50 protein-coding genes and 1 pseudogene (1 of these 51 only partly in view) are annotated in these 56,595 nt (G+C 73.7%); 25 read left to right on the top strand and 26 right to left on the bottom strand.

From position 1 onward, the window contains the following. Positions 1 to 98 precede the first annotated feature (98 nt). The gene (locus ACFVU7_RS22410; RefSeq protein ID WP_388046662.1) at positions 99 to 1,505 is read left to right on the top strand and encodes an MATE family efflux transporter; all 1,407 of its coding nucleotides are present in this window, start codon (positions 99 to 101) and stop codon (positions 1,503 to 1,505) included. After that, positions 1,456 to 1,983, top strand: coding sequence for a DinB family protein (locus ACFVU7_RS22415; RefSeq protein ID WP_074003529.1), 528 nt, complete (start codon positions 1,456 to 1,458; stop codon positions 1,981 to 1,983). The genes ACFVU7_RS22410 and ACFVU7_RS22415 overlap by 50 nt, the downstream gene beginning before the upstream one ends. 32 nt (positions 1,984 to 2,015) lie before the next feature. Here ACFVU7_RS22415 and ACFVU7_RS22420 read toward each other — a convergent pair whose 3' ends face one another. Together ACFVU7_RS22420 and ACFVU7_RS22425 are read right to left on the bottom strand one after the other, a co-directional pair. Then, on the bottom strand, positions 2,016 to 3,512 hold the full coding sequence (locus ACFVU7_RS22420) for an MFS transporter (RefSeq protein ID WP_388046664.1): 1,497 nt from the start codon (positions 3,510 to 3,512) through the stop codon (positions 2,016 to 2,018). Then, complete coding sequence (locus tag ACFVU7_RS22425) at positions 3,509 to 4,099, bottom strand: TetR/AcrR family transcriptional regulator (protein WP_388046665.1); 591 nt, start codon at positions 4,097 to 4,099, stop codon at positions 3,509 to 3,511. The genes ACFVU7_RS22420 and ACFVU7_RS22425 overlap by 4 nt, the downstream gene beginning before the upstream one ends. 75 nt (positions 4,100 to 4,174) lie before the next feature. Here ACFVU7_RS22425 and ACFVU7_RS22430 point away from each other — a divergent pair, with 75 nt between their 5' ends. Further along, complete coding sequence (locus ACFVU7_RS22430; protein WP_388046667.1) at positions 4,175 to 4,351, top strand: hypothetical protein; 177 nt, start codon at positions 4,175 to 4,177, stop codon at positions 4,349 to 4,351. Between the two features lie 54 nt (positions 4,352 to 4,405). Here the strand turns inward: ACFVU7_RS22430 and ACFVU7_RS22435 are convergent, their stop codons facing one another. Next, positions 4,406 to 4,582, bottom strand: a complete 177-nt coding sequence (locus tag ACFVU7_RS22435; protein WP_049656309.1) for an antitoxin — start codon at positions 4,580 to 4,582, stop codon at positions 4,406 to 4,408. A 153-nt stretch (positions 4,583 to 4,735) separates the two neighbouring features. Here ACFVU7_RS22435 and ACFVU7_RS22440 point away from each other — a divergent pair, with 153 nt between their 5' ends. After that, complete coding sequence (locus ACFVU7_RS22440) at positions 4,736 to 6,394, top strand: M28 family peptidase (protein ID WP_388046669.1); 1,659 nt, start codon at positions 4,736 to 4,738, stop codon at positions 6,392 to 6,394. A gap of 266 nt (positions 6,395 to 6,660) precedes the next feature. After that, complete coding sequence (gene lpdA / locus ACFVU7_RS22445) at positions 6,661 to 8,067, top strand: dihydrolipoyl dehydrogenase (RefSeq protein ID WP_074003526.1); 1,407 nt, start codon at positions 6,661 to 6,663, stop codon at positions 8,065 to 8,067. A 107-nt stretch (positions 8,068 to 8,174) separates the two neighbouring features. Here lpdA and ACFVU7_RS22450 read toward each other — a convergent pair whose 3' ends face one another. Both ACFVU7_RS22450 and ACFVU7_RS22455 read right to left on the bottom strand, forming a co-directional pair. Further along, entirely contained in the window at positions 8,175 to 8,924 is a 750-nt protein-coding gene (locus ACFVU7_RS22450; RefSeq protein ID WP_388046671.1) for a sigma 54 modulation/S30EA ribosomal C-terminal domain-containing protein, read from the bottom strand. Between the two features lie 282 nt (positions 8,925 to 9,206). Continuing rightward, the gene (locus ACFVU7_RS22455) at positions 9,207 to 10,472 is read right to left on the bottom strand and encodes an AI-2E family transporter (RefSeq protein WP_388046673.1); all 1,266 of its coding nucleotides are present in this window, start codon (positions 10,470 to 10,472) and stop codon (positions 9,207 to 9,209) included. 258 nt (positions 10,473 to 10,730) lie between these two features. Between ACFVU7_RS22455 and ACFVU7_RS22460 the strand changes: the two genes are divergently transcribed. Then, on the top strand, positions 10,731 to 10,967 hold the full coding sequence (locus ACFVU7_RS22460; protein ID WP_388046675.1) for a DUF6296 family protein: 237 nt from the start codon (positions 10,731 to 10,733) through the stop codon (positions 10,965 to 10,967). A 167-nt stretch (positions 10,968 to 11,134) separates the two neighbouring features. Here ACFVU7_RS22460 and ACFVU7_RS22465 read toward each other — a convergent pair whose 3' ends face one another. Together ACFVU7_RS22465 and ACFVU7_RS22470 are read right to left on the bottom strand one after the other, a co-directional pair. Beyond that, entirely contained in the window at positions 11,135 to 11,359 is a 225-nt protein-coding gene (locus ACFVU7_RS22465) for a hypothetical protein (protein ID WP_049656887.1), read from the bottom strand. 137 nt (positions 11,360 to 11,496) lie between these two features. Next, a complete protein-coding gene (locus ACFVU7_RS22470) occupies positions 11,497 to 11,976 on the bottom strand; it encodes a DUF6343 family protein (RefSeq protein WP_388046677.1) in 480 nt (159 codons plus the stop codon). Between the two features lie 230 nt (positions 11,977 to 12,206). Here ACFVU7_RS22470 and ACFVU7_RS22475 point away from each other — a divergent pair, with 230 nt between their 5' ends. Then, on the top strand, positions 12,207 to 14,198 hold the full coding sequence (locus ACFVU7_RS22475; protein WP_388046679.1) for a LamG-like jellyroll fold domain-containing protein: 1,992 nt from the start codon (positions 12,207 to 12,209) through the stop codon (positions 14,196 to 14,198). Between the two features lie 140 nt (positions 14,199 to 14,338). On the opposite strand, the gene ACFVU7_RS22480 is transcribed toward ACFVU7_RS22475, so the two are convergent. Next, entirely contained in the window at positions 14,339 to 15,067 is a 729-nt protein-coding gene (locus tag ACFVU7_RS22480) for a TetR/AcrR family transcriptional regulator C-terminal domain-containing protein (RefSeq protein ID WP_388046681.1), read from the bottom strand. An 85-nt stretch (positions 15,068 to 15,152) separates the two neighbouring features. Here ACFVU7_RS22480 and ACFVU7_RS22485 point away from each other — a divergent pair, with 85 nt between their 5' ends. After that, on the top strand, positions 15,153 to 16,556 hold the full coding sequence (locus ACFVU7_RS22485; RefSeq protein WP_388046942.1) for an FAD-dependent monooxygenase: 1,404 nt from the start codon (positions 15,153 to 15,155) through the stop codon (positions 16,554 to 16,556). Positions 16,557 to 16,661: 105 nt separating this feature from the next. Here ACFVU7_RS22485 and ACFVU7_RS22490 read toward each other — a convergent pair whose 3' ends face one another. Next, complete coding sequence (locus ACFVU7_RS22490) at positions 16,662 to 16,835, bottom strand: CsbD family protein (protein ID WP_388046683.1); 174 nt, start codon at positions 16,833 to 16,835, stop codon at positions 16,662 to 16,664. 131 nt (positions 16,836 to 16,966) lie between these two features. Next, the gene (locus ACFVU7_RS22495; protein WP_388046685.1) at positions 16,967 to 17,605 is read right to left on the bottom strand and encodes an SRPBCC family protein; all 639 of its coding nucleotides are present in this window, start codon (positions 17,603 to 17,605) and stop codon (positions 16,967 to 16,969) included. 177 nt (positions 17,606 to 17,782) lie between these two features. Here ACFVU7_RS22495 and ACFVU7_RS22500 point away from each other — a divergent pair, with 177 nt between their 5' ends. The 3 genes from ACFVU7_RS22500 to ACFVU7_RS22510 all read left to right on the top strand — a co-directional run bounded on the left by ACFVU7_RS22500 (position 17,783) and on the right by ACFVU7_RS22510 (position 20,542). Continuing rightward, positions 17,783 to 18,445: a TetR/AcrR family transcriptional regulator gene (locus ACFVU7_RS22500; protein WP_074003517.1), complete on the top strand. Its 663-nt coding sequence runs from the start codon at positions 17,783 to 17,785 to the stop codon at positions 18,443 to 18,445. Between the two features lie 250 nt (positions 18,446 to 18,695). Further along, positions 18,696 to 20,219: a threonine/serine exporter ThrE family protein gene (locus ACFVU7_RS22505; protein ID WP_074003516.1), complete on the top strand. Its 1,524-nt coding sequence runs from the start codon at positions 18,696 to 18,698 to the stop codon at positions 20,217 to 20,219. 167 nt (positions 20,220 to 20,386) lie between these two features. Beyond that, complete coding sequence (locus ACFVU7_RS22510) at positions 20,387 to 20,542, top strand: DUF6131 family protein (protein ID WP_143204583.1); 156 nt, start codon at positions 20,387 to 20,389, stop codon at positions 20,540 to 20,542. Positions 20,543 to 20,617: 75 nt separating this feature from the next. Here ACFVU7_RS22510 and ACFVU7_RS22515 read toward each other — a convergent pair whose 3' ends face one another. After that, positions 20,618 to 20,959 (bottom strand): hypothetical protein, encoded by a 342-nt coding sequence (locus tag ACFVU7_RS22515; RefSeq protein ID WP_049660132.1) that lies wholly within the window; start codon positions 20,957 to 20,959, stop codon positions 20,618 to 20,620. A gap of 229 nt (positions 20,960 to 21,188) precedes the next feature. Between ACFVU7_RS22515 and ACFVU7_RS22520 the strand changes: the two genes are divergently transcribed. After that, positions 21,189 to 21,830 carry an L-threonylcarbamoyladenylate synthase gene (locus tag ACFVU7_RS22520; protein ID WP_049660133.1) on the top strand — a complete coding sequence of 214 codons (642 nt, stop codon included), beginning with the start codon at positions 21,189 to 21,191 and terminating at the stop codon, positions 21,828 to 21,830. A 314-nt stretch (positions 21,831 to 22,144) separates the two neighbouring features. On the opposite strand, the gene ACFVU7_RS22525 is transcribed toward ACFVU7_RS22520, so the two are convergent. Continuing rightward, entirely contained in the window at positions 22,145 to 24,631 is a 2,487-nt protein-coding gene (locus ACFVU7_RS22525) for a trypsin-like peptidase domain-containing protein (protein WP_388046687.1), read from the bottom strand. Between the two features lie 4 nt (positions 24,632 to 24,635). Beyond that, positions 24,636 to 25,013, bottom strand: coding sequence for a CU044_2847 family protein (locus ACFVU7_RS22530; protein ID WP_388046689.1), 378 nt, complete (start codon positions 25,011 to 25,013; stop codon positions 24,636 to 24,638). A gap of 400 nt (positions 25,014 to 25,413) precedes the next feature. Between ACFVU7_RS22530 and ACFVU7_RS22535 the strand changes: the two genes are divergently transcribed. The 5 genes and pseudogenes from ACFVU7_RS22535 (at position 25,414) to ACFVU7_RS22555 (ending at position 32,320) form a co-directional block, all read left to right on the top strand. Beyond that, positions 25,414 to 26,166, top strand: a complete 753-nt coding sequence (locus ACFVU7_RS22535) for a TnsA-like heteromeric transposase endonuclease subunit (protein WP_388046690.1) — start codon at positions 25,414 to 25,416, stop codon at positions 26,164 to 26,166. Positions 26,167 to 26,522: 356 nt separating this feature from the next. After that, positions 26,523 to 28,037 (top strand): Mu transposase C-terminal domain-containing protein, encoded by a 1,515-nt coding sequence (locus ACFVU7_RS22540; RefSeq protein WP_388046943.1) that lies wholly within the window; start codon positions 26,523 to 26,525, stop codon positions 28,035 to 28,037. Next, positions 28,034 to 29,083 (top strand): ATP-binding protein, encoded by a 1,050-nt coding sequence (locus tag ACFVU7_RS22545; RefSeq protein ID WP_388046691.1) that lies wholly within the window; start codon positions 28,034 to 28,036, stop codon positions 29,081 to 29,083. The genes ACFVU7_RS22540 and ACFVU7_RS22545 overlap by 4 nt, the downstream gene beginning before the upstream one ends. 1,464 nt (positions 29,084 to 30,547) lie before the next feature. Further along, positions 30,548 to 31,928, top strand: a pseudogene (locus ACFVU7_RS22550) (cbb3-type cytochrome c oxidase subunit I). Beyond that, complete coding sequence (locus ACFVU7_RS22555; protein WP_049660513.1) at positions 31,925 to 32,320, top strand: cytochrome c oxidase subunit 4; 396 nt, start codon at positions 31,925 to 31,927, stop codon at positions 32,318 to 32,320. The pseudogene ACFVU7_RS22550 and the gene ACFVU7_RS22555 overlap by 4 nt, the downstream one beginning before the upstream one ends. Here ACFVU7_RS22555 and ACFVU7_RS22560 read toward each other — a convergent pair. Beyond that, positions 32,286 to 33,995, bottom strand: a complete 1,710-nt coding sequence (locus tag ACFVU7_RS22560; protein ID WP_388046693.1) for a cytochrome bc complex cytochrome b subunit — start codon at positions 33,993 to 33,995, stop codon at positions 32,286 to 32,288. The two genes, ACFVU7_RS22555 and ACFVU7_RS22560, sit on opposite strands and share 35 nt — an antisense overlap. 360 nt (positions 33,996 to 34,355) lie before the next feature. On the opposite strand from ACFVU7_RS22560, the gene ACFVU7_RS22565 reads away from it, so the two are divergent. Further along, complete coding sequence (locus ACFVU7_RS22565) at positions 34,356 to 35,555, top strand: enoyl-[acyl-carrier-protein] reductase FabV (protein ID WP_388046695.1); 1,200 nt, start codon at positions 34,356 to 34,358, stop codon at positions 35,553 to 35,555. Positions 35,556 to 35,596: 41 nt separating this feature from the next. Here ACFVU7_RS22565 and ACFVU7_RS22570 read toward each other — a convergent pair whose 3' ends face one another. The 6 genes from ACFVU7_RS22570 to ACFVU7_RS22595 form a co-directional block, all read right to left on the bottom strand. Beyond that, entirely contained in the window at positions 35,597 to 36,046 is a 450-nt protein-coding gene (locus ACFVU7_RS22570; protein ID WP_380777122.1) for a MarR family winged helix-turn-helix transcriptional regulator, read from the bottom strand. Beyond that, positions 36,043 to 37,845 (bottom strand): MFS transporter, encoded by a 1,803-nt coding sequence (locus tag ACFVU7_RS22575; RefSeq protein ID WP_388046945.1) that lies wholly within the window; start codon positions 37,843 to 37,845, stop codon positions 36,043 to 36,045. The genes ACFVU7_RS22570 and ACFVU7_RS22575 overlap by 4 nt, the downstream gene beginning before the upstream one ends. A gap of 221 nt (positions 37,846 to 38,066) precedes the next feature. Beyond that, a complete protein-coding gene (locus ACFVU7_RS22580; RefSeq protein WP_388046697.1) occupies positions 38,067 to 38,654 on the bottom strand; it encodes a hypothetical protein in 588 nt (195 codons plus the stop codon). A 163-nt stretch (positions 38,655 to 38,817) separates the two neighbouring features. After that, positions 38,818 to 40,026: an NAD(P)/FAD-dependent oxidoreductase gene (locus ACFVU7_RS22585; protein ID WP_388046699.1), complete on the bottom strand. Its 1,209-nt coding sequence runs from the start codon at positions 40,024 to 40,026 to the stop codon at positions 38,818 to 38,820. Continuing rightward, positions 40,023 to 40,220: a ferredoxin gene (locus ACFVU7_RS22590; RefSeq protein ID WP_049654383.1), complete on the bottom strand. Its 198-nt coding sequence runs from the start codon at positions 40,218 to 40,220 to the stop codon at positions 40,023 to 40,025. The genes ACFVU7_RS22585 and ACFVU7_RS22590 overlap by 4 nt, the downstream gene beginning before the upstream one ends. Positions 40,221 to 40,314: 94 nt before the next feature. Continuing rightward, entirely contained in the window at positions 40,315 to 41,514 is a 1,200-nt protein-coding gene (locus tag ACFVU7_RS22595; protein WP_117486442.1) for a cytochrome P450, read from the bottom strand. A 190-nt stretch (positions 41,515 to 41,704) separates the two neighbouring features. Between ACFVU7_RS22595 and ACFVU7_RS22600 the strand changes: the two genes are divergently transcribed. Further along, positions 41,705 to 42,310 carry a MarR family winged helix-turn-helix transcriptional regulator gene (locus tag ACFVU7_RS22600; RefSeq protein ID WP_388046702.1) on the top strand — a complete coding sequence of 202 codons (606 nt, stop codon included), beginning with the start codon at positions 41,705 to 41,707 and terminating at the stop codon, positions 42,308 to 42,310. Positions 42,311 to 42,341: 31 nt separating this feature from the next. Next, a complete protein-coding gene (locus ACFVU7_RS22605) occupies positions 42,342 to 43,775 on the top strand; it encodes a PTS transporter subunit EIIC (RefSeq protein WP_388046704.1) in 1,434 nt (477 codons plus the stop codon). Between the two features lie 42 nt (positions 43,776 to 43,817). Here ACFVU7_RS22605 and ACFVU7_RS22610 read toward each other — a convergent pair whose 3' ends face one another. Next, entirely contained in the window at positions 43,818 to 44,849 is a 1,032-nt protein-coding gene (locus tag ACFVU7_RS22610) for an FAD-binding oxidoreductase (protein ID WP_388046706.1), read from the bottom strand. Next, the gene (hcp, locus tag ACFVU7_RS22615) at positions 44,846 to 46,516 is read right to left on the bottom strand and encodes a hydroxylamine reductase (protein WP_388046708.1); all 1,671 of its coding nucleotides are present in this window, start codon (positions 46,514 to 46,516) and stop codon (positions 44,846 to 44,848) included. Before hcp ends, ACFVU7_RS22610 begins: the two co-directional genes overlap by 4 nt. Positions 46,517 to 46,846: 330 nt before the next feature. On the opposite strand from hcp, the gene ACFVU7_RS22620 reads away from it, so the two are divergent. From ACFVU7_RS22620 to ACFVU7_RS22635, 4 genes are all read left to right on the top strand, one after another. Continuing rightward, positions 46,847 to 49,948 (top strand): SpaA isopeptide-forming pilin-related protein, encoded by a 3,102-nt coding sequence (locus ACFVU7_RS22620; protein ID WP_388046947.1) that lies wholly within the window; start codon positions 46,847 to 46,849, stop codon positions 49,946 to 49,948. Positions 49,949 to 50,047: 99 nt separating this feature from the next. Further along, positions 50,048 to 50,404, top strand: coding sequence for a metalloregulator ArsR/SmtB family transcription factor (locus tag ACFVU7_RS22625; protein WP_049654374.1), 357 nt, complete (start codon positions 50,048 to 50,050; stop codon positions 50,402 to 50,404). 168 nt (positions 50,405 to 50,572) lie between these two features. Further along, complete coding sequence (locus tag ACFVU7_RS22630) at positions 50,573 to 51,862, top strand: MFS transporter (RefSeq protein ID WP_388046709.1); 1,290 nt, start codon at positions 50,573 to 50,575, stop codon at positions 51,860 to 51,862. 156 nt (positions 51,863 to 52,018) lie between these two features. Continuing rightward, positions 52,019 to 53,671, top strand: a complete 1,653-nt coding sequence (locus tag ACFVU7_RS22635; RefSeq protein WP_234348451.1) for a phospholipase D-like domain-containing protein — start codon at positions 52,019 to 52,021, stop codon at positions 53,669 to 53,671. A gap of 114 nt (positions 53,672 to 53,785) precedes the next feature. On the opposite strand, the gene ACFVU7_RS22640 is transcribed toward ACFVU7_RS22635, so the two are convergent. The 3 genes from ACFVU7_RS22640 to ACFVU7_RS22650 all read right to left on the bottom strand — a co-directional run bounded on the left by ACFVU7_RS22640 (position 53,786) and on the right by ACFVU7_RS22650 (position 55,650). Beyond that, positions 53,786 to 54,139: an antibiotic biosynthesis monooxygenase family protein gene (locus ACFVU7_RS22640; protein ID WP_388046710.1), complete on the bottom strand. Its 354-nt coding sequence runs from the start codon at positions 54,137 to 54,139 to the stop codon at positions 53,786 to 53,788. Positions 54,140 to 54,270: 131 nt separating this feature from the next. Then, positions 54,271 to 54,576 (bottom strand): GNAT family N-acetyltransferase, encoded by a 306-nt coding sequence (locus ACFVU7_RS22645; RefSeq protein ID WP_049653355.1) that lies wholly within the window; start codon positions 54,574 to 54,576, stop codon positions 54,271 to 54,273. A 129-nt stretch (positions 54,577 to 54,705) separates the two neighbouring features. Continuing rightward, positions 54,706 to 55,650, bottom strand: coding sequence for an alpha/beta fold hydrolase (locus ACFVU7_RS22650; RefSeq protein WP_388046711.1), 945 nt, complete (start codon positions 55,648 to 55,650; stop codon positions 54,706 to 54,708). 144 nt (positions 55,651 to 55,794) lie between these two features. Here ACFVU7_RS22650 and ACFVU7_RS22655 point away from each other — a divergent pair, with 144 nt between their 5' ends. Next, positions 55,795 to 56,406: a TetR/AcrR family transcriptional regulator gene (locus tag ACFVU7_RS22655; RefSeq protein WP_388046713.1), complete on the top strand. Its 612-nt coding sequence runs from the start codon at positions 55,795 to 55,797 to the stop codon at positions 56,404 to 56,406. A 75-nt stretch (positions 56,407 to 56,481) separates the two neighbouring features. Here the strand turns inward: ACFVU7_RS22655 and ACFVU7_RS22660 are convergent, their stop codons facing one another. Beyond that, positions 56,482 to 56,595, bottom strand: the end of a protein-coding gene (locus ACFVU7_RS22660) for a carbohydrate ABC transporter permease (protein ID WP_053112138.1). It continues 711 nt past the right edge of the window; the window shows 114 of its 825 coding nt (coding positions 712–825); its start codon lies beyond the right edge, outside the window; it ends in the stop codon at positions 56,482 to 56,484.

The following is a 56,595-nucleotide window of genomic DNA, read 5'->3' on the forward strand; positions in this document are numbered from 1 at the left end:
CGGACGCGGCAATGACATGACAGCCACACCCGGCATCCCTGGGTGCCCTGATCTTACGAATGACCAGAACGATCCCACGAAGAAAGGTATGGAAGGGCATGCGCGGCCAGTTGCGCCGACTCGCGGCATTGGCGGTACCCGTCTACGCGGAGCTGCTGTCCGGGGTGATCGCCTCGGTGATCGGGGCCCTCTGGGTGGCCGGTCTCGGCGGGGCCGCGGTCGCCGCCGTCACCCTGGCCGGCACCGTCGAGAACCTGCTGCTCGGCCTGGTCCTGGTGATCGCCTCCGGCACCAGCGTCAGGCTCTCCCACGCCCTCGGCGCCGGCGACCACGCCGAAGCCGCCCGGACCACCCACGCGGCCTGGCGGCTCTGTGCCGCCGTCAGCGCGGCGCTCGCCGTCCCCGGCTTCCTGCTGCGCGACCGGCTGGCAGGCGCCTTCCTGGACGGCGAAGCCGCCGAACAGGCCGCCGGTTACCTCGCCGTCGCGTTCCCGGCCTTCGCGCTCTTCGTCGGCCAGCGCGTCGCCGACGAGCTGTTCAAGGGCGCGGGCGATACCCGCACCCCGATGCGGATCGCCCTGCTCTCCAACGCGCTGCTGCTCCTCCTCGACCCCCTGCTGATCCTCGGCCCCGGGCCGCTGCCCGCCCTCGGCGTGCCGGGCGCCGCCCTGGCCCTGGTCCTCTCCCGGGCGATCGCCCTCGCCGTCACCCTGCGAGTGCGGCGACGGCGGCGACTACGGAAGCCGGTGAGACGCGAGGAACCGCAGCCGCAGGACCCCGGCGGCACCGGGGGAGCGGGCGCGGCGGCGGTACGGATCCTGCGCGCGGGCGCACCGTTCGGTCTGGACTTCACCGCCCGGATGGCCGTCGGAACCGCCCAACTCGGCCTGGTCGCGGGCTTCGGCGTCGCGGCGGTGGCCGGCTACGGCCTCGGCTACCGCGTCCTGCTCGTCGCCACCATGGCCTTCTACGCCCTGCGCCAGGCCGCCGCGATCGAGGCGGCACGGCTGACCGGCGCGGGAGAGGTCGCCGCGCTGCACACCCTGCGCCGCGCCACCGGACGCCTCGCCGCGCTGCTCGGTGGGGTGGCGGCGCTGCTCGCCGTCACGCTCGCCGTGCCGCTGACCGCGCTCTTCACCGAGGACCGGGCGGTGGCCGCGCAGTCCGTCGGCTTCCTGCGCTCGGCGGCCCTCTACCTGCTGCCGTACGCGCTGGTGGTGGCGGTCGGCGGAGTGCACCAGGCGGCGGGCGCCGGGCGCCCGCTGGTGGTCTCCGTCCTGCTCGGTCTCGGGGCCCAACTCGCCGCCTCGGCGGCCCTGTCCGGGCCGCTGGGGGTGTCGGGGGTGTGGCTCGGGCCTGCGGTGGGCGCGGCCGTGCAGCTCGCGCTGCTCGCCACACTGACACGGTCGCGGAGTCCGCGCGGGACTGTCGGTGGTGTGTGCCAGGGTGGGGGCCATGGCACACACCCCGGACGGGCGGCCGATCCCGCCCCCGCACACCGATGAACGCACCACGCTGGAGAACTGGTTGGACTTCCAGCGGGCCACGCTCGCCCGGAAGGCCGACGGCCTCGACGACCACCAGGTGCGGCTGGCGTCCGTCCCACCGTCCACGATGACCCTGCTGGGACTGGTACAGCACCTCGCCGAGGTCGAACGCACCTGGTACCAGCGGGTGTTCGCCGGGCAGGACGTCCCGCCGGTGTACGGCGCGGACAACGCCGACGGCTACGGGCTGGCCCCGGAGCGCGGGATGGCCGAGGCGCTGCGGGACTGGCAGACGGAGGTCGACCGGGGCCGGGAGCTGACCGCGGACAAGCCGCTGGAGGCGGCCGGCCCGCTCTCCCCGCAGGTCGCCGCGGTGATCGGCGCGGACAGCGTCTCGCTGCGCTGGATCCTGGTGCACCTGATCGAGGAGTACGCCCGCCACAACGGCCACGCCGACCTGCTCCGGGAGTCCGTCGACGGCGCCACCGGGGTGTGAACCAAACCGGGGTCTGACGGCACGGGCGTTGCTCAGCGCCGACCGGCGGACTCCGGCCGCGCGCCCGACGCCGGACCGGCGGCCCGGTCGGCAGCCCCACCGGCCGTCGGTCCGGCCGCCCGTCCGGTCAGCCGCGCGGCGAGCAGCGTCCCCGCGCCGGCCACCGCCGCCATGGTCAGCGCGGACGGCGCGAGCGCTGTGCCGGGGTCCGTACGGCCGGCGGCGGCGGTGGCCAGGGCGATGCCCAGCGCCGGGCCGATGTTCAGCACGGTCTGCTGCAGGCCGCCCGCGACCCCGGCCCGGGCGGCGGCCGCGCCCCGGACCACCATCGTGGTGGCGGTGGCCATCACCGCACCGAAGCCGGTGCCGAGCAGCGCGAAGCAGCCGCCGATCGCGAGCGTCCCGGTCCCGGTGCCGGTGCCGGTGCCGAGAAGTGCCGTGAGCAGCGCTCCCGTGGTGATCAGGGCCATTCCCGGCAGCACCACCGCCCGCTCGCCGTGACGTTTCGCCAGCCAGGCGGAACCGGGCGCCGCGAGGATCATCGTCACCGCGAGCGGCACCGCCCGCAGGGCGCTCCGCAGGGGGTCGAGCCCGAGCACGTCCTGGAGGTAGTAGGTGGCCGGGAAGAGCGTTCCCTGGAGCGCGGCGGAGGCGGCCAGCAGGACGACGAGGGGCGGCGCGACGGCCGTGGAGCGGAGCAGCGCGGGCGGCAGCAGGGGGTCGGCGGTCCGGCGTTCGTGGCGTACCAGGACGAGGGCGAGGACTCCGGCCGCGGTGAGGCCGAGCAGCGGAACGAGCGGTCGGCCGGTGTCCGGCAGCGTCACCAGGCTCTGCACCAGGAGGGCCAGCGCGAGTGCGAGCAGGGCGGCGCCGGGCAGGTCGAGCCGGCTGCCGTGCCGGCCGTCGTGCTCGCTGCCGTGCCGGTTGCCGCGCTCGGCGGCCGGGGATCGGGTGTCGGGCGATCCGGCTCCGGCCGGTACCGCGAGGGCCGCCAGGAGGGCGGCCGCGGCGGGCAGCAGGCCCAGCAGGAAGACCGACCGCCAGCCGAGGTGCGCGGTCAGTGCGCCGCCGACCAGCGGTCCGGCCGCCGCCGCGAGCCCGATGGCGGCGGTGCGGATCGCGATCGGGCCGGCCAGGCGGTCGGCGGGCCAGGCGGCCCGCAGCATGCCCAGGGTGGCCGGTTGCAGCAGCGCGCCGGCCGCGCCCTGCAGGACGCGCAGCGCGACGACCCAGCCGATGCCGGGTGCGACGGCGATCCCGAGCGAGGCGGTGGCGAAGCCGGTCACGCCGAGCGCGAAGACCCGCCGGTGCCCGTACCGGTCGCCGAGGCGGCCGGCGAAGACCAGCAGGGCGGCGACGGTGACCAGGTAGCCGGTGCTGGCCCACTGGACGGCGGCGACGGAGGCGTGCAGGTCGTGCTGGAGGGCCGGCCGGGCGACGGTCAGCGCGGTGCCGTCGACGGCGACCAGGACGGCGCCGGTGATGCTCGCGGCCAGGACGAGCCCCCGGTGGTGCCGTGGCGGGTTCACCGGGCCGAGGGGCCGAGGTGGGCGTCCAGCGTGGCGCGCAGCAGTGGCTCGACGGAGTCGTCGCCGGTGATGAGGCGCAGGCTGCCCCAGGTGCGCAGTTGGGCGAGGCCATGCAGGTTGGACCAGAGGGCGGCGGTGGCGGCGGCCGGATCGTCGGACTGCGGGTGCACCTCGGTGACCAGGCCGACGAAGGTGAGGAACAGCGGCAGGGTGGTGCGGCGGAGTTCGACGCCGCTGCCCTCCAGCAGGTCGTGACGGAACATCAGCTCGAACATGCCGGGGTTGGCGGCCGCGAAGCCGAGGTAGGCGCGGGCGAGCGCGTCGAGGCGGGTGCGCGCGTCGGCGCCGGTGGCGGCGGTGAGGGCGTCGGCGCCCGCGAGGGTGTCGGTGAGCCTGCCGAAGCCCTGCTGGGCGATGGCGGCGAGCAGTTCGCGGTGGGTGGGGAAGTGGCGGCGGGGCGCGCCGTGCGAGACCCCGGCGCGGCGGGCGATCTCGCGCAGGCCGAGCGCCTGGACGCCGCCCTCGGCCACCAACTCGACGCCGGCGGCCACCAGTCGGGCCCGCAGGTCCTGCTCCTGTTCGGTCATGAGGACACTGTCTACCAGCTGCGCGTAGACAGTGTCTACTCGCGGCCGCACCGATGCCCGGGCAGAATCGATCGCGTGACCGATCACGTGGACGAAGGCGGCGAGCCGGCCTGCTGGCTGGACCGGGTGTGCCCGGAGTGCGGACGACTGCGCGAGCGGACCGGCCCGGGCCCCTGCGAGAACTGCGGCGCGGACGACACTGACGGTGTGGACGCGCAGGACGACGGGCAGGGCGACGGGTCAGGCGACTGAGACCGACCCCGGCCCGGCCGGGGTCAGCCGGGCCGGCGCCCCGCGGAGCCGCCGCTACTGGGGCGGCTGGTCGCGGAACTGGTTCTTGAGCTGCTCCTGGGCGGCGTCGACCTGCCCGCTGTACTTGCCCTCGGTGCGCTGGTCGACGGCGTCGCCCGCCTTGTCGACGGCCTTGTCGGCCTGGTCCTCGTGGCCCTTCAGCAGGCTCTTGAGCTTATCCATCATGGACATCTGGTCACACTCCTGGATGAGACGCCCCCACCCCTCCAATATCGCCGCGTGCGCTGCGGTCCGCATCCCGCAAGGTGTGCGTAAAGGCTTGGCAACGGGATTCCGATCATGTCCAATCATGACCCTCACGGCCCGTCGGAAGGAGTCGCCCTGATGCTGCGCACCCGTCGCTCCACCTCGCCGCTCGACCGTTCCACCTCCTCGCCCGCCCGTTCCACCCCGTACGACCGCGCCACCTCCCCAGGACGCCCGCGAACCGCCGCCACCCGGCGGAGTGCGGGCGCCGCCCTGACCGTCGCCGCCCTGGTCGCCCCGCTGCTGCTGGCCGGCGCCGGCAGCGCCTCGGCCGACCCGGACCCGGCGCGCAAGGGCGCCAAGCTGGCCTCCCGGCTGGTCGAGGCGAGCAGCGCCCGGGACGCCCGGGCCACGCTGGCCGCGCTCCAGCTGATCGCGGACCGCAACGGCGGTACCCGGCCGGCCGGTTCGAAGGGGCACGACCAGTCCGCGCAGTACGTCTACGAGCAGGCGCGGCGGGCCGGACTCAACGTGTCCAAGCAGGAGTTCGTCTACACCTACTTCGAGGCCCGCTCCGAGCACCTCGACGTGGTCTCCCCGAAGGCCGAGTCGGTGCCGGTGATCGCCATGACGTACTCGGTGAGCGGTCCGGAGGCGGGCCTGACCGCGGACCTGGCGGTCGCTCCGGTCGGCGCCACCACCGGCTGCACGCCCGCCGACTACCCGGCGGGCGCCTTCACCGGCAAGATCGCCCTGATCCGGCGCGGCGGGTGCAGTTTCGCCGAGAAGCAGGCCGCTGCGGCCGGCGCGGGGGCGGCCGGGGCGATCATCTACAACAACACCGAGGGCAGCCTCAACGGGACGCTCAGCGAGCCGACGGCGGGGAGGATCCCGACCGGCGGGATCACCGAGGCCGCGGGCGAGGCGCTGGCCGCCCAGGCCGCCGCCGGGCCCGTCCGGGTGACCCTGGACATCCGCACCTTCATGGAGCAGCGCAAGACCTGGAACGTCATCGCCGAGACCCGCGGCGGCGACCCGAACCACACCGTGATGGTCGGCGCGCACCTCGACTCCGTCCCCGAGGGGCCGGGCATCAACGACAACGGCTCCGGCACGGCCGGAATCCTGGAGGTCGCGAGGAACCTCAGCGTCCACCCGGTGAAGAACAAGGTCAGGTTCGCCTGGTGGTCGGCCGAGGAGTTCGGCCTCAAGGGCGCCGAGAAGTACGTGAACTCCCTCTCCGAAGCGGAGAAGAAGAAGATCAGCCTCTACCTCAACTTCGACATGATCGCCTCCCCCAACTACGCGCAGTTCGTCTACAACGGCTCCGGTAGCGCCGGCGGGGACGCGGGCCCCGAGGGCTCGGCCCAGCTGGAGCGGGACATCAACGGCTACCTGGAGGGCCGGGGCCTGCCGCACGACCCGACCGCCTTCGACGGCCGCTCCGACTACGGTCCGTTCATCGACGCGGGCATCCCGGCCGGCGGCACCGACACCGGTGCCGAGAAGGTCAAGTCCCCGGAGCAGGCGGCCCGTTACGGAGGCACGGCCGGCGTCGCGTACGACCCGTGCTACCACAAGGCCTGCGACAACCTGGGCAACATCGACATGGGCGCCTTCGACGTCAACATCGACGTGATCGCGAACGCCGTCGGCACCTACGCCTGGGACCTCTCCTCGCTGCACCGGCCCGTCCCGGCCCAGCGCCCGGCCGTGAAGGCGGCGCCCGGCGCCGGCGCGGGCGCGACGGGTATCGGCGGCACCAACGGCGACCGCTCCCACGGCGTGGCGGCCTGACGCCCGGGTGGGCCCACCGCCACCCCTGGCCGGCGGGCCCACCCGACCGCCGTACGCGACTGCTCCATCCGGGACCTCCCTCCGTCATCGGCCCTGGTGGCCACGGGTGCCGTCACCGTAGCGGAGAGCACTGACAAATCCGGCCGCGGGCCGGTACGGTGCCGCGCGGGGCGCATCCGCCGAGACCCGGTGGGTGCGCCGAGCACGGTCCTGACACCATGGGACCGAGATCACGACACCGTGACACCCTCGGAGGAGTCAGCAACATGAGCACGCACTACGACGTCGTCGTCCTCGGCGCGGGCCCGGGCGGCTACACCGCCGCCGTCCGTTCGGCCCAGCTGGGGCTGAAGGTCGCGGTCATCGAGGCCAAGTACTGGGGCGGCGTCTGCCTCAACGTCGGCTGCATCCCCTCCAAGGCCCTGCTGCGCAACGCCGAGCTCGCCCACATCTTCACCAAGGAGGCCAAGACCTTCGGCATCAAGGTCGAGGGCCAGGTGACCTTCGACTTCGGCGAGGCCTTCCGGCGCAGCCGGTCGGTGGCCGACGGCCGGGTCAAGGGCGTCCACTACCTGATGAAGAAGAACGGCATCACCGAGTACGACGGCTGGGGCACCTTCGTCGACGACCACACCCTCCAGGTGGCGCTCAGCGGTGGCGGCTTCGACGTCGTCACCTTCGACCACTGCGTCATCGCCGCCGGTGCCACCACCCGCCTGCTGCCCGGCACCAGCCTGAGCGACCGCGTGGTCACCTACGAGGAGCAGATCCTCACCGAGCAGCTGCCGGAGAGCATCATCATCGCGGGCGCCGGCGCGATCGGCGTCGAGTTCGCCTACGTGCTGCACAACTACGGCGTGAAGGTCACCATCGTCGAGTTCCTGGACCGCGTGGTGCCGCTGGAGGACGTCGAGGTCTCCACCGAACTGGCCAAGCAGTACCGCAAGCTGGGCATCGAGGTGCTGACCTCCACCCGGGTCGAGTCGATCGACGACAGCGACCCGAACGCCAAGGTGCGGGTCACCGTCACCAAGGACGGGCAGCAGCAGGTGCTGGAGGCCGACAAGGTGCTCCAGGCGATCGGCTTCGCGCCGCGGGTCAACGGCTACGGCCTGGAGAACACCGGGGTCAAGCTCACCGACCGCAACGCCATCGCGGTGGACGGCCGCGGCCGCACCAGCGTCGAGCACATCTTCGCGATCGGCGACGTGACCGCCAAGCTGATGCTCGCGCACGCCGCCGAGACGATGGCCGTGATCGCCGCCGAGACCATCGGCGGGGCGGAGACCATGGAGGTCGACTTCGCCATGATCCCGCGCGCCACCTACTGCCAGCCGCAGATCGCCTCCTTCGGCTACACCGAGGCGCAGGCCCGCGACCTGGGCTACGACGTCAAGGTCGCCAAGTTCCCGTTCACCGCCAACGGCAAGGCGCACGGGCTCGGCCACCCGATCGGCTTCGTCAAGGTCATCAGCGACAGCACCCACGGCGAGCTGCTCGGCGCCCACCTGATCGGCCCCGAGGTCACGGAGCTGCTGCCGGAGCTGACGCTGGCCCAGCAGTGGGACCTGACCGTCCACGAGGTCGCCCGCAACGTGCACGCCCACCCGACCCTGGGCGAGGCGGTCAAGGAGGCCATCCACGGCCTCGCCGGTCACATGATCAACATGTGACGCGCCCTCCCCGAGCGCACGCCGCGCCCCCGTCGAGCGACCGCTCGGCGGGGGCGCGGCGCGGTTCCGCCCAAGGGCCAGGGGTGCTGGAAAGGGCCCCGTGGCCGTCAGGCGTGCCCGGCGATCAGGCCGAGCCGGCCGTCGAAGCGGCGGTAGAGCACCCGGCCCCGGCCGCTGACCGGGTGGGCGAAGAACAGGAACGGCAGCTCCGCGCCCGCCAGCCGGTCGACGGCCTGCGCCTCCGTCAGCCGGGGCGCGCCGTGCGGGCTGAGGGTGATCGGCGAGGTCCGGCGGCCGGGCGGACCGGCGGGGACGGTACGGGCGAGGCGGTAGCCGGTCGGCCCGACCCGGTAGACCACGGCGTCGGTCTCGGTCGCCGGATCGGTGAACAGGTGGATGTCGTAGTCCATCGCGTCCATGGTCCGGGCGGCGGCCGCCGGCGAGCACCACACCAGCGAGGGCTCCTTGCGGCGGACCACCCGGAGCTCGCGGACGGCCCCGCCGCCCGGCCCGCCGGAGGCCGGCCCACCGGAGTCCGGCGCACGGTGGCCCGGCCAGGGGCGCGGCGCCCAGGCCCCGGTGACGGCCCTGATCCTGCCGCGCAGCGCGTCACTCACCCGGTCGATCGAGTCGCCCAGCCCGGCCGCGGCCTCCTGGACGCGGATCCGCCGACCGTCCACCTCGGCGTTCACCTGCGCCAGCACGCCCCCGGCGACGGCCGCGAGCCGGACCCGCAGGGCCTCCACCAGCGTCCCGACCCCCGGAGCCGCCGCCGCGGCGGCCACCCGGGCCCGCGTCTCGGCCAGGACCTCGCCGGTCAGCCCCTCGAACGCCCTCACCGTGACCAACTCGCCCATCCCCAGGCCCTTCCACTCCCAGCCGGCGCATACCGGCGACCAGGATCCCGGGCCCCCGGCCGCGCGGCCAGGGCCCAACGGCCCCACTGCGGGGGGCCGGGCGGACCAGCCGGGCGGTGGGGAGGGCGACCCGTGCCGCCGGTGAACGGGATGGGAGAGGCACCGTGCCCGGGCTGGTAGGCGCCGGCACGGGGGAGCGTGGCGCGCTGCCGGTGTCGGCTGCCGACGGCGGACCGGGAGCCCGACGACGAGCCGGGCCTGTGACGAACAGGCGCCGCGCCCTCACCCGCCGGGCCGGCCGCCCCCGCCCGGCTCCGGGCGCCGACCCCGGTCCGCTCCGCGGCCGGGCCGGTCGCCCGCCGCAGCGGCCTGCGCCCCCGGGAGGTCGGGCGTGCCGCGGGTGCGCAGCTCGCCGAGCACCGCCCAGCCGACCGACACCACCGGCACCGCCACCACCGCGCCCAGGACCCCCGCCAGCACCGCGCCGCCGGCCACCGACACCGCGATCACCACCGGGTGGATGCGGACGGACCAGCTGAGCACCAGCGGATGCAGCAGATGCCCCTCGATCTGGCCGATGACCACGATCAGCGCGAGCACCAGCAGCGCGATCACCGGCCCCCGGGCGGCGAGCGCGACCACGGCGGCGACCGCCAGGGCGATCGGGGAACCGATCAGCGGGATGAGGGTCGCCGCGAACTCCAGCACCATCAGCGGCAGGACCAGCGGCACCCGCAGGATCGCCAGCGCGATGCCCACCAGCACCGCGTTGGAGGCCGCCACGATCAGCACGCCCCGGGTGTAGCCCGCGAAGGTGAGCCAGGCGGCGCGGCCGGCGCGGTCCCAGGCCGAACGGCTCCGGACCGGCAGCTGCCGCTGCGCCCAGGACCACATCCGGTCGCCGGAGTGGAGGAAGAACACCGAGCAGAACACCGCGAGCGCCAGCCCGGTGACCAGCTCGACGATCCGGCCGGCGCCGCTCAGCGCGGTGCTGAGCAGGGTGGAGCGGTGGGCCGAGATGAACGCGCCGATCTTGGCCCGCAGGTCGGTGACGGTGCCGGGCCGCAGGTGGAAGGGGGCGCCGGTGAGCCAGTGGTCGATCCGGGAGAGGCCGCCGCGCAGCTCGTTGCCCAGCCGGCCCCACTCGTCGGCGACGGTGGTGCCGACCAGCGCCAGCACCCCGCCGACGACCGCGAGGGCGCAGAGGAGGACGACCAGGACGGCGAGCGAGCGCGGCATGCCGCGGGCCAGCAGGTCGACCGGCGGGCGCAGCACGGAGGTGATCACCAGCGCTACGAACAGCGCGACGACCGGCAGTTCGAGCCGGGCGAGGACGTCGACGACCAGGTAGGCGGCGAGCCCGAGCAGCACCAGCCGCCAGGTGTACCCGGCCGTCGTCCGCAGTCCGGAGGGGACGTGCTCCCCGGACGGATACGGGTCGGGGCCCGGGCCCGGAGCCCCCGTCCGGGTCCGGCGCGCCGACACCCGGGGACGGCGGCTGCCCAGCGGCACGGGCCGCCGGTCCGGTCCGGCGCCGTTCACTCCCACGGGCGGTCTCCTCGGGCTCGGCCGGGTGTCGTCCTCTCACGTCACGATGACCCATGCCGCGACGGTTCGCCCTGCGGCGCCGCCGGGTCCCGTCACCCGGACAGCGGCATGCCGGCCGCGTCGGCGCGCGGGCGTGCCGGGCCCGGGCAGACACGGGAACGGCACCAGTCGCCCCGGGAAGGGCAATGGTCCTCCGTGTACAAGCGGCTGGATGGGGGGAGAATCCATGGCGCAGGGAGGGGGGAGAAGGAGGCCGAGATGAGAAGCCTCACCCGCCGCTACGCGGTGACGCTCCCCGGCCCGATCGGCGGGCACGCTCCACCGTCCGTCGTCGTCGTGTACGAGACGCAGGCCGTGGGGCCCGGCGGGGGCCTGGTCTGGGAGAGCTCGGACGGCGACCTTCGGGTGGAGATCACCGGCGGAGTGGCCACCGTCCTGGCGGCTCCCACAACGGGCAGGCGGCACCCCTGCCTGATGGCGGTGCCGCTGCCGTGAGCACCTCGTCGTGAGCCGTGAGCACCTCGTCGTGAACCGAGAGCGCGTCGTCGTGAACACGTGGGCCGTGAGCGCGTGGTCGTGGGCAGGTGGCCGAGCGCACACGGCCACGACGCGTGTCGAGAGGAAGAGGAAGGCGACGGAGGGCGGAGGTCGCAACGACAAGGTCACCGAGCGCTGGCGGCCAAGGCCTCGCGCACGGTGACCAGGCAGGGGTCGCAGTACCGGTCCGGCCCGGCCGCACCGGCGCCGTCGCCCACCGGGACGACGCGCTGGGAGGGCTCCAGGAACCGCCCGCACAGCGAGGAGCTCGCGTCGTCCTTGGCCACCACGTGCCACACCACGGCGGGTGGGGAGACCGCTGGGTCGTGCTCGGCCCACATCTCGTACACGGCGCTACCTCCGGATCGCTGGGGGCTCGGTGACTCCATGCAAACCCGCGGTCTGCCGAACGGCCACCGGGCCAGACCCGGTGGGATGGTTGAGGCGCCGGTGACGGTTGGGCGGGCGACGGTCGGGGGCCGCACGCTCAGTCCCGCCGGTGGGGGCCCGGGTGTCCTGGAGGCCCGGGAGGCCTGATTCCTGAGGCCGTGGTTGTCGGGGTGCCGGCCCGGTCGGCCCGGTCGCGGCCCTGGCCGGCGGCCATGCGGCGCCGGATCACCAGCAGGTCGAGCGCGGTGATGCCGGCGAACCCGGCGCACAGGGCGGCGAAGAAGGCGTAGGTCCCCTGGTTGGGCGCGGGGCCCGGGCCGGCCAGCGCGGCCAGCACGGCGAACGCCACCGCCCCGCCGAGGAACAGGACGAGGAAGACCCGGGAGAGCACCCGCCGCAGCTCCAGGTCCGATCGGGCGGTCACCGGCTCGGTGCCCCGGCGTACCGTCTCCTGCGGCCGGAGCTGGGGCATCGTCCGGCCGGGGCCCTGCGGGGTGTGCGGGAAGTCGTGGCGCTCGCCGCTCCGGCGGCGGGCCCCGCCCGCGTGCGGCAGGTCTGGGCTGGGTCGTACGGCCATGACGGCCCCCGAACGGATTCGGCCGGTTGTGTTCCGTCGGCGCGCCTACCCGGTTCCGGCGCCGGCACACGCCCGCGGAGCACCGGCCCGCCGATGCCCACCGTCGCCCGCCGCCCGAGCCCCGAAGCCCGGCGGATTCGGCCGCTGTTCACCGGGGCATGGCCCGCCCGATGATCTCCGACCAGTCCCGGTCCCTACCGTCAGGGCCCACACCACTTCCGGGAGCGAACATGCACGACAACCAGGCGACCGAGCACGAGTGCGGCTGCCCGCGGACGGCCGACCTCGACGGGGAGGGGCCGGCCGCGGACAGTCGGCGCCGGTTCCTGCGCGGGGCCGGTCTGCTGGGCGCGGGGGTCGGCACCGCCGGGCTCGGTCTGCTCGGCGCGGTGCCGGCGCAGGCGGCCGGGCCCGAGGCGGCGGGCGCTGCGGGTGCGGCCGTGAAGGCGCCCAGGAAGGGCAAGGGGAAGGGGCGGTGGCAGCCCGATCCGGACGCCCGGCAGTTCACCGTCGTGGTCATGCCGGACACCCAGTACCTGTTCGACCAGGACCGGATCCACCCGGCGCCGCTGGAGGCCTCGGTCCGCTACGTGCTGGACGGCGGGGTCAACCGGGAGGACGGGACGGACGACAACATCGTCTTCCTGGCCCACCTCGGCGACGTCACCGAGAACGGCCTGGCCGTCGAGTACGCCGCCGTCACCAAGGTGTTCGGCCTGCTGGACGACGCGGGCGCCGCCTACGGCGTGCTCGCGGGCAACCACGACGTCCGCTCCTCGACCGACGACCAGCGCGGCACCACCCCGTACCTGGAGACCTTCAGCAAGGCCAGGGCCGCCCGCACCTCCGGCTACCGCGGCTCCAGCCCGGACGGCTACAACACCTGCCACGTGTTCCGGGCGGCGGGCCGCGACTGGATGGTGCTCTCGCTGGACTGGCGGCTCTCCGACGCGGGCTTCGCCTGGGCGAACGGGGTGATCGCGGCGAACCCCAAGCTTCCGGTGATCCTGACCACCCACGACCTGGCGCACGCCGACGACGGCGGCCGCGCCGAGCTGTCCGACAACGGGAAGCGGCTCTGGGAGCGGCTGATCGACGGCAACGACCAGATCTTCCTGACCGTCAACGGGCACTACTGGCCGCCCGGGCGCACCGTGCTGCGGAACAGGGCCGGCCACGACGTGCACGTCCACATCACCAACTACCAGGACCGCTACTACGGCGGCGCGGCGATGATCCGGGCGTACCGGTTCGACCTCGACCGCGGCACCGTCGACGTGTCGACCTTCTCGCCGTGGATCCAGCAGATCGCGGCCGAGGAGCGCAACGCGCTGGCGGCCCAGCACGTCGAGCTGACCTCGGACGTGGACCGCTTCTCGCTCGCGATCGACTTCGAGCGCCGCTTCGCCGGCTTCGCACCCGTCCCGCAGCGCCCGGCGCGCCGGGCGAGGGAGCTGCTGGTCCGCGACACGGTGGCCTACTGGCGGTTCGACAACGGCGGCGCGGACGGTGCGGCCGTCACCCCGCAGCAGGTCGTCAAGGACCTGAGCGGGCAGGGCAACGACCTGCTCTGGCAGAGCGCCCCGGGCACGCCCGACGGCGCGCTCAGCTGGTCCGCCGAGCACCACCCGGACCAGCCGGGCCACGGCAGCCTGCTGTTCAGGGGCACCCGCTCGCCGGTCCGCGGCGGCTACCTGCAGACGGTGCCCACCGCGCCGGTGAACCGGGAGACCTTCGAGCGCGGGTTCACCGTCGAGGCCTTCTTCAAGCTGCCCGCCGACTGGGACTCCGCGCAGAGCCGCTGGTCCGCCCTGCTCAGCCGCTGGGGGACGAGCGCCGAGGCGGGCAGGAGCGGGCCCGGGACGGACGCCGACGAGCCGGTCGTGACGCTCAGCGTCTCCGAGGCGCCGGCCCTCCAGTGGTGCGTCTACCCGGTCAACCAGACCGGGGCGTCGACCTGTTGGGGCCACCAGCTGCCGCTGGACCACTGGTGGCACGTCGCGGTGGTCAACGACGGGAAGCTCAGCCGGATGTACGTCGACGGCTGCGAGGTGGCGCGCAACCCGGTGACGCCCGCGGTCGGGCTGACCACGCTGGGACGGCCGTGGATGCTGGGCGGCTACGCGTACGCGGGGGTGCTGGACAAGGTCTTCCACGGGTACATCGGGGACGTCCGGATCGTGAAGCGGGCGCTGCGGGTGGGCGAGTTCATGACCGCCTGACCCGCGCTCCCGCGCGGCACGGACACCGCCGGGCCCTGGTACGGGCCCGGCGGTGCGGTCGTTTCCGGGACGGCGAAACGGCGAACCGGCGAACCGGTGAAACGGCGAACGGCCGACGGCTGACGACCGCGCCGGAGCCGTCAGCCGAGCAGGGTGGCCTCGACCCCGGCGAGCACCGCCGCCAGGCCCTGCTCGAAGCCCTCGTCGAAGTCCTGGAACATCACCCGGCCCGATTCGGCGGCCAGCGGGTGGGCGGCCAGGCGCTCGGCGCGGGCGTCCAGGTCGTAGCCCTCCTCGCCGTCGAAGGGGTTGGGGCCCATCGCCTGCTCCTCGATGACGTAGCCGATGGTGTAGCTGTAGGCGGTCTGCCAGGCCCGGGCGGCGGCCACCGGGGTGAACCCGGACTCGACCAGCAGGCGCAGCCAGGTGTCCAGTTCGGCCGCGTAGCCGGTGTCGGTGAACCGGGAGCCGCTGTAGACCTTCGCGCCGTCGCGGTAGCGCAGCAGCTCGGCGCGCAGGGTGCGCATGGTCCGCAGGTAGGTCTCCCGCCAGTCGCCCGGGGCCGGGGCGCGACCGGCCCCGTCGGCCCCGTCGGCCCCGTCGGCCCCGCTGGCCGCGTCGGCCCCGTCCGCCCCGGCGCCCGCGTCCGCCGCCGCCCGGGCCGTCATGCGGCGCATCATCTCGGTCGCCATCTCGTCCAGCAGCGCCTGCTTGTCCTTGAAGTGCCAGTACAGCGCGGGCGCCTTGACGTCGAGCCGGGCGGCGATGGCGCGCAGCGTCAGGCCGTCCAGGCCGGCCTCGTTCAGCAGGTCCAGCGCGGTGTCGACGACCTGGCCGCGGTCGAGCTTGGGGGTTCTCTGGGGGGTCACGGTTGACAGTTTAACGCCGTTAAGTGCACGCTGTCGGCAACGGCTACTTAACAACGTTAAGGAGGTTGTCGTGGCTTCTCACGGCATGCACACGGACGTCCTGGTCATCGGCGCCGGGCCCACCGGACTGGCCCTGGCGCTCGACCTCGCCCGGCACGGCGTCGCCGCGCTGGTGGTCGAGCGCGGCGCCGAACTCTTCCCCGGCTCGCGCGGCAAGGGCCTCCAGCCGCGCACGCTGGAGGTGCTCGACGACTTCGGCGTGCTCGACCGGGTCCGCGCGGTCGCCGGGCACTACCCGCCCAACCTGTTCTGGCGGGACGGCGAACCGCAGGGCGAGCGCCGGATGTTCGACCCGACCGAGCCCTCCGAGGCCGAGCCGTACACCGAGGCGCTGATGCTGCCCCAGTGGCGCACCCAGCAGGTGCTGTACGGGCGGCTGCGCGAGCTGGGCGGCGAGGTCGCGTTCGGCCGGGAGCTGGTCGGCCTGGCGCAGGACGAGGAGGGCGTGACCGCCGAGTTCGCTACCGGCGGCCCGGTCCGGGCGCGGTACGTCGTCGCGGCGGACGGCGGCCGCTCGACGGTGCGGCGACTGCTCGGCATCGGGATGACCGGCGAGACCGTCGACCCGGACCCGATGCTGGTCGCGGACGTCCGGATCGACGGGCTGGACCGCGAGCACTGGCACGTGTTCGGCTCCGAGGAGGGGGTGCTGGCGATCTGCCCGCTCGGCGGCACCGAGGACTTCCAGCTGGTCGCCCAGTTCCCGGAGGGGACGGCCGTCGACCTCACCCTCGACGGGCTGCGCACGGTGGTCGCGGCCCGCTCCCACCTGGCCGCCGAGCAGGTCACCGAACTGCGCTGGATCTCCGAGTTCCGCCCGCGCGCCGCGCTCGCCGACCGCTTCCGCGCGGGCCGGGTCTTCCTGGCGGGCGACGCCGCGCACGTCCACTCGCCGGCCGGCGGGCAGGGCCTGAACACCAGCGTCCAGGACGCCTACAACCTGGGCTGGAAGCTGGCCGCGGTGCTGACCGGGCGAGCAGGGGAGGGGCTGCTCGACAGTTACCAGGAGGAGCGCCGCGGCAACGCGGCCGCGATGCTGGAACTGTCCACCAGGGTCCACCGCGGCGAGCAGCGCCGGGGCCGGGCGACCCAGCAACTCGACCTCGGCTACCGGGAGTCCGCGCTCTCGGTGGAGACCCGCCAGGACCTCCCGGCGGACGCGCTGCGGGCCGGCGACCGCGCCCCCGATGGCCGCCGGGGCGGCACCCGACTGTTCGACGCCTTCCGCGGCCCGCACTGGACGCTGCTCACCGTCGGCACGGACGCCCCGCTGCCCGCCGTCACCGCCCCGGTGGTCCGCATCCCGGCCTACGAGGCGTACGGCACCGGGGTGTTCCTGGTGCGGCCGGACGGCTACCTCGGGTGGGCCGGCGCCACGGCCGACGGCCTCGCGGCCTACGCGGGGCGGCAGGGGCTGCTCGCCCCCTGAGGAGCCCGGGGGGGTGCCCGGGCCGGCCGGCGACGCCGGTTCGCCGGGCGCGGTGGAAGCGCGGACACCCGGCGGCCGTCCGGGGACGACCGGCCGGGTGCCGGATCAGTGCTTGCCCGCGTCCTTGACCTTCTCCACGGCCTGTTTCAGGTCGCTCTTCGCCTGCTGGGCCTTGCCCTTGAGCTCGGTCGAACGGTCGCCGGTGGCCTTCCCGGCCGCTTCCTTGGCCTTGCCGCCGGCCTTCTCCGCCATGTTGCGCAGCTTCTCCTCGGTACCCACGGCGGGTGCCTCCTCTCGTCGACGGGGCGAAGGTCCGCCCCGGGCGGCGTCTGCCCGGGGCGCGGGCTTCCATGCGCAAGGCCCGCGAGTCGGTCCGTCGGGACAGGTCCGGCGAGTTGGTCCGGCCGGTCCTACCGGGTGCGGGCCTCGGCGGCGGTCTTCAGGTCGTGCAGCCAGCCTTCGAGGCCCTGGCGGAGGATGTCGGTGGCGGCGGGGACGTTCGCGTCGACCTGGGGGCCGGTGTGGGTCTCCTCGGTGCGCACCAGGACGCCGCCGGGGACCTCGGTGAAGTTCCACACGTGGACGCCGTCGATCCGCAGCCCGGTCGCGACCGCAGGGCCGGTCCAGCGGATGCAGGCGCCGGGCCGCAGCTGCCGGACGGTGGAGGTGATCTCCAGGACGGGGTCGGCCGAGGCGGGGTTCGGGGGCAGCGGGGTGGTCCAGTGGAACGCCGACCCCGGGCGCAGCGGGCCGCCGTCGTGGCGCTCGGCGCTCCGCACCGGCGCCTGCCAGTCGGGCCAGCGCGCCACGTCGGTCTGGAGCCGCCAGACCGTCCGCAGCGGTGCGTGGATCACGGCCTCGGTCCGGTAGCGGACGCGGGCGTCGGGATCGACGCCCGCCCCGCCGCAGGTGAGCGAGGAGCCGGGGCGGTGGGCGGTGGCGGCCCCGGCCGGCGGGGCGGCGGCGCCGAGCAGCCCGAGGGCGAGCGGGAGGGTCAGCAGGGTGGTGCGGATGCCGGTGCCGCGGGTGGAGCTGCGCGTGGCGGACATGGAAATCCCCATTCACTGGTCGGCCGTCGGGACGGCTCGGACGCCTTGCGAGCTAGATGCTCACGCCTTCGTTAGAAGTTGTAACTCCGCGAGGGCCGGGGCGTCAACAGGTTCCGTGATACCTTCTAACGGAAGCGTGAACATGTAGTCGGGCGATACGGGGAGCGGGCGAGGGCCATGGCGAGGACGGGCGCGGACACCCCGCGCGAGCGCTACCGGGCCCAGGTGCGCGAAGAGGTCAAGGCGCACGCCTGGGAGCAGATCGCCACGGCCGGCGCCTCGGCGCTCTCCGTCAACGCGATCGCCAAGCGGATGGGCATGAGCGGCCCCGCGCTCTACCGCTACTTCGCCGGCCGCGACGAGCTGATCACCGAGCTCGTCCGGGACGCGTACCGCAGCCTCGCCGACACCCTCGGCGCGGCCGCCGCCGAGGGCGCCGACCTGGCCGGGCTCGCCCACGCCCTGCGCGACTGGGCCCTGGCCGACCCCCAGCGGTACTTCCTGATCTACGGCACCCCCGTGCCCGGCTACCGCGCGCCCGAGGACACCACCGCCATCGCCGACGAGGTCATGCGGACCCTGGTCGACGCCTGCGCGGCGCTCGCCCCGGCCGGAGCGGACGCCCCGGAGGCGCCGTTCACCACCCACCTGCTGGGCCACCGGGACTGGGCGGGCGAGCAGCCGGCCCCGCCCGAGGTGCTCCACCGCTTCCTGGCCTTCTGGACCCGTCTGCACGGCGTGCTGTCCCTGGAGCTCGCCGGACACTTCACCGGCATGGGCTTCCGTCCCGGGCTGCTCTTCGAGGCCGAGCTGGCGAGCCTGCTGACGCCGCGGTTCTGACCCGGCCGCCTCCCGGTCGCCGCCTGTCCGCCGTCGTCGAGCAGCCACGCCCCGTCGGTGCCACCGGGGCCCCGGCGCCCGGCCGGCCCCAGCCCCCGAGGTCGGCACGCGCGGGGCGCTGGGGCGTGTACGGCCGGTCGTGCTCCGGTTCGTACGGGTGTGCCGGGTGTGGCGCGTTCGCCGCAGCGTCACTCCGGGTAGTTGAAGGGCTGCACGGTGTTGGCGGAGGGGGTGGGGTCAGGGAGTCGCGATGACGGAACACGAGCAGCTCGGTGCGCCCGCCGGCCCGGAAGGACACCCCACCCGGCCCGAACGGGTGCCGCCCCAGGCCCCCGCGTCCGGGAAGCGTGGGGCGGGCGCCCGGCCCGGACCGGACGGTGACGGCACCGCGGTCCCCTGGCCCGACCTGATGCTGCCGCTGCTGCGCACCCCCACGGCCGACCGCCGGCCCGCGCCGGAGGGGGCCGGCGCGGACCCGCCGACGGGCGTCGAGCCGGCCCGGGTGCTGGACCTCGCGCTGCTGGTCGGCGAGCTGCTGCTGGCCAGCGGCGAGGCGGCGGAGGACGTCGAGGCCGCGATGCTCGCCGTCGCCCACGCCTACCGGGTCCAGCCCTGCGACCCGCAGGTGACCTTCACCCGGGTGGCGATCTCCTACCAGCCCGGCCCGTCGGAGCCCTCGCTGACCGCCGAGTGCTCGGTGCGCCGCCCGGCCGTCGACTACGCGCGGCTGGCCCTGGTGTTCCGGCTGGTCACCGAGATCGCCGTGGGCGGGATGGCCGTCCCCGAGGCGCACGGCCGCCTGGTGGCGGCCCGCCGGCGCCGCCGCCGGTACTCCGGCCGGCTGTTCGTGCTCTCCTGCGGCGGGATGGCCGGGGCCGCCACGCTGCTGATCGGCGGCCGGGCCGACGCCCGGGCCTGGCTGGTGTTCGCCAGCGCCGTCGTCGCCGCGCTGGTGGGCGAGCGCTTCTCGGCCCTGGTGGCGCGCCACGACCTGCCGGCGTTCTACCAGTTCGTGGTGGCGGCGGTGCCCGCCGCCGTGATCGGCATCCTGCTGTCGTTCAACGGTCTGCACCTGCGCGGATCGGTGGTGATCACCGGCGGGCTGTTCGCGGTGCTGCCGGGGTGGCCCATGGTGGCGGCGGCCCAGGACGGCCTGGCGGGCTTCTACCTCACCGCCGCCGCCCGGCTGCTCGAAGCGCTCTACCTGATGACCGGCGTGGTGGTCGGGGTGATGACGGTGCTCTACGTCGGCGTCAACAACGGTGCCGACCTCGCCGCCCAGGACGTCCCGCCCGGGGCGGTCAACCCCCCGCTGCAGCTCGCCGCCGCGGTGCTGCTCACCCTGGCGTTCGCGGTGCTGCTGAACACCGAGCCGGCCACGCTGCCGGCGGTCCTGCTGAACAGCGCGGCCGGCTGGACCACGTACGGGGTGCTGGTGAACGCGGGCGGCGAGCCGATCCTGGCCACCGGTCTCGCCGCCGGGCTGGTGGGCCTGTCCGGCCAGCTCATGGCGCGCTGCCGGGGCAGCTCGGCGCTTCCGCACATCACCGCCGCCCTGGGGCCGCTGCTGCCCGGCTCGGTGCTGTACTTCGGGATGCTGGCCTTCGTCCGGGGCGAACCCGAGATCGGGCTGAGCGGCATCGGGCGGGCCGCCGCGATGGCGATGGCCCTCGCCATCGGCGTCAACCTGGGCCGCGAGCTGGCCCGGCTCTTCCTGCCCGCGCCCCGGGTGGCCGCACCGCCCCGCCGGCAGGGCGGCCGCCACCGGCGCTGACGGGGGAGCGCCGGGGCGGTTTGCCCGGGCCGTGGCGCGGTAGACGCGGGGGGTGTGGAGACGGGCAGGGCAGGACGGGCCCCGATCCCCGGGGACGACCGCTGCGGCCGGTTCGGGCCGACCGGGCCGCCCCCGCCGACAGCCACCCACCAACCCGGGAGACCCTCGTGATACTCCTCGGCGTCATCCTGCTCATCATCGGCTTCGTCACCGGAATCTCGATCCTGTGGACCATCGGCATCGTGCTGGCCGTCGTCGGTCTGGTCCTGTGGCTCGCCGGAACGCTCGGGCACGCCGTCGGCGGCCGTCGCCACTACTACTGACCGGGCCTGCGCCCGGTTCACCGTTGTGCGCCACCCGTTCGACGCCCCGGGCCCGCCGGGCTCGGGGACGGTCGTTCAGGGACGGTCCTCGTGCAGCCCGCAGAGCCAGGCCAGTGCCCGGTGGACGCCGAGGACGTAGGTGTGGTCCGCCCCCTGGGTGCGGACGAGGTGGAGGCGGACGGCGGCGGCCTGGCACTCGGCCAGCAGCTGGGCGAGGCACGGGCCGATGGAGCCGGCCGTGGCGGCGGCGGTGACCGGGGCCGCGACCTGGGCGCCGGCGGCCCACCGGTAGGCGCCGAGCACGCCGTGCTCGAAGCCGGTCCAGGGCCGGGGCCGCCGGTTGACCTTGTCGATCGCGGCGAACACCTCGTCCAGCGGACGCACTCCCACGGCCGGGACCGTCTCGTCACTGGTCATGTGCGCAACCTACGTCCGCCCGCCATCGCCCGCCCCCGGGGAAGGCGGCCCGGTACGGCAGCACTGTCCCGAGCCACCCGGGCGGCCGAGGAGCCCCGCACACCGCGACCCCGGGGCGTGGCCGGGCGGCGGGAGCGGGACGGGTAGGCTGACCAGGTCGTGTCCGGCCGGAGAGGTGGCCGGGCCGGAGGAACGGGGCGGGCCGGCGGCCCGCCGGTGGAGACCCCTGATGACTCGTCGTTTTGACTGTTCGGACCCGTCGGAGCGCGCGGCCGGGCTGCGCGAGGCCGTGGCCGCGGTGCGCCGCGGTGAACTCGTCGTCCTGCCCACGGACACCGTGTACGGCGTGGGCGCGGACGCCTTCGCACCGCGGGCCGTCGACCGCCTGCTGCGCGCCAAGGGCCGGGGACGGAACATGCCCTCGCCGGTGCTGGTCGGCTCCCCGGAGGCGCTGGACGGGCTGGTCGAGGTGACGGAGCGCGCGCGGGACCTGGTCAAGGAGTTCTGGCCGGGCGGGCTGACCGTGGTCGCCCGCCACCTGGACTCGGTCGAGCTGGACCTCGGCGAGACCAACGGGACGGTCGCGGTGCGGATGCCCGCGCACCCGGTCGCCATCGAACTGCTCAACGCCACCGGGCCGTTGGCCGTCTCCAGCGCGAACCTGACCGGGCACGACTCGCCGCAGGACTGCGACGCCGCCCAGGGCATGCTCGGCGACTCGGTGGCCGTCTACCTCGACGGAGGCCCGACCGCGGCCGCCGTGCCCTCCTCGATCGTGGACATCACCGGCGAGGTGCCGGTCCTGCTGCGGGCGGGCGCGATCGGCGCCGAGCGCCTGCGCGAGGTGGTCCCCGACCTGCGGGAGCGCTGAGCCCGGACCCCCCGGAACGCTGACCGACGTCCCGCACCCCGATCCGCGGAAGGTCATCCGACCCAATGCGGCTGGCCGATCTGGCGGTTTGGCGGTCTGACCAGCTATTTTTCTGCCTGAGCATGCGTCAGGGCCGATCCCCTGGTTACGTCGGTCCGGTGGCGTTGCGGCTGGTCAGGCCAGGATCGGAAGGTGGGGCGGGTTGCAGAGCTTGGTGCTCTGCGGGAGCGGGGACCGGATGATCGGCTCCGGCGGGTGGCCGAAGGCTGCGCCGGAGGCGGAGCGCGTGGGAGGGCGGTCGTCGGGCGGACGGTTCATGGGAGACAGACCGGCCCATAGGGCACGCCTAGGTATTTGTTTTTCTCTTCGCTTGTGAGGTCGCGGCCGACGGCCTTACAGATCGCGCTGATCGCGTCCTTCGCTGCGACGTCGGGGTCCTCACCGCTGCGGAGGGCGGCGCCGGCCCCCGCTGTGGGGTTGGTGCGGTCGGCGGCTTTCGCAAGGGCGGCGCCGGCCCTCACCGTGGGGTCGAACCGGTAGGCGGCGATCGCGAGGAGGGCAGCGAGATCGGGTTGGGTGGCCATCAGCAAATCGGAGTCGTTAACAAGACTGTCGGACATAACCAGTTGGGCGGACTCCGCAGCCCCCACGTCAGCCCTCTTCGTCGCCCGCCGCTCCGCGACATACGCCGAGACAAGCATCACGAGAGCGAGAGCGAGGACGAGGGCGGTGCCCAGGGCCGTCTTGAGGCGCCGACTGAGTCGGGCGGCGGCTCGTTGGCGGCGGCGTCCGGCGGTGAGGAAGTCGTCGAGGTCGGCGGACAGCGGGCGGTGGCTCGCCAGGTCGGTGCCTTCGGCGAGGAGGGTTCCGGTGGGCAGGTCCTGGGGGTTGCGGTGTTCCTTCCAGCGCTCGTACTGGTCGCGGGCGCGGCGAAACCAGTCGAGGAAGCGGGCGTCCTCCCGGAGCCATTCGCGCAGGGTGTGCCAGTCGCGGATGAGCGCGTCGTGGACCAGTTCGGCCACTGCGGTCCCTTCCGCGTCCGGCGCGCCGACCGGCCGTGCGTCGTCGTGGAGCCGGTCGGTGGTGACGATGCGGTGCCGGGAGAGGACGGCCAGGACCTCGTCCACGGCCCGCCGCGCGTCGGGGGTCTTGTCCTCGGCGGCCATGGCGCGCAGGTCGCTGATCGGGAGCTGCTGGCGTGCGGCCGGGATGTTCAGGGAGGAGTCGGCGGGGCGGACCAGGGCGGTGAGGATTCTGCGGGCGATGGCCTGCTGGTCCTCGTCGAGTTCGCGCAGGGCGGTTTCGCACCAGTCGGTGAGGGCGCCGGTGACGTTGCCGATGCGGTGGTAGGCGTCGTGGGTGAGGCGGCCGTCGTGCTCCAGGCGGCGTTCCCACAACCGGGTGAGGGCGACTTCGAGCAGGGGGAGCACGGTGACGGGTGCACCGCCAGTGGTGGCGGTGCCGCGGTTCAGCCTCAGGACATCAGTGATGATCTGTTCGGCGAGGCCCGGCTCGAAGGCCGTGTCCAGGTCGCGGGCGGGGCCGGTGACGATCGCATCCAGGTCCGCCGCGCTCAAGGTGGCCGGGACGTTGAGGAGACCGCTGGCCCGCTGGGCAGTGTCCAGCAGGTCCGGGGCGAGTGCGGACAGCCGGGAGTAGAAGTCGTCGCGCATCACGAGGACCACGCTCAGGGCCGCGTCGGAACGGATCGCGGCGGTGATCCGGCCCAGGGCCTCCAAGGCCGCAGGCTCTCCGGACGGTGCGAGGAGCTCCTCGAACTGGTCGATGACCAGCACGATCCGGGGCGGGCCCGGGACCGAAGCGGCTGCCCTGTCGGCGAAGTCCGGCTCGCCGGTGCCGTCCGCCCCGGCATCCTCGCTCCCGGGCAGGCCCGCGCGGGTGAGGGCATCCGACAGGTCCGGGCCCGGCCGCGTGAGCACCTGGCACCAGCGGTCACTGCCCGGCAGCCGCCCCTCGGCCAGCGCGGGCAGCACCCCAGCCTGAACCAGGGAGGACTTCCCCGACCCGGACGGGCCGAGCAGCAGCACCACCCGCCGTCCGCCGGCCAGGCCTTCCATGACCCGGTCCACCGCGTCCTCGCGGCCCCGGAACCATTGGGCGTGTTCGGCGGTGAACGGCTCCAGCGCCCGGTACGGTGACACGTCCTGCTCGCTGAGCGCGGGCCATGCCTCGCGCAGGACGGAGGTGGGGGTGACGTAGGCAATTTCCTGGCCCCGGTGGTGGCCGTCGGGGGGTGCGATCGAGGTGAGCATCCCCACCACCAGACCGGTCGTCTCGTCCAGGACCGGCCCGCCGCTGAACCCCTGGGTGAGGTCGTTGGCGTCGGTCAGCTGCAGCAGCTCACCGACCTTGTCGGCGGGGGGCAGGATTCCGCCCGCGGTGGCGAAGCCGAAGTGCCCGCCCGGCGGCGCCTGCACCGGGAACCCGAAGGAGCGCACCCGGTGCCCCCGGGCGCCCGCCGCCGACCCCAGCGGCAGCGGCGCCGCCCCTATCGGGTGGTCCAGGCGCACCAGGGCGACGTCCTGCTCGTTCGGATCGCGCCACGTGTCCAGCACCCGGCCGGTCACCTCCGGGGCGTCGTGCGCGCGCGGGAAGGCCAGCGTCACCGTCGAACCGGGGCCGTAACGGCCGTCCTGCAGGACGTGCGCGCACGTGATCAGCAGGTCGTCGGCAACCAGGAAACCTGCGCCCACCACCAGATCGTCCTCGCCGCGGACCTGCGCGACGGCCGCCGCCAGGCCGTCCGCCGCACCGGCCGCCGTCCCCCGTCCTACCGCCATCCCCTCAGGCCTCCGGCTCGTCTTCGCCCTCGGGAGCGTCGGCCCTGCGAGCCGCAGCCCCGTCGCCCTGGTCCTTGCGCCACGTCACACGCACTGTCAGATGGCATTTGGCCGCGGTCTTCGTGATCACCACCCCGGCCGCAGCGGAGAGGTCGACCCCGAACTCCACCTCCACCTCCGCCGGCCCCGCCTCCCGCAACCGCGCCAGCACCGTACGCGCCAGGCCGGTCACCGGCTCCAGCGCCGCCCCAAGACTCTCCGGAAGCTCCCGCACCGCGTCGCCAACCCGGCCTGCCTTCACCGGCCCCGCCACGGTCTCCTCTGCCTCAACGAGGACCGAACCCCCGCCGTCCAACGGCACCCGCACCAACTGGTGTCCCACGACAACCCTCCCCAAGCGCCGCCCCACGACGGCCAGGCCCACACCGTAGTACGCGCACCGACACATGGTGAAACCTCGAACTCCCCGACAAGTAGCCATGATTGGAGCAACCTGACCTGCCGCCCGAACGGCAGCACGACCACCAGGTCATGGGGCCACCCGTGAACACCGACCTGGGAAACGATCTCCATGTCACGGGGAAGGGAGCCGCTGAACCCTGCACGAAACCCAACGTCACAGGATTCTGTCGGTTGACCAGGGAGCGCCGCGCCCGGTCGACGGGCCGTACCGCGTGGCTGACCGCTCTCACTCAATCGAGTCGTTTACTCAGCGAACCCAGTCGCTTCGCCTTCTGTCTCAGTGAACCTAGGCGTGTAGGTGATCGCGCTGGGGGTGCTGAGTGGCTGTTCCGGTTGGGGTGGATCTTCCGCGACCGTGTGTCGAGTTGTCGTACGTGGACCCCGTACGCGAGCGGCAACGGCGTCCACTATTGGACTGTGTGACGACCCGATTCGAGGACGTGGAACCGGTGCGGCCCTTTCGGTGGTCTCGCGGTGAGCGTCACTTCGCAGGCTGGTACTGGGCCGCGACAACCGGGCAGCACGTCGGCTTCGAGTCCTGGCTGGAGCGGGATCAACTCCTGCTCCTGGACTTCGACCCGAAGGTGACGGGCATTGCCTCGCAGCCGTTCTGGCTGCACTGGCACGACGGCGAACGAGAACGTCGGCACGCCCCGGACTACTTCGCCCGCCATACGGATGGCTCGGCAGTGGTCATCGACGTCCGCGCGCATGAGCGGATCGAGCCGAAGGACCCGGAAGCGTTCGAGGTGACGAGGCTGGCCTGCGCTCAGGCTGGGTGGGGGTTCGAGCGGGTCGGGACGCCGGAGGCGGTGCTGCTGGCGAACGTACGGTGGCTGTCGCGCTACCGGCACCCGCGGTGCCTGCGCCGCCCGGTTGCCGACCGGCTGCGGGAGGTCTTCGCGGAGCCGGGCCCGTTGTTTCGGGGAGTCGACACCGCGGGTGACCGGCTCGCGACGCTGCCCACTCTCTTTCATCTGCTCTGGCTCCAGGAACTGGCCGTCAAGGGGCTGGCGGTCGAGCTGATGGGACCGCGCACGGTCGTGAGCCTGGCCGCCGGGGGTGTCCAGTGAGCGGGAGGGGGCGGAAGGTCCCGCCCACGGCCCGGATCGCGGAGTTTCCCGAGACGGCGGCCGAACAGGCCCGTTGGTGGGAGGGGCACATTCTCGAAGTGCTGCACGGCCTGCCGTTGGACGCTTCCGAAGGAGCGGTGCCGCGGTCGGAGTTCGATCCGCGACGGAACTCGCTGGCCGAGCGTGAGCGAGCCAAGGCGGCCGAGCTGACGGCGGTCGGGCACCCGGTGACAGCCAGCGGGATCAAGCAGCGGCGCCAGCGCTATCAGCGTGACGGACTGGTCGGGCTGGCCGACGGCCGGTCCGCCAAGCAGATGCCTCCTTTCGGCATGGTCGATGCGGTGGTGGTGGAGGCGATGCGACAGGCGATCGGCGAGACGGCCGAGGACTCGTCGAAGACGATCGGGTTCATCGTCTGGCGGGCCAAGGAGATCCTGGCCGGCCAGGAGGAGGCCGCCGATGTCGAGGTTCCTTCCCGGGCTACCCTCTACCGGCTCTACGGCAAGCTGGCGACCGGCACTCATGCGACGGGCTCGGCCCGCACGCGCCGGTCGGTCAACGCACGGCCACCCGGCCCGTTCGGGGAAGTGCCGGCCAGCGCGCCGGGGGAGCTCATGCAGATCGACTCGACACCGCTGGACGTGCTGGTGCGGCTGGACGACGGCATCGCGGAGAAGGTCGAGCTGACCGCGATGGTCGACATCGCGACCAGGTCGATCACCGCAGCGGTGCTGCGGCCGACGACGAAAGCGGCCGACGCCTCCGCGCTGCTGGCCCGCAGCGTCACCCCGGAGGCTATGCGACCAGGCTGGTCGGAAGCCCTGCTGATGTCCCGTTCGGTGCTGCCGCACCGGCGGCTGCTGAGCTTGGACGAGCGCCTGGAGCACGCCGCGGCACGGCCGGTGATCGTTCCGGAGACGCTCGTCTGCGACCACGGCAAGGTGTTCATCTCGAACAACTTCCGGGCGTCCTGCCGCTATTTGGGGATCAACCTGCAGCCGGCCCACAAGGCAACCCCGACGGACAAGGGCACGATCGAGAAGACCCTGGGCTCGGTGGCCACGCTGTTCGCTCAGTTCGTCGCGGGCTACACCGGTTCGACCGCGGACCGGCGGGGCCGGAAGCTGGAGGACGGGCCGCTGTGGTCGTTATCCGAGTTGCAGAGCCTTCTTGACGAGTGGACTGTCGCGGTCTGGCAAACCAGGCCGCATGACGGGCTGCGTGACCCGCAGGCACCGAAGCGGGCGTTCTCGCCGAACGAGAAGTACGCCACGCTGGTGGAGTCCTGCGGCTACGTCCCGGTCCCGCTGAACGGCGAGGACTACATCGAGCTGCTGCCCGAGCGCTGGCAGGCGATCAACGCCTACGGCATCCGAATCAAGCACCGCACCTACGACGACGTCGAGTTGGGTCCACTGCGTCGCCAGCACTCCGGGGTGGCGGAGAAGAAGGGTCTGTGGGAGATCCACTACGACCCCTACGACATCTCTCGGATCTGGGTACGCGACCGCCAGAGCGACCGGTGGATCACCGTGTTCTGGAAGCATCTTCGCCGCGTCGGCGTCCCGTTCGGAGAGCTGGCCTGGGACCACGCCTGCGATCAGGTCCCAGGCGGCACCGAGGAGCAGATCGCGGACGCCGCCGCTGCCCTGCTGCGGCGGGCCCACCGGGGCCCCGCACTGGAGAAGGGCCCTGCGGCCAAGCGTTCTCGCCGCGTCGCCGCCCAGACCCGGGCCACCACCCCCGACCGACCGATCCCGGACCCACCCGCCGCCGAACCCACGCCGGGCGAAGAGCCGGACACCGAGCTGGCCAAGGTCATCCCGCTGGGTCTGTTCGACCCGCTCGCCAACCCCTGGAGACGTCCGTGACCGTCCCTGAACCGGCAGGCCGCCGAACCGCCCTGCACGAGGCCGATGCTGCGGCCAACCGCCAACTCACCACCCTGGACGGATGGCGGACGTTCGCCGCCGGCCCGCCCGGACCCCCGGTCCTGCTGTCCTCCGACGAACTGCGTCGGCTGTCCCCAGCAGAGCGGGCCCTCTACGACGAGGACCGGCTCGACCATCACGCCCGGATGCTCGTGGTCGCCACCTCGTTCGTCGAGAAGACGGTGGTCTGCGGCCGCCGTCTGGTCCTGCTCAACCGGCACGCGATCAGCGCCCGCCGCGGCCTGATGGTCTCCGGCCTGCCGGGCACGGGCAAGACCAGCGCCATCACCCAACTCGGGCTCGCCCACGAACTCCTCGACCGGGCCCGACACCCGAACGTCGCCGACCGCATCCCGGTGCTCTACATCACCGTCCCGCCTGCCGCGACCGCCCGCATGGTCGCTGCCGAGTTCGCGCGCTTCCTGGGCCTGCCGGTCCGCCCCCGGTCGAACATGACGGACATCATCGAGGCCGTGGTCGGTGTCTGCACGGACTCCCGCACCGGTTTGGTACTGGTGGACGAGATTCACAACGTCTCGCAGGTCACGCGGGCCGGCGGTGAGGTCTCTGACACCCTGAAGTACTTCTCCGAGCGCATCCCCGCGACGTTCGTCTATGCGGGTATCGGCCTGGAGACCAGCGAACTCCTTACCGGCACCCGGGGCGCCCAGATCGCGGGCCGCTTTACCCTCGTCCCCACCCGCCCGTTCCCCTACGGCAACGAGTGGAAGGGCCTGGTCGCGACCATGGAACAGACCCTGCTCCTGCACGACCACCCGCAGGGCAGCCTGGTGAAGCTGGACCGCTACCTCCACAACCGGGCCGACGGCATGATCGGAGCGTTGTCCCACGCCATTCGGGGCGCCGCGATCGACGCGATCCTGGGCGGGACCGAACGCGTGACCAAAGAAGCACTCGACGATATCCCCCTGGACCATGCCGCAGAATCGACATTGCCACCGCTGAAGAAGATGGTCAGACGGTGATCGATATGCCTTCGGGCCGCCCAACTCCGTTGCCCATCCGCGTCCGCCCGAGGTTCGGGGAGACTATCGACGCCTACATCGAACGCCTGGCCCAAGCCAACTACCTCAAGCCGGGGCACCTGAGGGCATTCCTGCGTCCCCCACCCCGCCACACCGGCCGTGTCGACATCGAGCGGCTGGCCGCCGTTGCTCATCGCAAGACTGCAACGCTGCGGCGGATCCTGGGCCCCGGCCGGTGCATCGGCTGCGATGGGCATCTCATCGACACACGGATAGCCGCTCAAGTGGCCAGCAACTCGGCTCGCTGGTGTTCCCATCGCTGTCGGCAAGAAACACTCTTTCGGAACCGTCCTGATCTGGCCCCGCAGCTCTGGAAGCCCATCACCTCCCGCTGCCAGCACTGCGCGGCGGACCTTGGCGAAGGCAAGCAACTCCGCTGGTGCTCACAAGCCTGCCAGGAAGCCGCCTTGAAGGCGTTCCGTCGGACGGACTGCGCATACTGCGGCTCGCCTCTTCCTGCTCTCTCCTCCAGGGGTCGCCCTCCCAAGTGGTGCTCGCTCTACTGCCGACGAACCGAGTACGAACAGCGCCGGATCGCTCAGCGACACAAGGATCAGCAACCCCAAGACGACTCGTGAAGAGGCAGTGTTCCAACCTTTGCGCTATGTGGGTCGGAACAAGCGCACTGCCTATGCCTCGGGTGGGCCTTGAGGATCGTTGGCGGATGGGCTAACGTTCGGAGACCTGCCAGCACCGGCACCTTCAGGAAGTCGACATGCCTCGCCGCACACCGGGCGAGATCAGGTCTCAGCTGCCGTTTCGAGACACAAGGCACGCCAGACGAACCGTCATACGAGGACTGTCTGCGTCAGCGAACCGAGAGATAGCTGTCTTCGAGCGCAAACGAGGCTTGCCGAGAGGTGACGTTGCGCTCGCCTTCCGACGCTGGGCCCTGCGGGCCGGGCGACCTCGTAGTGATGAAGAGTGGCGCTACGGGTACTCCGACGTCCCAACCGGGCACATCCGCACGCTGCTGGAAGTGACGGCATGGAACCTGCGATCCCGGGCACGGCGAGAGCTGCGAGCCGCGTTGGCTCCCGTCGACGCCCGAATCCTCGACAGAACGGTCAATGACCCGTTCGCTTCACAAGATCTTCCCTGGTGGCAACGGCGTATCGAAATTTGAAGCGGTCCGTTGATGTCTGAAGCACTGCGGCCGTCTCACTCAATCCAGTCCGCCCAGGTCACCGGCGCCCCTGCCGACTAACTTCGTTGAGACAGGTCAGTGGCGCCCCGGCGGCCCGGGCCGCCGCCGCTAGGGTCGGCGATGGCGTGCGAGGGCGGGCCCTCCGCCGGGCCGGGGAGGGGGTCGGCGCCGCGACCGGGGGCGTCACCGGCTCCGCTGCGGAGGTTCCATGAACGCTTCGTCCACCGCGCCGCCCCCCCGCGCGGGACCGCACCCGGGTGAGGGTCCGGCAGGGCAGCACGCTGCTGCGCTGGCTGTTCACCACGGACCACAAGGTCATCGGGAACCTCTACCTGGCGACGGCCTTCGGCTTCTTCCTGGTCGGGGGCGTGCTCGCGCTGCTGATGCGGGCCCAGCTGCTGGGGCCGGAGACCGGGCTGCTGTCGAACGAGCGGTACAACCAGCTGTTCACCATGCACGGCACGATCATGCTGCTGCTGTTCGCCACCCCGACCTTCGCCGGGTTCGCCAACGCGATCATGCCCCTGCAGATCGGCTCGCCGGACGTCGCCTTCCCCCGGCTGAACGCCTTCACCTACTGGGCGTTCCTGCTGGGCGGGCTGACGGTGCTGAGCGGCTTCCTCACCACCGGGGGCGCGCCCTCCTTCGGCTGGTTCGCCTACGCGCCGCTGAACGGCCCGCTGTTCTCGCCGGGGGCGGGCGGGGACCTGTGGGCGTTCGGCCTGGTGGTGGCCGGCCTCGGCACCATCCTGGGCGCGGTCAACCTCATCACCACCATCACCTGCCTGCGGGCGCCGGGCATGACGCTGTTCCGGATGCCGGTCTTCACCTGGAACGTGCTGTTCACCTCGGTCATGGTGCTGCTGGCCTTCCCGGTGCTGACCGCCGCGCTACATCGTCGCGCTGCCGTTCTTCGGCGTCATCAGCGAGATCATCCCGGTGTTCAGCCGCAAACCGCTGTTCGGCTACCACGGGATGGTCGGCGCGACCATCGCCATCACCGCGCTGTCCATGTCGGTGTGGGCGCACCACATGTTCGCCACCGGCCAGGTGCTGCTGCCGTTCTTCGCGATGATGTCCTTCCTCATCGCGGTGCCCACCGGGGTGAAGTTCTTCAACTGGGTCGGGACGATGTGGAACGGCTCGCTCTCCTTCGAGACCCCGATGCTCTGGTCGGTCGGCTTCCTGGTGACCTTCCTGTTCGGCGGGCTGAGCGGGGTGCTGCTGGCGGCGCCGCCGATCGACTTCCACGTCACCGACAGCTACTTCGTGGTGGCCCACCTGCACTACGTGCTGTTCGGGACGGTCGTCTTCGCCACCTTCACGGCCCTGAACGTGTGCGCCTCGATCGGCTCGTTCCTGCTCGGGGTCTCCAACCTGCCGTTCTTCTACAACGTCTGGCGGACCACCAGGTACGGCGAGAAGGTCGCCGAGGACGACCCGTGGGGCTGGGGCCGGTCGCTGGAGTGGGCCACCTCCAGCCCGCCGCCGCCGCACAACTTCCACGCGCTGCCCCGGATCCGCTCGGAGTCGCCGGCCTTCGATCTGCACCATCCGGAGGTGTCCGCGGCGGAGTCGCCGACCGGCGCGTCCGGTGTGCCGTACGGCCGTACCGGCGGACGGGGGAGCGGGCGGTGAAGGCGGAGGGGTGGCTGTTCGCGGTGATGACCGCGTTCTTCGCGGTGACCGGGCTGGTCTACGGCCTCTGGGCCCGGGAGCCGGCCGGCAAGGCGATCCTGACGGTGGCGTTCCTGATGTCCGGTCTGGTCGCGCTGTTCTGGTTCGTCCAGTACCGGCGGTCGGGCGGCGGCCGGGCGCAGGACCGCGAGGAGGCCGAGATCGCGGAGGCCGCCGGGCCGGTGGGGTTCTTCCCGGCCCGCAGCGGCTACCCGGTCCTCGCGGCGGTCGGCGTGACGGTCTTCGCCCTCGGGCTGGTGTTCGCGCGGTGGCTGATCGTCGTCGGCGCCCTGGTGCTCGCGCTCGCCGTCGCCGGCTTCATCTTCCAGTACCGCGACCACGGCGCGGGCTGAGCCGGCGCAGCAGCCGCCGGAGCGGGCCGCCCGGGCCCGCCCCGGGCGCCGGGACGGCCGGGGGAGCGGGGTGGGCCGGGGAGGTGAGGACGGCCGCCATCCGCTCCGACTCCCTTGCGGTGGCTGGCAGTTCGACCCGGTCGCGGTGGAACCAGGAGCTCGCGGCGGCGCGCACCCGCTCGTGCCGTGGCGCCCCCTGCGGGGCGGTGACCGGCTCGGCCGCGGCGCGCGCCAGCAGCACGTACCGCTCGGCCTCGGGCAGCGGGCGGTGGTGGCCGGAGAAGCCGCCGTCCTGGGCCTGGTCGATCCGGCCGGTCTCGTCGCCGTCCAGCAGCCGGTCGCGGTCCCGGGCCTGGAGGGCCAGGCAGAGGCGCCGGGTGAGCAGGAAGACCACCGGCGGCAGCACGACCAGCGCCGTCCGCAGCACCACGGTGAGCGCGTTGACGTCGAGCCCGAAGGTGTACGCGATCACGTCGTTGCCGCCGGCGACCAGCAGCACCGCGTAGACGGTGATCCCGGCGGTGCCCAGCGCGGTGCGGGTGGGCTTGTTGCGCGGGCGGTCGCACAGGTGGTGCTCGCCGGTGCCGGGGTCGAGCCACCGTTCGACGAAGGGGTAGGCGTACAGCGCCGCGAACAGCAGGCCGGGCACCACCAGGGCGGGCAGCAGCACGTTCCAGGACAGGGTGTGCCCGAGCACCCTGGTCTCCGCGGCCGGCATCAGCCGCAGCGCCCCCTCGATGAAGCCGATGTACCAGTCCGGCTGCGCGCCCGTGCCGACCACGTCGGGGCGGTAGGAGCCGTACCGCCAGACCGGGTTGACCTCGGCGAGGAACGCCGAGAGCGCCATCACGCCGCCCACCGCGAACAGCAGGCCCGTCGTGCGGGTCAGGAACTGGGGGAAGAACGGCATCCCCACCACGTTGCGGTTGGTACGGCCGGGGGCGGCCCAGTGGGTGTGCTTCAGCACCACCACCAGCGTCAGGTGCGCCCCGACCAGGGCCAGCAGCAGGCCGGGCACCAGCAGGACGTGCACGGTGAACAGCCGGGGGATGACGTCGTGCCCGGGGAACTCGCCGCCGAAGGCGAACAGGGTGAGGTACGTGCCGACCAGCGGCACCGAGAGCAGCACGCCCTCGGCGATCCGCAGGCCGGTGCCGGAGAGGGTGTCGTCGGGCAGCGAGTAGCCGGAGAACCCCTCCAGCAGCGCCAGGTTGAACAGCGTCACCCCGATCACCCAGTTGAGCTCGCGCGGGCGGCGGAACGCCCCGGTGAAGAACACCCGCAGCAGGTGCGCGCCGATCGCCGAGGCGAACAACAGGGCCGACCAGTGGTGGATCTGACGGATCAGCAGTCCGCCCCGCACCTCGAAGCTGATCCGCAGGGTCGACGCGTACGCCTCGGACACCCGGACGCCGTCGAGCGGCAGGTAGGCGCCCTGGTAGACGACCTCGTTCATGCTCGGCCGGAAGAAGAAGGTCAGGTAGACGCCGGTCAGCAGCAGCACCACGAAGCTGTACAGCGCGAGTTCGCCGAGCAGGAACGACCAGTGGTCCGGGAAGACCTTGCGCAGCAGCTCCCGGCCCGCCTCCGTGACCGGCAGCCGCCCGTCCAGGCGGGCCGTGACGCGCTCGCCGGCGGACGGCTGGTGCCCGTTCGAAGCCCTGGTTTCGTCCACGGCAGGAACCTAGTGGGCCGTACGGCACGCGGGGCGGCCGAGCGCGGTCGGCGGCGGCAGAGCACTCCAACGGCGGAACGGGCGGCCGTTGCGGTGAGCCGCCCGGGACAGCAGCACGGCCGGCACGGTGCGACCAGGGAACGTCACCGACCGGAGGGACCTCGTGGAGATCGACCGGGGGACCTCGTGGACCGCCCAGCGGGATAGCCCAAGCGGGACGCCCGCCGCAATGACGACCCCCGACAACCGCGGGCCGCAACTTCCGTGACGGCATGGCAAGGGCGGCGCCCGCCGGCGCGGATAGGCTCCGGACGACCGACACCTTGATCACGATCTCCGGATCGGAGAGGGCGCCACCGCGTGAGCATCCAGCAGATCACCCCCAAGCAGCGGGGCTACCTGATCGTCAACTCCCACCCGGCCGGCAGCGAGGCCACCGTCGACCGCCAGTGGCGGCGCATCGAGCCCGCGGCCGCGACCGGCCGGGCCCCGGTCGTCCTGGTCCTCGGCGCCAGCGCCGGGTACGGCCAGGCGATCCTGCTCGCCGGGCTGCGCCGCCACGGCGTCCGCGGGATCGGCGTCGCCTACGAGGGCGCCGCCACCGAGCGGCGCACCGCCACCGCCGGCTGGTACCGCACCGCCGCGACCTCCGCCCTGGCCGAGGGCAGCGGGGGCGACGTCACCTTCCTCAACGCCGACGCCTACGCCGACGCCACCCGCGCCGAGGTGCTCAAGCTGCTCGCCGAGCGGTACGGCCCGGTCGACCACCTCGTCTACTCGCTGGCCTCGCCCCGGCGCACCGACCCGGCCACCGGCGAGGTCCACCACTCGGTGATCAAGCCGATCGGCTCCCCGTACACCTCGCCGTCCCTGCTCTTCGACGACGGGGCCCCGCAGGTCGGCACCGTCGACCTCGCCCCGGCCGACGAGGCCGAGCGGGCGGCGACCGTCAAGGTGATGGGCGGCGAGGACTGGGGGCTGTGGGTGCGGGCGCTGGCCGAGGCGGACCTGCTCGCCCCCGGCTTCACCACCGTGGCCCTGTCCTACGTCGGCTCCGAGATCACCGCGCCGGTCTACCGGCAGGGCACGATCGGCGCCGCCAAGGAGCACCTGGAGGCCACCGCCCGGGAGCTGCAGACCGGGGTGCTCGCCGACCGCGGCCGGGCGTTCACCGTGGTCGCCGGCGCGGCCGTCACCCAGGCGTCCACCGCCATCCCCTCCATCGCCCTCTACACCTCGCTGCTGCGCAACGTCCTCGGCGAGGACGGCTGGCGCACGACCGACGACCAGGCCGTGGACCTGTGGGAGCAGCTGACCGGCGTGAGGGAACCCGCCCTGGACGACCGGGGCCGCATCCGCCTGGACGGCTGGGAGCTCGACCCCGCCGCGCAGGACCGGGTGCGGGAGCTGTGGGCCGACCCGGCGGCCGCGCTGGCCGCCGACCCGGCCGGGGCCGCCTGGTTCTACAACCAGTTCCGGCAGCTGTACGGCTGGGACGTCCCCGGCGTCGACTACACCGTCGGGGTGGAGACCTCGGTGCCCTGGCCGGGGCAGCGGTAGCGGTCCGGCCGTCGGCGGACCGGGGCCGTCACGGACCCGGGTCAGGGGGCGCCGGGTTCGTCGAGCAGCAGTTCCAGGAGGGGCAGGGCCGCCTCCAGGGCGCGGCACTGCTCGGGGCTGAGCCGGGCGCTGCGGCGGGCCAGCAGGGCGGTGCGCTCGCGGCGGATCCGGGCCAGCGTCTCCAGCCCGAGGGGGGTGGGGGCGAGCAGCTGGGAGCGTCCGTCCTGCGGGTCGGGGGTCTTGGCGACCAGTCCGTCGGCGACCAGCGGGGTGACCGTACGGACCATGGACGGCACCGCTACGCCCTCGCGTGCGGCGAGTTCGCCGAGCCGCAGCGGCCCGTGCTGCTCCACCCGGGCCAGGGCGGAGAGCTGGGCGGCGGTGAGGTCCTGGTCGCCGGAGGCGCGGACCAGCTGGCGGTTGAGCCGGCCGATCGCCAGTCGGAGCCGGACGACGGCCTCGGCGGACAGGCCGCCGCCGTCCGCGCTCACGGCCCGGGCTCCTTCGTCGGCGGGGCGGCGGGCCGTGCGGGGGCGGGCGCGGTGGTGGCCGGTGAGGCACCGGAGGGTGAGGCACCGGAGGGTGAGGCGCCGGACGGTACGGAGCCGGACGGTGCGGAGGCCGGACGCGCGGCGGCGGGCCGGGTCCGCTCGCGCACCAGCGAGGCGGCCGCGGCGACCAGCGACATCGCGATCGCCAGCCAGAACACCACCACCAGCCCGTCATGGAAGGGCCCCGAGATCAGCTGGGGGAAGAACTCCCGGCCGGTCAGCGTCCGGACGTTGTCCGCCGGCAGCTGCCCGAGCACCTGCGGGCCCAGCAGCTGCTGGATCGGGTTGTACCCGAGGAAGGCCGCGAACAGGGTGCCCACCGGCGGCAGCGAGGCGATGGCGTGCGCGTCGGCGGCGGGCACGCCCTGGGCGGTCAGTCCGGCGGTGAGCGTGTGCGGCAGCGAGCCCGCCAGGCCGGCCACCATCAGGGAGAAGAAGACGCCGATCGACAGCACCATGCCGGCGTTCTGGAAGGTGGCCCGCATGCCGGAGGCCGCGCCGCGGGCGGCGGCCGGCACGCTGGACATGATCAGCGAGGTGTTGGGGGCGGCGAACAGGCCGCCGCCCAGGCCGTTGACGAACACCAGCAGGGCGAACCACGGGTAGCCGAAGTCGGTGGGCAGCAGGAGCAGCCCGGCGAAGGACAGCGCCATCACCACCAGTCCGCCGGCGGCGAAGAGCCGGGCCCCGGCGCGGTCGGACAGGTAGCCGGCGACCGGTCCGGCGGCCAGGAAGCCGACGGTCAGCGGGACGAGGTAGATCCCGGCCCACAGCGGGGTGTCGGCGTAGTCGTAGCCGTGCAGCGGCAGCCAGATGCCCTGCAGCCAGATGATCAGCATGAACTGCAGCCCGCCGCGGGCGATCGAGCCCAGCAGGGTGGCCGCGTTGCCGCCCGCGAAGACCGGGTCGCGGAAGAGCGAGAGCGGGAACATCGGCTCGGCGGTGCGGGACTCGACCAGGCAGAAGACGGCGAGCAGGGCCACCCCGCCGAACAGTCCGGCCAGCACCCAGGGGTTGGTCCAGCCCATGGTGTGGCCGCCGTACGGCTGGATGCCGTAGGTGATCGCGGCTAGCAGGGCGGTCAGGCCGACGCCGAAGGTGATGTTGCCCCACCAGTCGATCCGGGCGGGCTTGCGCACCCCGGTCTCGCGCAGCGACCGGTAGGCCCAGACCGTGCCGAGGATGCCGATCGGCACATTGACCCAGAAGATCGACCGCCAGTTCCACTCGGCCAGCAGCCCGCCCAGGACCAGGCCGATGAAGGACCCGGCGATGCCCGCGACGATGTTCACCCCCAGGGCTGTGCCGCGTTGGCGGGCCGGGAAGGCGTCGGTGATGATCGCCGCCGAGTTGGCCATCAGCATCGCCCCGCCGACCGCCTGCACGACCCGCCAGCCGATCAGCCACAGGGCCCCGGGCCCGCCGTGCAGCGGGTCGAGGGAGAGTGCCACCGAGGTGAGGGTGAAGATCAGGAAGCCCGCGTTGTAGATCCGCACCCGGCCGTGGATGTCGCCCAGTCTGCCGAGGGTGACCACCAGCACGGCGGTGACCAGCATGTAGCCCATCAGCATCCACAGCAGGTAGCTGACGTTGCCGGGGCGGAGCGGGTCCAGGCCGATGCCGTTGAAGATCGCGGGCAGCGAGATCAGCACGATCGAGGCGTTGACGGTGGCGATCAGGGTGCCGAGCGTGGTGTTGGACAGCGCCACCCACTTGTACCGGGGGTGCTCCGGTGCCACACCGTGGCCGGCCGGGTGCGGCCGCCCCGTCCTGCCGCCGTCGGAGAGTCGTGTCGCCACCGCTGCCTCCTGCGGGCCGGCCGGCGGGTCGGCGTGGGGAATTCGATAGCTTCCGCCAACTAACGATAGTCCGGCGGATGTTCGACCGGTAGACCCGGCCGGGGCACGGGGAGCGCGGGGGAGTGCCCGGGGCGCGCCGCCCGTCCGCCCTCCGTCGCCCCTCAGCCCTCGACGGACCGGGAGGGTCCCCGGCGGCCGCCCCGGTCCAGCAGTCGGACGGCGAGCGCGGCCAGCAGTGCGGCGGCCAGCGCGTACACGGGCAGCCAGAGCGTGGTGGTCGCGGACAGGCAGTCGGCGACGGCGTGCCCGGCCTGTTCGCCCTGGGCGGCGGCGAGCGCGGCGCCGTCCCGGGCGGCCAGGTCGCCGAGGGAGGCCTGGGCCTGCAGCCGGGCGTAGTCGCCCAGGCGGGGGCAGTCGCGGCGGGTGCCCGGCATCGGGAACAGCCAGGACCAGCGCTGCATCGCCGGGGCCAGGGCGAGGGCCACGCACAGTCCGATGACGAGCGTGTAGGCGGCCAGGCTCCGGGCGTAGCCGGACCCGGCGTCGGTCGCGCGGGCCGGCGGGCGGGTGGAGGAGAGGACCACCGCGAGGAGGGTCAGCCCGAGGTAGGTGGAGAACCACTGCCAGGAGCCGGAGGAGAGCGAGAAGGCGAGGACGGCGGCCAGCGCGGTGCCCAGGACCCCGGCCCGCGAGGTCACCCCCGGGGCGGGGGCGGGCCCCCGGGCGGCTCGGTGGCTGCGGTCGTCCATGCGCTCTCTCCCCTGGCCGGCGGCGGGCCACCAGTCTCCGGGCGGGGCCGTGCCGGGGCCCTCGCACCATGCCGGTCCGCCCGCCGCCTCGCCCGGTTGGCGGGCGGGGACGGCGGGCGGCACCGGCAGGGCTGCGGTGGCGGGGCGGCAGCGGCGGGGCGGCTCAGGCCTGCTCGGCCTGCTCGGGCGGCCACGGGCCGTGCGCCGCGACCTGGGCGCGCAGCCCGCGCAGCGCCCGGGCGGAGGCGATCCCGACCGCGCCGGTGACCAGGCCGTCCCGGACGCAGACGGCGGCGAAGCGGTGCTCCGCCAGGCTGCCGTCGACCACCTCGAACCGCTCGGCGCCGCCGGGCCGGCCGAACACCTGGACCCGCAGCCCGTACTGGTCGGTCCACAGGTACGGGACCGGCCGGTAGGCCTGCCGTTCGCCGTCCGGGCCGGCCAGCAGGTTCCGGGCCGCGTGCATGGCCTGCTCGGTGGCGTTGGTGCGCTGTTCGAGGCGGTGGTGGCGGCCGGTGCGCGGGTCGGGCCAGGAGGCGGCGTCCCCGGCCGCCCAGACGCCGGGGCCGGCGGCGCAGTAGGCGTCGCAGACCACGCCGTCGTCCAGCGGGACGCCGCTGCCGGCCAGCCACTCGGTGGCCGGTTCGGAGCCGACGGCCATCAGCACGGCGTCGGCGGCCAGTTCGGAGCCGTCGGCGAGCCGGACGCCGACGGCCCGGCCGCGCCGTTCGAGCAGTCCGGTGGCCACGCCCCGGTGCAGCCGCACCCCGTGCTCGCGGTGCAGGCCGGCCAGCAGCGCGGCCGTCTCGCTGCCGAGGACGGCGGCCAGCGGCGTGGCGGTGGAGGTCAGCCAGGTCACCTCGGCGCCGAGCCCGACGGCGGTGGCCGCCGCCTCGGCGCCGAGCAGCCCGCCGCCGACCACCAACAGCCTTACGCCCGCGCGCAGTTCCTCGCGCAGGGCGAGGGCGTCGGCGAGGGTGCGCAGCACGTGCGCCCCGGGCCGGGGAGCGTCGGCGCCCGGGAGCCGGCGCGGGCGGACCCCGGTGGCCACGATGACGGCCTCGCAGCGCACCCGTCCGCCGTCGAAGAGCCGGACGGTCCGCTCCCGGCGGTCCAGCCGCTCGGCCCGGACCCCGAGGCGCAGGTCGAGCCGGAGCTCCTCCAGCGCCTCGGGGCCGCGCAGGGCCAGGCGGTCGGGCTGCCACTCCCCGCCGAGCAGGTGCTTGGACAGCGGCGGCCGGTCGTACGGCGGTTCGGGCTCGGCCCCGATCAGGGTGAGGCGGCCGTCGTAGCCGGCCCGGCGCAGCGCCTCGGCGGCGTGCAGGCCGGCCGCGCCGGCGCCGACCACGGCCACGTCCCGCAGTGCGGTCACGCCTGGTCCAGGGTGATGGCCGAGGCCGGGCAGACCGCGGCGGCGTCCCGGACGGCCTGGTGGAGTTCGGCGGGCGGTCGGGCGTCGAGCAGGACGACGATGCCGTCCTCGTCGCGCTGGTCGAAGACGTCGGGGGCGGCGAGCACGCAGTGCCCGGCGCCGCAGCACTTCTCCTGGTCGATCCGGACGAGCATGGTCTTCCTTTCGGAACGGGCGCCCCGGCGGTGTGGACTCCGGTGCGGGGCAGGTGGGTTGGTGTGGTTCCGGGGGCTCCCGGGGGAGCCCGGGTCACCAGGCGATCGGCAGCTCGTGGACGCCGTAGATGAGCATCTCGCCGCGGAAGCGGACCTCCTCGAACGGTACGGTCAGGCGCAGTCCGGGCAGTCTGCGCAGGATGGTGGCCAGCGCGATCTGCAACTCCAGCCGGGCGAGCGGCTGTCCCAGGCACTGGTGGGCGCCGAAGCCGAAGGCCAGGTGGCGGCGGGCGTCGCGGGTCAGGTCGAGCTCGTCGCCGTCGGGGAACTCCCGCTCGTCCCGGTTGGCGGTGTTGACCATGCAGATGACGCCTTCGCCCGCCGCGATCCGCACGTCGCCCAGGTCGACGTCCTCGGTGGCGACCCGGGTCACGCCGGAGTGCACGATGGTCAGGTAGCGCAGCAGCTCCTCGACCGCGCCGGGCACGGACTCGGGGTGCTCGCGCAGGTGGGCGAGCTGGTCGGGGTTGCGCAGCAGGGCGAGCACGGAGAGCGCGGTCATGTTCGCCGTGGTCTCGTGTCCGGCGATCAGCAGCAGCCGGCCCATGTCGCCGATCTGCTGGGTGCTCAGCTCGCCGCGCTCCACCAGGCGGCTGAGGATGCCGTCGTCGGGGTGGGTACGCTTGGTCTCGGTGAGCCCGATCAGGTAGTCGACCAGCTTGGCCTGGGCGTCGGCGACGTCCTCGGCGGCGGAGTCGCGGCGCAGCAGGACGCGGCTGCACTCCTGGAAGAAGTCGTGGTCCTGGTAGGGGACGCCGAGCAGCAGGCAGATGACCAGGGACGGCAGCGGCAGGGCGAACTCGTGGACGAGGTCGGCGCCGGAGCGTCCGTCGGTCATCCGGTCCAGCAGGTCGTCGGCGATCCGCTGGATCTCCGGGCGCAGCGCCTCGACCTTCTTGATCATGAACTCGCCGGTCAGCATCCGGCGGAAGTGGGTGTGCTCCGGGGCGTCCATCCGGATGATGGTCGGCCGCCCGGTGTTCAGCTGCCGGGCGCCCGCGCTGATGAACGGGTAGCCGGGCCGGGTGGAGTCGGAGCTGAACCGGGCGTCGGAGAGGACGGCCTTGACGTCCTCGTGGCGGGTGACCAGCCAGCTGGTGGAGCCGTCCCACAGGGTGACGCGGCTGACCGGCTCCTCCTGCCGGGCCTGGTCGTACGCGGGCGGCGGGGCGAACGGGCAGGTGCCGCGGGCGGCGGGGTGGGTGAATCGGGGGGTCTTCTCGGCGGTGGCCATCGGTGGATCCCCTTCCGGGAGTCGAGCCGTGGGCACCTAGTTACGTGCCCAAAGCAACTAACTGAAAGTCACGCTAACTCGCGTTCCGTGGTGGCGAAAGGGCGGATCGGGTGACGGCCGAAACTGTCCGAAACCCGGCGCCGCCTCCCCGTCCCGGCCGCCGCCCGGACCGGATCGCTACAGTTCCCCCATGTCGGACGAAGAAGACGCCGAAGACGACCGGACCACCGCCTGCGGGCCGCAGGGCCCGAACGGCCTGGACGGCCTGGAGGACGTCCTGGCCACCCTGGCCTACCTGCTGACACGGTCACAGGAGCACGAGCGCCGCACCGCCAAGGCCGGCATCACCGCCGCCCGCTCGGACGTCTACCTGCTGCGCGCGCTCGCCGAGCGCGCGGAGGCCAGCCGGGTGAGCGACCTGGCCGACCGCCTGATGGTCAAGCCCTCCCACGTCACCCGCCAGATCGACCGCCTCCAGGGCCAGCAGCTGGTGGAACGCAGCCAGGACACGCAGGACCGGCGGGCCCGCCAGGTGGCCATCACCCGCGGCGGACGGGAAGTGCTGGACCGCCTGAAACAGGCCAACATCATCGGGCTCGCCGACGCGCTGGACGGCATCCCCGAGGCGGACGTCGTCACCACCGCCACCGTGCTGCGCCACCTCATCGACCGGTACGTGCACCGGGTGCGTGCCACGGGGGCCGACGACGACCCGCTCCCGGACCGGACGGACGGCGCCGCCGGCGCACCCGGTCCGGCGACGGGGCCCAGAACGGCCGCGTACCAAGGCGGTTGAGCCGGGGCAGCGCCCGGGTACGTCCTGCGGCATGTCGGACGAGAAGAACCGCGCCGTGGCCGAGGCGATCCTCCCGCTGGTCGGCGGCGCCGCCAACATCCGCTCGGTCGCCCACTGCATGACCCGGCTGCGGCTGGGCCTGGCGGACCGCTCCCTGGTCGACACCGAGGCGCTCCGGGCGCTGCCGGAGGTCCTGGGCACGGTCGAGGACGACACCTACCAGATCGTGCTCGGGCCCGCCGCCGTCGCCGGGGTCACCGAGCGGCTGCGCCGGCTCCTGGAACCCCCCGGCCCGGCGGCCGCCCCCACCGCCGAGGACCTCGCCGGGCGCGGCGAGCGCATCCGAGCCCAGGGCCGGGCGCGCAACGCGACCCCGGTGAAGCTGGCGCTGCGCCGGATCGCGAACATCTTCGTCCCGCTGATCCCCGCCCTGATCGGCTGCGGGATCGTCGCCGGCCTCTCCGGGGCGCTCGCCAACCTCGGCTGGGCACCGGCGCTGGTCACCGCCCTGGGCCCGGTCTCCTCCGGGTTCATGTCGCTGATCGCGGTCTTCGTCGGCTACAACACCGCGAAGGAGTTCGGCGGCACGCCCGTGCTCGGCGGCGCGGTGGCCAGCGTGATCGTCTACGCCGGGGTCGCCAAGGTGGAGGCCTTCGGCCACCACCTCACGCCCGGCCAGGGCGGCGTGGTCGGCGCGCTCGGCGCCGCACTGCTGGCCGTCCACCTGGAGCGCTGGACCCGCCGTCTGGTGCCCGCCGCCCTCGACGTCCTGGTCACCCCCACCGTCACCGTCCTGCTCGGCGGGCTGGCCGCGCTGTTCGGCCTGATGTACGTCGCCGGGGAGGTCTCCACCGCCATCGGCCACGCCGCCACCTGGCTGCTCGCCCACGGCGGCCTGCTCGCCGGACTCGTGCTCGGCGGCCTCTTCCTGCCGCTGGTGATGCTCGGCCTGCACCAGGCGCTGATCCCGATCCACACCACCCTGATCCAGCAGCAGGGCTCCACCGTCCTGCTGCCGATCCTCGCCATGGCCGGCGCCGGGCAGGTCGGCTGCGCGGTGGCGGTCTACCTGCGGCTGCGCCACAACGCCTCGATCCGGGCCACCATCAGGTCCGCGCTGCCGGCCGGTCTGCTCGGCGTCGGCGAGCCCCTGGTCTACGGCGTCACCCTGCCGCTGGGGCGCCCCTTCGTCACCGCCTGCGTCGGCGGCGCGGCCGGCGGCGCCTTCATCGGGGTGGCCGGACAGCTCGGCGACGCCGTCGGCTCCACCGCCATCGGCCCCTCCGGCTGGGCCCTCTTCCCGCTCCTGGCCGGCCCGCACGGACTCCTCGCGAGCGCCGCCGTCTACGGCGGCGGGCTGCTGACCGGCTACCTCGCGGGCTTCCTCGCCACCTGGTTCTTCGGCTTCACCCGCGAGACCCTCGCCGAGTACAACGCCGTTGCCCCGGAGAAGGGTTCGGAGTAGCCGCCGGGCCGCCGCCGAAGGGGATCGGCGGCGGCCCGGCGGTCAGGTGGCCAGGAAGCGCTCCCGGTGGACCTGTTCGGGCGGCACCCCTGCGGAAGCGGCGGTGCGCAGCACGGCGTCGACCAGGGGCGGCGGGCCGCAGACGTACAGGTCCGGTGCGGCGCCGCCGAGTTCGGGCAGGGCGGCGGCGAGCAGGTCGGCCGGGGTGCCGGTCGGGCCGGACCAGCCGGGGCCGGGCCCGCGGACACAGACCTCGTACCGGAAGCCGGGCAACTCGGCGGCTACGGCGGCGAGTTGGTCCAGTCCGAAGACGTCCCGCGGCTCGTTGACGCCGAGGAACAGCCGGGCGGGTTGCGGATCCTGCCACTCGGCCATCCGGCGGACCATCGCCAGCAGCGGGGCCAGGCCGGTGCCGCCGGCCAGGAACCAGCGCGGCCGCAGGCCGGTCTCGTGCAGGCCGAAGGCGCCCTGCGGGCCGTGCACGGTGAGCCGGTCGCCCGGGCGGGCCCGGTCGGCGAGGTAGCAGGAGAAGTGCCCGCCCTCCCGCAGCCGGACGTAGAACTCCAGCCGGCCCTCCCAGTTGCCGGTGTTGGCGGGGGAGTAGGCGCGCTTCACCTCGCTGCCGGGTGCCTGGAGCTCCATGAACTGCCCCGGGTCGAACTGGCAGTCCGGGTCGTCGAGGCGCAGCTCCAGCCGCACGGTGTCCGGGGTGGCCTGGTCCACCGCCGTGACGGTGGCCGCGCGGACCGGGACGGCGCCGTACAGGACGCGGGCCTGCTCGTACGGCAGGGCGGCGGTCAGCGGACCGCGCGGGAAGGTGCGGCAGAGCAGCACCTCGCCGCGCTCGCGCCCGTCCGGCGGGAGGGCCTGGTCGCTGTGCGGCCCGAGGTCGTACGGGCCGTCGGTGACGGAGGCGTGGCAGGAGCCGCAGGTGCCCCGGCGGCAGGAGGCGGGCAGGGCGGCGCCGGCTTCCGCCGCGGCCTCCAGGACGCTGAGGCCGGGGGCGCAGTCGAACTCCAGCCGGCCGCCGTCGCTGGTGGTGAGGGTGACCGGGTGGGCGTGCCCCGCGCTCACGACGCCGTCCGTTCGAGCGCGGCGGCCAGGTCGGCCGCCGGGTCGCCGGCCACCCGCAGGCCGAACCGCTTCACCAGCTCGCCGACCAGGGCGGGGGTCAGGAAGCCGGGCAGCGAGGGGCCGAGGTGGATGTCGCGGATGCCCAGCGCGAGCAGGGTGAGCAGCACCGCGACGGCCTTCTGCTCGGTCCAGGACAGCGCCAGGGTGAGCGGCAGGTCGTTGATGTCGCACTCGAAGGCGTCGGCGAGCGCGGTGGCGATCCGGATGGCGGAGTAGGCGTCGTTGCACTGGCCGAGGTCGAGCAGCCGGGGCAGGCCCGCGATCTCGCCGAAGTCGTGCCGGTTGAAGCGGTACTTGGCGCAGCCGAGGGTGAGCACCACGCTGTCGCGGGGCGCGCCGAGGGCGAGGTCGGTGTAGTAGTCGCGGCCGGGGGTGGGGCCGTCGCAGCCGCCGATCAGGAAGAAGTGCCGGATGTCGCCCTGCCGCACCGCGTGGACGACCTGGTCGGCGACCGCGAGCACGGCGTCCCGGCCGAAGCCGACGGTGACGGCATCCTCCTCGGCGGCGGTCTCCGGGAAGCCGGGCAGGGCGTGGGCGGCCTGGATCAGCGGGCGGAAGTCGTGGTCGGCGAGGTGCCGGACGCCGGGCCAGCCGACCGGTCCGGCGGTGAAGATCCGGCGGCGGTAGGCGGCGTGCGGCTCGATGACGCAGTTGGAGGTCATCAGGACCGGGCCGGGGAAGGCGGCGAAGTCCCGCTGCTGGTCCTGCCAGGCGCCGCCGTAGTTGCCGGCCAGGTGCGGGTGGGCCTTGAGCAGCGGGTAGGCGTGGGCGGGGAGCATCTCGCCGTGGGTGTAGACGTTGATGCCCTGGCCCCTGGTCTGCACCAGGAGGGCCTCCAGGTCCCGCAGGTCGTGGCCGCTGACCAGGACGGCCTTTCCGGCGACCGGGGTGGTGCGGACGGCGGTGGGCCGCTGGGGCCCGTAGGTGCCGGTGTTGGCGGCGTCGAGCAGTTCGATCGCCGCGAGGTTGAGCCGGCCGAGGCCGACGGCGCGCTCCAGCAGTTCGGCGGGGTCGGTCGGCTCGCCGGCCAGGTAGGCGAGGGCGTCCTCGACGCCGCCGAGCACCTCGGCGCTGCGGCGGCCGAGCACGTCGGCGTGGTGGGCGTAGGCGCAGATGCCCTTGAGCGCGTAGAGGTGGAGTGCGCGGAGCCCGACCACCTCGGGCCCGACCAGGGGGAGCCCGATGTCCACCCGGACGCCCGACGCCTGGCCGACCAGGGCGCCGGGGTCCGCGGCCGGGGCCCAGGCGGCCGGGCCGGTGAGCGTCTCCGGCTGCTGCCCGGCGGCGCGCGCGGCCCGCTCGTACCGGTCCCTGGTCCGGTTCCGGACGCCGACGGCCAGCTGGATCAGGGCGGCGAAGCGGGTGGGGTTGAAGTTGACGTTGGTGAGCGTGGTGAAGAGCGCGTACAGGACGAAGGCCGCCGCCTCGTCGTCCGGGTCGCCGAGGGCGCGCGTCTTGGCGGCGTACTGGGAGATGCCCTTGACCGCGTGGATCAGCAGGTCCTGGAGGTCCGAGGTGGGGGAGTCCTTGCCGCAGTTGCCGATCGGACCGGCGCAGCCGGGGGTGGAGCCGGTGCGGTCGGTCTGTTCGCACTGGTAGCAGAACATGCGGGTCCTCCGGGGACTGGTGGTGTCGTTCGGTGGCGGTGGGCGGACGGGGCCTCGACGAGTCCAGGATGGGGCCGCCGTTGACGGCGCGTCAGGGCCGGAGGGCCCCAATCCGGGGTCGGGAGACCCAGTCGCCCCGGCGTCCGCCGCGTCCGATCGGGTGTACGTGTGCGGCGTTCAGACGAAACGGCTGGCGGGTCGCCGCTGCTCGGGGCTCCGACGAGAACACTCCGAGGGCTGTTGTTCGGTTCATATGAGGAAAGGACTGTGGTGAAGCCCAGTCAGAATCAGGCGACCGCCGTCGGCTGGAGACGAAGGCTCGGCAGGGTGATGGGATCCGCCCTGGCCCTGACGCTCGTCCCCTTCGGCATGTCGCTCATCGCACCGTCGGCCGCCCAGGCGGCCGGCCTGCCGGGCGGCCTGGGGCCCTGCCTGGGCGCGGACTGTCCGGCGACGTTCCCCCCGGTCAACAACGGCCCCTTCGCGGGCCGCGACGCCGGGGTGAACGTCTTCGTCGGCGGCGACTTCAACGTCCGGGGCTCGGCCGCCGAGGCCGAGGGGCACGTGGTGACCCTCGGCAACTTCGACATGAGCAAGGCCGCCGGGGTCAGCTCCGTGTACAACATCGGCATCGTCGGCGTCGGCTCGCGCGTCCCCCCGCCGAACGGCGCGGACTTCCTCACCGCCGGCGGCAACGTCACCGTGGCCCCGGGGCAGTCGCTCCTGGCCGAGGGCGGCGTCGTCCGCTACGCGGGAGCCACCACGGGAACCGTCACCGGCACGAAGGTCCACGACCCGCAGGCCGTGGCCGCGTACGCGCCGCTGCGCGGCGAGCTGCAGACGGCCAGCGCGTGCTACGCCGGGACCGGCACCCCCCGCCCGGCCACCGGAACCGCCGTCAACCAGGGGTACCAGACCCTGTTCACCGGCGACGGCACCTCCGCCCTCCAGGTCTTCAACGTCGACTTCGACATCGTCGGCCGCGGCGGCGGGACCCAGGGGGTCACCTTCGCCGGCATCCCCGCGAACGCGACCGTCCTGGTCAACCTCGTCGGCGACGCCCGCACCATCAACACGTACAGCGGCAGCCTCGCGGACACCGACCCGTGGAACCAGCTGCGCGAGCGCCTGCTGTGGAACTTCCCCACCGCGACGACCGTCACCCTGACCGGCTCGGGGCAGTTCCAGGGCAGCGTGCTGGTCGGCAACCCGGCCAGCACCGCCACGATGAACCTGCCCGGTCTGAACGGACGGTTCTTCACCACCGGCTCGCTGCTGCACAACTCCGGTCTGGGCATGACCGGGACCGAGTTCCACGCCTACCCCTTCAACGGCGACCTCCCGGAGTGCGGCAACCCGCCGGCCCCCACCGGCTCGACCAGCGTGACCAAGGTCGACTCGGCCACCGGGCAGACCCTGGCGGGCGCCACCTTCCAGCTGTGGAAGGAGAGCAACGGCGTCGCCGGCCTGCAGACCACGGGAACCACCCCGGACACCAAGGTCGGCGCCCCCTGCACCACCGGGCGCAACGGTGTCTGCTCCACGGCCGACCTCCCGCTGGGCACCTACTACTGGGAGGAGACGGCGGCGCCGCCCGGGTACGACCTGCCCCAGCCGCCGGTGACGACCGTGGTCCTCGGCACGAACGGGCAGACCGTCCCGGTCACCGTCCAGGACACCACGAGCCCGGTCGTCGAGACCGGGGCCACCAGTGTGACCAAGGTCGACTCCGCCACCTCGCGGCCGCTGGCGGGGGCGACCTTCCAGCTGTGGCACGAGACCAACGGCGTTCCGGGGCTGCAGACCACGGGGGCCAATCCCGACACGGCGGTCGGCTCCCCGTGCGTCACGCCCGCGTCGGGCGTCTGCTCGGCGTCCGGCCTCCCGCTGGGCACGTACTACTGGCAGGAGACGGCGGCGCCGCCCGGGTACGACCTGCCCGGGCTCAACGTGACCACGGTCGTGCTGAACACCAACGGGCAGAGCGCCCCGGTCACCGTCGCCGACACCCCGGCCGCCGCTCCGACGGCCTCGACCAGCGTGACCAAGACCGACTCCGACAGCGGGCAGCCCCTGGCGGGGGCGACCTTCCAGTTGTGGCGTGAGACCAACGGCGTCGCCGGTCTGCAGACGTCCGGGGCGACCCCGGACACGGCGGTCGGCTCCCCGTGCGTGACCCCGGCGTCCGGTGTCTGCTCGGCGTCCGGCCTCCCACTGGACACGTACTACTGGCAGGAGGTCTCGGCGCCCGACGGGTACGACCTGCCCGACCTCAACGTGAACACCGTCGTGCTGGACGCGAACGGGAAGAACGTCATGGTCACCGTCGCCGACGCCAAGACCATCGCTCCCACCGGGTCCACCTCCGTCACCAAGACCGACGCGGCCACCGGACAGCCGCTGGCGGGGGCGACCTTCCAGCTGTGGCACGAGACCAACGGCGTGGCCGGTCTGCAGACCACGGGGGCCAATCCCGACACGGCGGTCGGCTCCCCGTGCGTCACGCCCGCGTCGGGCGTCTGCTCGGCGTCCGGGCTCCCGCTGGGTACGTACTACTGGCAGGAGACGGCGCCGCCGCCCGGGTACGACCTGCCGCAGTCCGCGGTGACGACCGTCGTCCTCGACACCAACGGGCAGGACATCCAGCTCCCCGTCCAGGACACCCACTCGACCGCCCCCACCGGGTCCACCTCCGTCAAGAAGACCGACGCCGCCACCGGACAGCCCCTGGCGGGCGCCACCTTCCAGCTCTGGCACGAGACCAACGGCGTTCCGGGGCTGCAGGCCACCGGCCCGAATCCGGACACGGCCGTGGGCTCCCCGTGCGTCACGCCCGCGTCGGGGGTCTGCTCGGCGTCCGGGCTCCCGCTGGGTACGTACTACTGGCAGGAGACGGCGCCGCCGCCCGGGTACGACCTGCCGCAGTCCCCGGTGACGACCGTCGTCATCGACCTGGGCCGGCCGAACGTCCAGGTCCCCGTCCAGGACACGCAGACGCCGACCGCCCCGAGCGGGTCCACCTCCGTCAGGAAGGTCGACGCCGACAGCGGGCAGCCGCTGGCGGGTGCCGTCTTCCAGCTGTGGCGGGAGAGCAACGGCGTGGCCGGTCTGCAGACCACGGGCGACAACCCCGACACCGCCGTCGGCCCGCCGTGCACGACCCCCGCGTCGGGCGTCTGCTCGGCGGACCAGCTTCCGCTGGGCACCTACTACTGGCAGGAGGTCTCCCCGCCCGAGGGCTACAACCTGTCGCGGCCCTCGGTGACCAGGGTCGAGCTGACCGGGGACCACGCGTGCGTGACGGTCACGGTCGAGGACAGCAAGTGTCCGCCGCCGCCGTGCCCGCCCACCCCCTGCCCGCCGGGCGACGAGTGGAGCCCGTACGTGCGCTTCACGCCCGTGCCGGGCTTCCTCTGGGGCGCGGACGCCTGACCGCATGACCGGCCCGTGCCCGCCGAAGCCTCCGCGCTTCGGCGGGCACGGGCCCGCCCGGACGGCGCCCCGGACGGCCCTGGGCCCTACGATGGCGCCATGAGCGGGAGCCTTCAGGTGTCAGGTGCGCACCATGCGCAGGAGCGACGGGACGACGAGCGGCTGGAGGCCGCGGCCGGCATCCTGGCGCTGCTCGCGGACCGCACCCGGCTCGCGCTGCTCCAGCGGCTGAGCGCCGGCGAGGCCGACGTGACCACGCTCACCGAGGCGGCCGGAGCCCCCCGGACGTCGGTCAGCCAGCACCTCGGCAAGCTCCGGCTGGCGGGCCTGGTCACCACCCGCAAGGACGGCCGGCGCGTCGTGTACGCGCTGCGCCACGGCCATCTGCGCCGGCTGGTCGACGAGGCGCTGAGCGTCGCCGACCACCAGATCGGCGAGCTCCCGCCGCACGACTGAGCGGATCCGTAGCGGCCCGTGCCCTCCGGGGTGCGGGCCGCTCTTCCGGCGCCGCCTTCCCCTCGCTGCCTTCCCGGCCGCTTTTCCGGTCAACATGTGCACATGCGTGCACATGTTGACCTATCCTGGACGTGTCGTCCTACCGCGTCCAGTCCGAGCGGGGTCCTCATGCTCTCCGTGCTGCGCAACCGCACCTATCTGCACCTGTTCGCCGCCCAGATCGTCGCCCTGGTGGGCACCGGCCTCGCCACCGTCGCGCTCGGCCTCCTCGCCTACGACCTCGCCGGGGCGGGCGCCGGATCGGTGCTCGGCACCGCGCTGGCGATCAAGATGCTCGCGTACGTCGGCATCGCCCCGGTGGTCACCGCGCTGGCCCACCGCATCCCGCGCCGGCGGCTGATGGCCGCCTCCGACCTCACCCGGGCCGCCGTCGCCCTCACCCTGCCCTTCGTCACCGAGGTGTGGCAGGTCTACGTCCTGATCTTCGTCCTGCAGTCCGCCTCGGCGGCCTTCACCCCGGCCTTCCAGTCGGTGATCCCCGAGGTGCTGCCCGAGGAGCGCGAGTACACCCGCGCCCTGTCGCTGTCCCGGCTCGCGTACGACACCGAGAGCCTGGTCAGCCCGGTACTGGCGGGCGCCCTGCTCGCGCTGATCAGCTACAACTGGCTGTTCTGGGGCACCGCCGCCGGGTTCCTCGCCTCCGCCGCCCTGGTGCTCTCGGCCGTGCTGCCCAAGCCGCTGCGGCCGGAGCCGCTTCGGTCGGTGCGGGAGGGGGCCGGCGACGGCGTCCTCGCCAGGTCCGTCCGCGGCACCCGGCTGTTCCTCGCCGTGCCCCGGCTGCGCGCGATGCTCGCCCTGGACCTCGCGGCGGCCGCCGCCAGCGCCATGGTGATCGTCAACACCGTCGTCTACGTCCGCGGCCAGCTCGGCCGCCCCGCCACCGACGTCCCGATCGCGCTCGGCGCCTACGGGGCCGGGTCGATGGCCGTGGCGCTGCTGCTGCCCCGGGTGCTGGACCGGGTGCCGGACCGGATCGTCATGCTCCCGGCGGCCTTCGGCATCGTCGGGCTCTTCGCCCTGCTGGCCGTGCTCACGGCCGCCGGGCCGGGCGCCTGGCGCTGGCCCGTCCTGCTCGCCGTCTGGGCCGTCCTCGGCGCGGCCGGCTCGCTGATCCTCACCCCCACCGGCCGCGTCCTGCGCGACTCGGTGGCCGCCGAGGAGCTGCCCGCCGTCTTCTCCGCCCAGTTCTCCCTCTCGCACGGCTGCTGGCTGCTCACCTACCCCCTGGCCGGCTGGCTCGGCGCCACCCTGGGCCTCACCGCGGCCGCCGTCGCGCTCGGTGCCGTCGCCCTGGCCTCCGGCCTGCTGGCCGCCCGCGCCTGGCGCGGGGTGCCGGGGGCGGCGGCCGCGGCCACGGTCGCGGCGAGCGGGAAGCGGGGCGTCGCCGTCACCCGCTGACCGGACGGGTGGCCAAGGGCCGGGGTTCGCCGGGGACGGTCGAGCCCCCGCGCGCTTTTGTCATGCGCAAGTTTGACGGGGTGTTACCAACAGGTAGTCTCTGGGTGTCTCGTAGGCGAACAGCACGACGCCTGCCACGTTCTGAAGGATCCTCACGTGTACCGACCCGGCTCCCGCCGACCCCGCCGCGCCCTGCGCGGCGCCCTCGCCGCCGTCGCGGCCAGCACCCTGATCACCGTCCTGTCGGCCGCGCCGTCCCACGCCGCCCCCGCCCCCGCACAGGGCGCGGACACCACCCACATCGACGCCGTCGAGCAGGTGCTGCGCCAGGTGTCGCCCGGACTGGAGGGCACCGTCTGGCAGCGCACCGACGGCAACGCCCTGGCCGGCGCCGACCAGGCCGGCGGCCCCGCGAACTGGCTGTTCCAGACGCCCGGTTGCTGGGGCGACGCCACCTGCGCCGACCGGCCCGGCACCCGCGCGCTGCTCGCGAAGATGACCGCCGATGTCTCCGCCGCCACCCGGACCGTCGACGTCTCCAGCCTCGCGCCGTTCCCCGACGGCGGGTTCGAGGACGCCCTGGTCGCCGGGCTCAAGGCCTCGGTCGCCGCCGGGCACCGCCCGGTGGTGCGCATCCTGGTCGGCGCGGCGCCGCTGTACAACGCCAACGTGCTGCCGTCGCGGTACCGGGACGACCTGGTCGCGAAGCTCGGACCGGCCGCCCCGTCGGTCAGCCTCAACATCGCCTCGATGACCTCCTCGCGCACCGCCTTCTCCTGGAACCACTCCAAGCTCCTGGTGGTCGACGGACGCACCGTCCTCACCGGCGGCATCAACGGCTGGAGCAAGGACTACCTCGACACCTCGCACCCCGTCTCGGACGTCGACCTCGCGCTCACCGGCCCCGCCGCGACCTCCGCCGGCCGCTACCTGGACACCCTCTGGGAGTGGACCTGCGGCCGGACCGGCCTCCTCGACAACGCGTGGTTCGCCTCCTCGGACGGCGGCGCCTGCCGCCCGTCGATCGAACGCGAGCTCAACCCGTCCGCCCCCGCCGCCGGGAACGTCCCGGTGATAGCCGTCGGCGGCCTCGGCGTCGGCATCAAGGACGCGGACCCCTCCTCCGGGTACCGGCCCGGTCCCGTCCCCGGGGCGGCGGACGCCAAGTGCGGCCCGCTGACCCTGCACGACAACACCAACGCCGACCGCGACTACGAGACCGTCAACCCCGAGGAGAACGCCCTACGCGCCCTGGTCGGCAGCGCCCAGCGGCACATCGAGATCTCCCAGCAGGACCTGAACGGCACCTGCCCGCCGATCTCGCACTACGACTCCCGGCTCTACGACACGCTGGCCGCCAAGCTGGCCGCCGGGGTCAAGGTGCGGATCGTGGTCAGCGACCCGGCCAACCGGGGCACCGTGGGCAGCGGGGGCTACTCGCAGATGAAGTCCCTCGCCGAGATCAGCGACGTCCTGAAGGCCCGGCTCACCGCGCTCACCGGCGACCGGGGCAAGGCCGACGCGGCCCTCTGCGGCAACCTCCAGCTCGCCTCCTTCCGTGCGGCCCCCACCGCCGCCTGGGCCGACGGGCACCCGTACGCGCTGCACCACAAGCTGGTCGCGGTCGACGACTCGGCCTTCTACATCGGCTCGAAGAACCTGTACCCGGCCTGGCTGCAGGACTTCGGCTACATCGTCGAGAACCGCAACGCGGCCGCGCAGCTCGACCGCGACCTGCTCGGCCCCGAGTGGAAGTACTCGCAGGCCGCCGCGACCGTCGACTGGTCCACCGGGACCTGCCGCGCCTGAGGTCGAGGCCTGAGGCCCGACGCCTGATGGCCGGCCGGCGGGTTCCCTGCTCGGGCCGCCCGGGGCGGGCGCTGCTCACTGCGGCGCCCGCCCCGCTCTGCTCTCACCCGGGAGCTACGCCCGCACGAACCCGTGGCTGCGCTCCACCTTCGCCACGTGCAGTGTGTAGCTCTCGTACCAGTCGGCCCGCCCGCGCTTCTGCGCGGCGCGGTGCTCGGCGTTGGTCCGCCACTCCGTGAGGGCCTCGGCGTCGCGGAAGTACCCGACGGTGATGCCCAGTCCGCCGGGCGTCTGCGCGTGGTCCATCCCCAGGTACCCGGGGATGTCGTTCACCAGCTCTTCCATGCGGGCGTTGGTCTCGCTGTAGTCGCTCTGGTCCTGCGTCCGGAGCGCGGTGAAGACGGCGACGTAGTACGGGGGTTCAAAGGCCTGGACGGGTGCGACGGGTGCTTCGGAGTGATCACTCATGCCGCCACCGTAGGGCGGCACGCGTCCGGTGATCCAGTGTCTTTGCCGAACGGTGGAACAAGGGTTCGGGATCTTGACCGAAGCCGTCCGGGCCCTCCCGCGGCGGCCCGGACGGCGCGGTACGCGGCTGCTCAGAGGCCGAAGCGGGCCCGGTGGGTGGCGGGGACCAGGTCGGCGTACTCGGGGTGCTTGGTGATCCAGCCGCGGATGAAGGGGCAGTAGGGGAGGACGGCGAGGTGCTGGTCGCGTGCCGTGTCCAGGGCGGCGCGGGCCAGTCGGCCGGCGAGGCCTCGGCCCTCGAAGCGGGGGTCGATCTCGGTGTGGATGAAGGCGATCTCGTCGCCGGAGCGGTGGTACTCGGCGAAGCCGGCGAGTTCGCCGCCGTCGTGGATCTCGAAGCGGGACTTCTCGGTGTTGTCGGTGACGGTCTGCTCCACGGTTCCTCCTCGGGTGCGGCGGGTCGCCTCGGCGGACGACCGCTGGTGGCCGGCGCCGCTGGGAGCAGCATAGTTGAATCCTCAACATTTGTCTGCCGCGACGCGCGGGGCGGGTGGGTGTGGACGGTCTCAGCCCGAGACGGTCCGCCCGGTGCGGTACGGCGCCAGGAACGTCGTCAGGGCGGAGAGCATCGCCTCCGGGGCCTCCTCGGCGGGGTAGTGGCCGCAGTCGGGGAGGACCAGGGTCTCCACGTCGTCGGCGGCCAGCCGCATCGTCGCGCCGACCGAGGCGCCGAGGTTCGCCGCTCCGCCGATCGCCAGGACGGGGAGGGAGAGCCGTCGGGCCGCGCGCTGCCGGTTCTGGGCGATGGTGGTGTCCAGTGCCCGGTAGAACTCGAAGCTGCAGCGCAGCGCCTGCGGATCGGCGGCGAGGATGTCGACGTAGTGCCGGACGGCGTGGTCGGGCAGGGCCTTCGCGGCCTTCGTGGCGAACTGGTGGCCGAAGTAGAGGTGCTCCCGCCCGGCGACCAGCTGCTCGTTGACGCCGGCGAGGCGGTTGAAGGCGAAGTGCCAGAGCCGGTCGTTGGCCTCCTGGCTGCCGAAGAGCGGCGGCGTGGGGGAGAGTCCGGGGATCGCGGCCTCGGCGACGGCCAGGCGTTCGAGCCGGTCGGGGTGGTCCGCGGCCAGGGCGTAGCCGGTCCACATGCCGACGTCGTGTCCGACCATGGCGAACCGGTGGTGCCCGAGCGCGTCCATGAGCGCCACCAGGTCGCGGGCGAGCGTGCCGGTGTCGTACCCGTCCAGGGGCTTGTCGGACAGTCCGACGCCGCGCGGATCGACGGCGACGACCTGGAAGTCCCGTGCCAGCGCGGGCATCAGGAGGCGCCAGGCGTACCAGGTCTGCGGCCAGCCGGCGAGCAGCAGCAGCGGCGGGCCCTCGCCGCCGGTGACGGCGTGCAGGCGCAGGTGCCCGGTGTCGACGTACCGGCTGGTGAAGGTCTGCGCGAATCCGGCCGGGAGGTTCGGCGCCCCGGCGACGGAGCCGGGGCCTTCGGGCGTGGGTGACTGGCTCATGATCTTTCCTTTCGCGGTGCCGGCTGATCTGGCCACTGGCCGTCACGGTAGCCATCTTGGACTGATCGGTCAAAGATTGTTTGACCGATCGGTCCAAGACGCGGGTAGGCTCATGGCAGACGGGTGAAACGGGAGGTTTGTGCGGTGTCCGGCCGGAAGCAGTTCGACGTCGGGGAGGCCCTCGACCGGGCCACGCGGGTGTTCTGGCAGCGCGGGTACGCGGACGCCTCGCTGGACGCCCTCGGCTCCGCCACCGGCCTCGGCCGGGGCTCCCTCTACGGCACCTTCGGCAGCAAGGACGCCCTGTTCCACCAGTGCCTCGACCGCTACGCGGCGGTCTACGGCGCCCGGTACGAGCAGGCGTTCGCCGCTCACCCCGGTGACCCGGTGCGCGCCGTCGAGGCGTTCTTCGACGTCGTCCTGGAGCGCATCGCCGACCCGTCGGTCCCCGCCGGGTGCCTCGTCGCCCAGTCCGCCGCGCAGTCGCCGACGCTGACGGAGGAGAGCAGTGCGAGGGTGCGCGGCCTCCTCGACCTGCAGCACCGACGGGTCCGCGCCGCCCTGGCGGACTCCCCGGCCGACGCCCGGACGCTCGACGAGCTCGCCACCTTCGTCGTCGCCGTCAACCAGTCGCTGGCCGTCCTGAGCCGGGCCGGCACCCCGGACGCCGAGCTGCGCTCCGTGGCCCGGCTGGCCTGCGCGACGGTGGCGGACTCCCTCGCCCGGGCTGCCGCCGAGGGCGACGCCGCGAGCTGACGGGTATCCGGGCCACCGGGCGGGCGACGGTGCCCGACCGGTGGCCCGGCGGCGCGGTCGCCGGCGCGGCGGGGCTCAGCCCTTGACCGCGCCGACGGCGAGGCCGGAGGCGATCCTGCGCTGGACGAGGAGGAAGAAGACCACGACGGGCAGGGCGGTCAGGGTGGCACCGGCCATGAGACCGCCGTA

The organism is Kitasatospora sp. NPDC058046 (genome assembly GCF_042885595.1).
Classification (GTDB): Bacteria; Actinomycetota; Actinomycetes; order Streptomycetales; family Streptomycetaceae; genus Kitasatospora.

Bases quoted from the DNA above. Each gene is read 5' to 3' on its own strand.
- ACFVU7_RS22410 (WP_388046662.1), top strand. From the start codon at position 99: ATGCGCGGCCAGTTGCGCCGACTCGCGGCATTGGCGGTACCCGTCTAC.
- ACFVU7_RS22415 (WP_074003529.1), top strand. From the start codon at position 1,456: ATGGCACACACCCCGGACGGGCGGCCGATCCCGCCCCCGCACACCGAT.
- ACFVU7_RS22425 (WP_388046665.1), bottom strand. From the start codon at position 4,099: ATGACCGAACAGGAGCAGGACCTGCGGGCCCGACTGGTGGCCGCCGGC.
- ACFVU7_RS22435 (WP_049656309.1), bottom strand. From the start codon at position 4,582: ATGTCCATGATGGATAAGCTCAAGAGCCTGCTGAAGGGCCACGAGGAC.
- ACFVU7_RS22440 (WP_388046669.1), top strand. From the start codon at position 4,736: ATGCTGCGCACCCGTCGCTCCACCTCGCCGCTCGACCGTTCCACCTCC.
- lpdA (WP_074003526.1), top strand. From the start codon at position 6,661: ATGAGCACGCACTACGACGTCGTCGTCCTCGGCGCGGGCCCGGGCGGC.
- ACFVU7_RS22450 (WP_388046671.1), bottom strand. From the start codon at position 8,924: ATGGGCGAGTTGGTCACGGTGAGGGCGTTCGAGGGGCTGACCGGCGAG.
- ACFVU7_RS22460 (WP_388046675.1), top strand. From the start codon at position 10,731: ATGAGAAGCCTCACCCGCCGCTACGCGGTGACGCTCCCCGGCCCGATC.
- ACFVU7_RS22470 (WP_388046677.1), bottom strand. From the start codon at position 11,976: ATGGCCGTACGACCCAGCCCAGACCTGCCGCACGCGGGCGGGGCCCGC.
- ACFVU7_RS22475 (WP_388046679.1), top strand. From the start codon at position 12,207: ATGCACGACAACCAGGCGACCGAGCACGAGTGCGGCTGCCCGCGGACG.
- ACFVU7_RS22485 (WP_388046942.1), top strand. From the start codon at position 15,153: ATGCACACGGACGTCCTGGTCATCGGCGCCGGGCCCACCGGACTGGCC.
- ACFVU7_RS22495 (WP_388046685.1), bottom strand. From the start codon at position 17,605: ATGTCCGCCACGCGCAGCTCCACCCGCGGCACCGGCATCCGCACCACC.
- ACFVU7_RS22500 (WP_074003517.1), top strand. From the start codon at position 17,783: ATGGCGAGGACGGGCGCGGACACCCCGCGCGAGCGCTACCGGGCCCAG.
- ACFVU7_RS22505 (WP_074003516.1), top strand. From the start codon at position 18,696: ATGACGGAACACGAGCAGCTCGGTGCGCCCGCCGGCCCGGAAGGACAC.
- ACFVU7_RS22515 (WP_049660132.1), bottom strand. From the start codon at position 20,959: ATGACCAGTGACGAGACGGTCCCGGCCGTGGGAGTGCGTCCGCTGGAC.
- ACFVU7_RS22520 (WP_049660133.1), top strand. From the start codon at position 21,189: ATGACTCGTCGTTTTGACTGTTCGGACCCGTCGGAGCGCGCGGCCGGG.
- ACFVU7_RS22525 (WP_388046687.1), bottom strand. From the start codon at position 24,631: ATGGCGGTAGGACGGGGGACGGCGGCCGGTGCGGCGGACGGCCTGGCG.
- ACFVU7_RS22540 (WP_388046943.1), top strand. From the start codon at position 26,523: ATGCGACAGGCGATCGGCGAGACGGCCGAGGACTCGTCGAAGACGATC.
- ACFVU7_RS22580 (WP_388046697.1), bottom strand. From the start codon at position 38,654: ATGGACGACCGCAGCCACCGAGCCGCCCGGGGGCCCGCCCCCGCCCCG.
- ACFVU7_RS22590 (WP_049654383.1), bottom strand. From the start codon at position 40,220: ATGCTCGTCCGGATCGACCAGGAGAAGTGCTGCGGCGCCGGGCACTGC.
- ACFVU7_RS22595 (WP_117486442.1), bottom strand. From the start codon at position 41,514: ATGGCCACCGCCGAGAAGACCCCCCGATTCACCCACCCCGCCGCCCGC.
- ACFVU7_RS22600 (WP_388046702.1), top strand. From the start codon at position 41,705: ATGTCGGACGAAGAAGACGCCGAAGACGACCGGACCACCGCCTGCGGG.
- ACFVU7_RS22605 (WP_388046704.1), top strand. From the start codon at position 42,342: ATGTCGGACGAGAAGAACCGCGCCGTGGCCGAGGCGATCCTCCCGCTG.
- hcp (WP_388046708.1), bottom strand. From the start codon at position 46,516: ATGTTCTGCTACCAGTGCGAACAGACCGACCGCACCGGCTCCACCCCC.
- ACFVU7_RS22620 (WP_388046947.1), top strand. From the start codon at position 46,847: ATGGGATCCGCCCTGGCCCTGACGCTCGTCCCCTTCGGCATGTCGCTC.
- ACFVU7_RS22625 (WP_049654374.1), top strand. From the start codon at position 50,048: ATGAGCGGGAGCCTTCAGGTGTCAGGTGCGCACCATGCGCAGGAGCGA.
- ACFVU7_RS22630 (WP_388046709.1), top strand. From the start codon at position 50,573: ATGCTCTCCGTGCTGCGCAACCGCACCTATCTGCACCTGTTCGCCGCC.
- ACFVU7_RS22640 (WP_388046710.1), bottom strand. From the start codon at position 54,139: ATGAGTGATCACTCCGAAGCACCCGTCGCACCCGTCCAGGCCTTTGAA.
- ACFVU7_RS22650 (WP_388046711.1), bottom strand. From the start codon at position 55,650: ATGAGCCAGTCACCCACGCCCGAAGGCCCCGGCTCCGTCGCCGGGGCG.